This is a genomic window from Methylobacter tundripaludum, assembly GCF_002934365.1.
Lineage (GTDB): Bacteria > Pseudomonadota > Gammaproteobacteria > Methylococcales > Methylomonadaceae > Methylobacter_A > Methylobacter_A tundripaludum_A.
The window spans coordinates 1-56975 of sequence record NZ_PTIY01000015.1 but is presented as its reverse complement, the minus strand read 5'-3'; the positions used below and the strand labels follow the sequence as shown (position 1 = coordinate 56975).

General features: G+C 52.0%; 60 protein-coding genes and 1 tRNA gene (1 of these 61 running past the window's edge). 45 read left to right on the top strand and 16 right to left on the bottom strand.

Going from position 1 to position 56975, the window contains the following annotated elements:
* Both bioF and bioB read right to left on the bottom strand, forming a co-directional pair.
* A protein-coding gene (gene bioF / locus B0F88_RS16055) for an 8-amino-7-oxononanoate synthase (protein ID WP_104424949.1) crosses the window boundary here: on the bottom strand, nucleotides 1-1155 show its 5' portion. Its footprint begins 15 nt before the window's first position; 1155 of the gene's 1170 nt are visible here — the first part of the coding sequence; its start codon is at nucleotides 1153-1155; the stop codon falls past the left edge of the window.
* A 104-nt stretch (nucleotides 1156-1259) separates the two neighbouring features.
* Nucleotides 1260-2228 (bottom strand): biotin synthase BioB, encoded by a 969-nt coding sequence (gene bioB, locus B0F88_RS16050; protein ID WP_104424948.1) that lies wholly within the window; start codon nucleotides 2226-2228, stop codon nucleotides 1260-1262.
* Between the two features lie 66 nt (nucleotides 2229-2294).
* Between bioB and B0F88_RS16045 the strand changes: the two genes are divergently transcribed.
* Complete coding sequence (locus B0F88_RS16045) at nucleotides 2295-3002, top strand: ComF family protein (protein WP_104424947.1); 708 nt, start codon at nucleotides 2295-2297, stop codon at nucleotides 3000-3002.
* A gap of 126 nt (nucleotides 3003-3128) precedes the next feature.
* On the opposite strand, the gene B0F88_RS16040 is transcribed toward B0F88_RS16045, so the two are convergent.
* The 3 genes from B0F88_RS16040 to B0F88_RS16030 all read right to left on the bottom strand — a co-directional run bounded on the left by B0F88_RS16040 (nucleotide 3129) and on the right by B0F88_RS16030 (nucleotide 6498).
* Nucleotides 3129-3749, bottom strand: coding sequence for a DedA family protein (locus tag B0F88_RS16040; protein WP_104424946.1), 621 nt, complete (start codon nucleotides 3747-3749; stop codon nucleotides 3129-3131).
* A gap of 523 nt (nucleotides 3750-4272) precedes the next feature.
* Entirely contained in the window at nucleotides 4273-5964 is a 1692-nt protein-coding gene (locus B0F88_RS16035; protein WP_104424945.1) for a SagB/ThcOx family dehydrogenase, read from the bottom strand.
* 270 nt (nucleotides 5965-6234) lie between these two features.
* Nucleotides 6235-6498, bottom strand: a complete 264-nt coding sequence (locus B0F88_RS16030) for a nitrogen fixation protein NifZ (RefSeq protein WP_104424944.1) — start codon at nucleotides 6496-6498, stop codon at nucleotides 6235-6237.
* Nucleotides 6499-6700: 202 nt separating this feature from the next.
* Here B0F88_RS16030 and B0F88_RS16025 point away from each other — a divergent pair, with 202 nt between their 5' ends.
* The 13 genes from B0F88_RS16025 to B0F88_RS15965 all read left to right on the top strand — a co-directional run bounded on the left by B0F88_RS16025 (nucleotide 6701) and on the right by B0F88_RS15965 (nucleotide 17102).
* Entirely contained in the window at nucleotides 6701-7057 is a 357-nt protein-coding gene (locus tag B0F88_RS16025) for a HesB/IscA family protein (protein ID WP_104424943.1), read from the top strand.
* A gap of 137 nt (nucleotides 7058-7194) precedes the next feature.
* Nucleotides 7195-8100: a Fe-S cluster assembly protein NifU gene (gene nifU / locus B0F88_RS16020; protein ID WP_104424942.1), complete on the top strand. Its 906-nt coding sequence runs from the start codon at nucleotides 7195-7197 to the stop codon at nucleotides 8098-8100.
* Nucleotides 8100-9308 carry a cysteine desulfurase NifS gene (nifS, locus tag B0F88_RS16015; protein WP_104424941.1) on the top strand — a complete coding sequence of 403 codons (1209 nt, stop codon included), beginning with the start codon at nucleotides 8100-8102 and terminating at the stop codon, nucleotides 9306-9308. The genes nifU and nifS overlap by 1 nt, the downstream gene beginning before the upstream one ends.
* Nucleotides 9309-9707: 399 nt before the next feature.
* Complete coding sequence (locus B0F88_RS16010; RefSeq protein ID WP_104424940.1) at nucleotides 9708-10178, top strand: WbuC family cupin fold metalloprotein; 471 nt, start codon at nucleotides 9708-9710, stop codon at nucleotides 10176-10178.
* A gap of 280 nt (nucleotides 10179-10458) precedes the next feature.
* Nucleotides 10459-11844, top strand: coding sequence for a F0F1 ATP synthase subunit beta (gene atpD / locus B0F88_RS16005; RefSeq protein ID WP_104424939.1), 1386 nt, complete (start codon nucleotides 10459-10461; stop codon nucleotides 11842-11844).
* On the top strand, nucleotides 11841-12248 hold the full coding sequence (locus B0F88_RS16000; protein WP_104424938.1) for a F0F1 ATP synthase subunit epsilon: 408 nt from the start codon (nucleotides 11841-11843) through the stop codon (nucleotides 12246-12248). The genes atpD and B0F88_RS16000 overlap by 4 nt, the downstream gene beginning before the upstream one ends.
* Nucleotides 12245-12517: an AtpZ/AtpI family protein gene (locus tag B0F88_RS15995; RefSeq protein WP_258076703.1), complete on the top strand. Its 273-nt coding sequence runs from the start codon at nucleotides 12245-12247 to the stop codon at nucleotides 12515-12517. Before B0F88_RS16000 ends, B0F88_RS15995 begins: the two co-directional genes overlap by 4 nt.
* 8 nt (nucleotides 12518-12525) lie before the next feature.
* Nucleotides 12526-13191 carry a F0F1 ATP synthase subunit A gene (locus tag B0F88_RS15990; RefSeq protein WP_104424936.1) on the top strand — a complete coding sequence of 222 codons (666 nt, stop codon included), beginning with the start codon at nucleotides 12526-12528 and terminating at the stop codon, nucleotides 13189-13191.
* 3 nt (nucleotides 13192-13194) lie between these two features.
* Nucleotides 13195-13461: an ATP F0F1 synthase subunit C gene (locus tag B0F88_RS15985; RefSeq protein ID WP_104424935.1), complete on the top strand. Its 267-nt coding sequence runs from the start codon at nucleotides 13195-13197 to the stop codon at nucleotides 13459-13461.
* A 15-nt stretch (nucleotides 13462-13476) separates the two neighbouring features.
* Entirely contained in the window at nucleotides 13477-14226 is a 750-nt protein-coding gene (locus tag B0F88_RS15980) for a F0F1 ATP synthase subunit delta (RefSeq protein WP_104424934.1), read from the top strand.
* Nucleotides 14213-15748 (top strand): F0F1 ATP synthase subunit alpha, encoded by a 1536-nt coding sequence (locus B0F88_RS15975; RefSeq protein ID WP_258076702.1) that lies wholly within the window; start codon nucleotides 14213-14215, stop codon nucleotides 15746-15748. Before B0F88_RS15980 ends, B0F88_RS15975 begins: the two co-directional genes overlap by 14 nt.
* A complete protein-coding gene (locus B0F88_RS15970; protein ID WP_104424933.1) occupies nucleotides 15745-16584 on the top strand; it encodes a F0F1 ATP synthase subunit gamma in 840 nt (279 codons plus the stop codon). Before B0F88_RS15975 ends, B0F88_RS15970 begins: the two co-directional genes overlap by 4 nt.
* 209 nt (nucleotides 16585-16793) lie before the next feature.
* Complete coding sequence (locus tag B0F88_RS15965; protein ID WP_104424932.1) at nucleotides 16794-17102, top strand: hypothetical protein; 309 nt, start codon at nucleotides 16794-16796, stop codon at nucleotides 17100-17102.
* 94 nt (nucleotides 17103-17196) lie between these two features.
* On the opposite strand, the gene B0F88_RS15960 is transcribed toward B0F88_RS15965, so the two are convergent.
* From B0F88_RS15960 to B0F88_RS15945, 4 genes are all read right to left on the bottom strand, one after another.
* Nucleotides 17197-17550 (bottom strand): hypothetical protein, encoded by a 354-nt coding sequence (locus B0F88_RS15960; protein ID WP_104424931.1) that lies wholly within the window; start codon nucleotides 17548-17550, stop codon nucleotides 17197-17199.
* Nucleotides 17551-17568: 18 nt separating this feature from the next.
* Nucleotides 17569-20349: an Hsp70 family protein gene (locus B0F88_RS15955; protein ID WP_104424930.1), complete on the bottom strand. Its 2781-nt coding sequence runs from the start codon at nucleotides 20347-20349 to the stop codon at nucleotides 17569-17571.
* Between the two features lie 352 nt (nucleotides 20350-20701).
* Entirely contained in the window at nucleotides 20702-21691 is a 990-nt protein-coding gene (locus tag B0F88_RS15950) for a hypothetical protein (protein ID WP_104424929.1), read from the bottom strand.
* Nucleotides 21692-21722: 31 nt separating this feature from the next.
* The gene (locus B0F88_RS15945) at nucleotides 21723-22172 is read right to left on the bottom strand and encodes a hypothetical protein (RefSeq protein ID WP_104424928.1); all 450 of its coding nucleotides are present in this window, start codon (nucleotides 22170-22172) and stop codon (nucleotides 21723-21725) included.
* Nucleotides 22173-22530: 358 nt separating this feature from the next.
* Between B0F88_RS15945 and B0F88_RS15940 the strand changes: the two genes are divergently transcribed.
* The 15 genes from B0F88_RS15940 to B0F88_RS15870 all read left to right on the top strand — a co-directional run bounded on the left by B0F88_RS15940 (nucleotide 22531) and on the right by B0F88_RS15870 (nucleotide 35476).
* Complete coding sequence (locus B0F88_RS15940; protein WP_104424927.1) at nucleotides 22531-23358, top strand: ABC transporter ATP-binding protein; 828 nt, start codon at nucleotides 22531-22533, stop codon at nucleotides 23356-23358.
* A gap of 53 nt (nucleotides 23359-23411) precedes the next feature.
* Entirely contained in the window at nucleotides 23412-24194 is a 783-nt protein-coding gene (gene mlaE, locus B0F88_RS15935) for a lipid asymmetry maintenance ABC transporter permease subunit MlaE (RefSeq protein ID WP_104424926.1), read from the top strand.
* A gap of 1 nt (nucleotide 24195) precedes the next feature.
* Nucleotides 24196-24663: an outer membrane lipid asymmetry maintenance protein MlaD gene (gene mlaD, locus B0F88_RS15930; RefSeq protein WP_104424925.1), complete on the top strand. Its 468-nt coding sequence runs from the start codon at nucleotides 24196-24198 to the stop codon at nucleotides 24661-24663.
* Nucleotides 24660-24971, top strand: coding sequence for an STAS domain-containing protein (locus tag B0F88_RS15925; protein ID WP_104424924.1), 312 nt, complete (start codon nucleotides 24660-24662; stop codon nucleotides 24969-24971). The genes mlaD and B0F88_RS15925 overlap by 4 nt, the downstream gene beginning before the upstream one ends.
* A 39-nt stretch (nucleotides 24972-25010) precedes the next feature.
* Nucleotides 25011-26276, top strand: coding sequence for a UDP-N-acetylglucosamine 1-carboxyvinyltransferase (murA, locus tag B0F88_RS15920; protein WP_104424923.1), 1266 nt, complete (start codon nucleotides 25011-25013; stop codon nucleotides 26274-26276).
* A gap of 9 nt (nucleotides 26277-26285) precedes the next feature.
* Nucleotides 26286-26915 (top strand): ATP phosphoribosyltransferase, encoded by a 630-nt coding sequence (hisG, locus tag B0F88_RS15915; RefSeq protein ID WP_104424922.1) that lies wholly within the window; start codon nucleotides 26286-26288, stop codon nucleotides 26913-26915.
* A 234-nt stretch (nucleotides 26916-27149) separates the two neighbouring features.
* Entirely contained in the window at nucleotides 27150-28460 is a 1311-nt protein-coding gene (gene hisD / locus B0F88_RS15910) for a histidinol dehydrogenase (protein WP_104424979.1), read from the top strand.
* Nucleotides 28461-28586: 126 nt separating this feature from the next.
* Nucleotides 28587-29693 carry a histidinol-phosphate transaminase gene (gene hisC / locus B0F88_RS15905; RefSeq protein WP_104424921.1) on the top strand — a complete coding sequence of 369 codons (1107 nt, stop codon included), beginning with the start codon at nucleotides 28587-28589 and terminating at the stop codon, nucleotides 29691-29693.
* 283 nt (nucleotides 29694-29976) lie between these two features.
* Nucleotides 29977-30576 (top strand): ubiquinol-cytochrome c reductase iron-sulfur subunit, encoded by a 600-nt coding sequence (petA, locus tag B0F88_RS15900; protein WP_104424920.1) that lies wholly within the window; start codon nucleotides 29977-29979, stop codon nucleotides 30574-30576.
* Nucleotides 30573-31979 (top strand): cytochrome b, encoded by a 1407-nt coding sequence (locus tag B0F88_RS15895; RefSeq protein ID WP_104424919.1) that lies wholly within the window; start codon nucleotides 30573-30575, stop codon nucleotides 31977-31979. Before petA ends, B0F88_RS15895 begins: the two co-directional genes overlap by 4 nt.
* Before the next feature lies 1 nt (nucleotide 31980).
* Complete coding sequence (locus tag B0F88_RS15890) at nucleotides 31981-32703, top strand: cytochrome c1 (RefSeq protein ID WP_104424918.1); 723 nt, start codon at nucleotides 31981-31983, stop codon at nucleotides 32701-32703.
* Between the two features lie 238 nt (nucleotides 32704-32941).
* Nucleotides 32942-33547: a glutathione S-transferase N-terminal domain-containing protein gene (locus B0F88_RS15885; protein ID WP_104424917.1), complete on the top strand. Its 606-nt coding sequence runs from the start codon at nucleotides 32942-32944 to the stop codon at nucleotides 33545-33547.
* A gap of 13 nt (nucleotides 33548-33560) precedes the next feature.
* Nucleotides 33561-33938 carry a ClpXP protease specificity-enhancing factor gene (locus tag B0F88_RS15880; RefSeq protein WP_104424916.1) on the top strand — a complete coding sequence of 126 codons (378 nt, stop codon included), beginning with the start codon at nucleotides 33561-33563 and terminating at the stop codon, nucleotides 33936-33938.
* A 257-nt stretch (nucleotides 33939-34195) separates the two neighbouring features.
* The gene (locus B0F88_RS15875) at nucleotides 34196-34762 is read left to right on the top strand and encodes a c-type cytochrome (protein WP_104424915.1); all 567 of its coding nucleotides are present in this window, start codon (nucleotides 34196-34198) and stop codon (nucleotides 34760-34762) included.
* 306 nt (nucleotides 34763-35068) lie between these two features.
* A complete protein-coding gene (locus B0F88_RS15870; RefSeq protein WP_104424914.1) occupies nucleotides 35069-35476 on the top strand; it encodes an HIT domain-containing protein in 408 nt (135 codons plus the stop codon).
* Nucleotides 35477-35517: 41 nt separating this feature from the next.
* On the opposite strand, the gene B0F88_RS15865 is transcribed toward B0F88_RS15870, so the two are convergent.
* Nucleotides 35518-35973: a flagellar basal body-associated FliL family protein gene (locus B0F88_RS15865; RefSeq protein WP_104424913.1), complete on the bottom strand. Its 456-nt coding sequence runs from the start codon at nucleotides 35971-35973 to the stop codon at nucleotides 35518-35520.
* A gap of 74 nt (nucleotides 35974-36047) precedes the next feature.
* Here B0F88_RS15865 and nagZ point away from each other — a divergent pair, with 74 nt between their 5' ends.
* From nagZ to B0F88_RS15850, 3 genes are read left to right on the top strand one after another with little or no spacing between them, the layout of a single operon-like run.
* The gene (nagZ, locus tag B0F88_RS15860; RefSeq protein ID WP_104424912.1) at nucleotides 36048-37055 is read left to right on the top strand and encodes a beta-N-acetylhexosaminidase; all 1008 of its coding nucleotides are present in this window, start codon (nucleotides 36048-36050) and stop codon (nucleotides 37053-37055) included.
* 2 nt (nucleotides 37056-37057) lie between these two features.
* The gene (locus B0F88_RS15855; protein ID WP_104424911.1) at nucleotides 37058-37597 is read left to right on the top strand and encodes a hypoxanthine-guanine phosphoribosyltransferase; all 540 of its coding nucleotides are present in this window, start codon (nucleotides 37058-37060) and stop codon (nucleotides 37595-37597) included.
* 4 nt (nucleotides 37598-37601) lie between these two features.
* Nucleotides 37602-38330, top strand: coding sequence for an S-methyl-5'-thioinosine phosphorylase (locus tag B0F88_RS15850; RefSeq protein WP_104424910.1), 729 nt, complete (start codon nucleotides 37602-37604; stop codon nucleotides 38328-38330).
* Between the two features lie 38 nt (nucleotides 38331-38368).
* Here the strand turns inward: B0F88_RS15850 and B0F88_RS15845 are convergent, their stop codons facing one another.
* Nucleotides 38369-38848 carry an FKBP-type peptidyl-prolyl cis-trans isomerase gene (locus B0F88_RS15845; RefSeq protein ID WP_104424909.1) on the bottom strand — a complete coding sequence of 160 codons (480 nt, stop codon included), beginning with the start codon at nucleotides 38846-38848 and terminating at the stop codon, nucleotides 38369-38371.
* A 105-nt stretch (nucleotides 38849-38953) separates the two neighbouring features.
* On the opposite strand from B0F88_RS15845, the gene greB reads away from it, so the two are divergent.
* From greB to B0F88_RS15825, 3 genes are all read left to right on the top strand, one after another.
* Nucleotides 38954-39460, top strand: a complete 507-nt coding sequence (gene greB / locus B0F88_RS15840; protein ID WP_104424908.1) for a transcription elongation factor GreB — start codon at nucleotides 38954-38956, stop codon at nucleotides 39458-39460.
* Between the two features lie 97 nt (nucleotides 39461-39557).
* A tRNA-Ser gene (locus tag B0F88_RS15835) sits at nucleotides 39558-39647 on the top strand.
* Nucleotides 39648-40083: 436 nt separating this feature from the next.
* Nucleotides 40084-41802, top strand: coding sequence for an LTA synthase family protein (locus tag B0F88_RS15825; protein WP_104424906.1), 1719 nt, complete (start codon nucleotides 40084-40086; stop codon nucleotides 41800-41802).
* Nucleotides 41803-41857: 55 nt separating this feature from the next.
* On the opposite strand, the gene B0F88_RS15820 is transcribed toward B0F88_RS15825, so the two are convergent.
* Both B0F88_RS15820 and B0F88_RS15815 read right to left on the bottom strand, forming a co-directional pair.
* Nucleotides 41858-42952, bottom strand: a complete 1095-nt coding sequence (locus B0F88_RS15820; RefSeq protein ID WP_104424905.1) for a transglycosylase SLT domain-containing protein — start codon at nucleotides 42950-42952, stop codon at nucleotides 41858-41860.
* A 133-nt stretch (nucleotides 42953-43085) separates the two neighbouring features.
* On the bottom strand, nucleotides 43086-43598 hold the full coding sequence (locus tag B0F88_RS15815; protein ID WP_104424904.1) for a lipocalin family protein: 513 nt from the start codon (nucleotides 43596-43598) through the stop codon (nucleotides 43086-43088).
* Between the two features lie 332 nt (nucleotides 43599-43930).
* Here B0F88_RS15815 and B0F88_RS15810 point away from each other — a divergent pair, with 332 nt between their 5' ends.
* Nucleotides 43931-44836, top strand: coding sequence for an EF-hand domain-containing protein (locus B0F88_RS15810; RefSeq protein ID WP_104424903.1), 906 nt, complete (start codon nucleotides 43931-43933; stop codon nucleotides 44834-44836).
* A gap of 42 nt (nucleotides 44837-44878) precedes the next feature.
* On the opposite strand, the gene B0F88_RS15805 is transcribed toward B0F88_RS15810, so the two are convergent.
* On the bottom strand, nucleotides 44879-46288 hold the full coding sequence (locus B0F88_RS15805; protein ID WP_104424902.1) for an ATP-binding protein: 1410 nt from the start codon (nucleotides 46286-46288) through the stop codon (nucleotides 44879-44881).
* A gap of 4 nt (nucleotides 46289-46292) precedes the next feature.
* Complete coding sequence (locus B0F88_RS15800; RefSeq protein WP_104424978.1) at nucleotides 46293-46976, bottom strand: response regulator transcription factor; 684 nt, start codon at nucleotides 46974-46976, stop codon at nucleotides 46293-46295.
* Nucleotides 46977-47164: 188 nt separating this feature from the next.
* Between B0F88_RS15800 and B0F88_RS15795 the strand changes: the two genes are divergently transcribed.
* The 9 genes from B0F88_RS15795 (at nucleotide 47165) to B0F88_RS15755 (ending at nucleotide 55648) form a co-directional block, all read left to right on the top strand.
* Nucleotides 47165-47602, top strand: coding sequence for a Spy/CpxP family protein refolding chaperone (locus B0F88_RS15795; RefSeq protein WP_104424901.1), 438 nt, complete (start codon nucleotides 47165-47167; stop codon nucleotides 47600-47602).
* Between the two features lie 105 nt (nucleotides 47603-47707).
* Entirely contained in the window at nucleotides 47708-48988 is a 1281-nt protein-coding gene (locus B0F88_RS15790; RefSeq protein ID WP_104424900.1) for an alpha/beta hydrolase family protein, read from the top strand.
* 7 nt (nucleotides 48989-48995) lie between these two features.
* Nucleotides 48996-50423 (top strand): efflux transporter outer membrane subunit, encoded by a 1428-nt coding sequence (locus B0F88_RS15785; RefSeq protein WP_104424899.1) that lies wholly within the window; start codon nucleotides 48996-48998, stop codon nucleotides 50421-50423.
* A complete protein-coding gene (locus B0F88_RS15780; protein ID WP_104424898.1) occupies nucleotides 50416-51699 on the top strand; it encodes an efflux RND transporter periplasmic adaptor subunit in 1284 nt (427 codons plus the stop codon). Before B0F88_RS15785 ends, B0F88_RS15780 begins: the two co-directional genes overlap by 8 nt.
* Complete coding sequence (locus B0F88_RS15775) at nucleotides 51696-52427, top strand: ABC transporter ATP-binding protein (protein ID WP_104424897.1); 732 nt, start codon at nucleotides 51696-51698, stop codon at nucleotides 52425-52427. Before B0F88_RS15780 ends, B0F88_RS15775 begins: the two co-directional genes overlap by 4 nt.
* Entirely contained in the window at nucleotides 52421-53626 is a 1206-nt protein-coding gene (locus B0F88_RS15770) for an ABC transporter permease (RefSeq protein ID WP_104424896.1), read from the top strand. Before B0F88_RS15775 ends, B0F88_RS15770 begins: the two co-directional genes overlap by 7 nt.
* Nucleotides 53627-53836: 210 nt before the next feature.
* The gene (locus B0F88_RS15765) at nucleotides 53837-55060 is read left to right on the top strand and encodes an HD-GYP domain-containing protein (protein ID WP_104424895.1); all 1224 of its coding nucleotides are present in this window, start codon (nucleotides 53837-53839) and stop codon (nucleotides 55058-55060) included.
* An 85-nt stretch (nucleotides 55061-55145) separates the two neighbouring features.
* Complete coding sequence (locus B0F88_RS15760) at nucleotides 55146-55361, top strand: addiction module protein (RefSeq protein ID WP_104424894.1); 216 nt, start codon at nucleotides 55146-55148, stop codon at nucleotides 55359-55361.
* Nucleotides 55358-55648 (top strand): type II toxin-antitoxin system RelE/ParE family toxin, encoded by a 291-nt coding sequence (locus B0F88_RS15755; protein ID WP_104424893.1) that lies wholly within the window; start codon nucleotides 55358-55360, stop codon nucleotides 55646-55648. Before B0F88_RS15760 ends, B0F88_RS15755 begins: the two co-directional genes overlap by 4 nt.
* 76 nt (nucleotides 55649-55724) lie before the next feature.
* Here the strand turns inward: B0F88_RS15755 and B0F88_RS15750 are convergent.
* Nucleotides 55725-56863, bottom strand: a protein-coding gene (locus B0F88_RS15750; protein ID WP_258076704.1) for an IS3 family transposase whose coding sequence is annotated in 2 segments (ribosomal slippage) — nucleotides 55725-56623 and nucleotides 56623-56863 — 1140 coding nt in all. Because the reading frame shifts where the segments join, the coding sequence is not laid out codon by codon here.
* Nucleotides 56864-56975 lie beyond the last annotated feature (112 nt).

Below are 56975 nucleotides of genomic sequence, written 5' to 3'. Positions count from 1 at the left end.
AATTGCTTCGGCTAACGCGTCCAACAACCGGTCGACATGCTGCTCTTCATGCAAAGCTGAAAAAGTCACCCGCAGCCTGGCACTGCCTTGAGGCACCGTAGGCGGACGAATCGCGCTGACCAGAAAACCGGCAGCCAATAAAGCATTGCTGATGTCTACGGCCCGCTGACTGCCGCCTATTAAAATAGGCTGAATAGCCGACGATGACGGCATCAATGTTATGCCCAACTGCTCTGCACCCAGTCTGAACCGCTCGGACAGTTGTCTAAGCTTGTCCCTGCGCCAGTTTTCCGCGATCACAATTTTCAAACTGGCCCGCGTCGCCTCGGCAACCGCCGCCGGTAACGCGGTGGTATAAATATAAGCGCGGGCTTTCTGGATCAAGGTTTCGATCAGCAGCTCGGAACCCGCGACGAACGCGCCGAAAGTGCCCAAGCCTTTGCCTAAAGTTCCCATCAACACCGGCACGCCGTCCTGACCCAAGCCGTAATGTTCGAGAATCCCGCCTCCATGTTCGCCGATCACACCCAGCCCGTGCGCATCGTCAACCATCAGCCAGGCATCATGTTTTTTTGCGGCAACAGTCAATTCGTCCAGCGGCGCAAAATCCCCATCCATGCTGAATACGCCATCGGTCACGATCAGCTTGCGGCCCAAGGTTTTGTCCAGGTTTGCGCCAAGATCGACTGCGTCAGCATGGGCATAGCGCTTAAATCGTGCGCCGGACAACAATCCGCCGTCCAGCAAAGAGGCATGGTTTAACCGGTCTTCAAACACCGCATCGCCGCGGCCCAACAACGCCGAGATCACGCCGATGTTTGCCATGTAACCGGTGGAAAACAACAATGCCCGGTCGCGGCCGGTAAATGCCGCCAACTCTTCTTCCAACACATGATGAGCCGCACTGTGTCCGCAGATTAAATGCGCCGAACCGCTGCCGACGCCGTATTTATCCGCCCCGGCTTTAAACGCGTTGACCACATCGGGATGATTGGCCAGCCCCAGATAATCATTGCTGCAAAAATTGACGATATGCCTGCCGTCAATTTCCAGGTTAATGCCTTGAGGCGATGCTATGACCCGCCTGGAACGATACAAGCCTTGCCGGGCAATATCGTCTAGGCTGGTTGTTAATTGTGAGAATGGAGGTGTCATAAAAATCGGTAATATTCACCACGAAGAATGAAATATAAAACTTCGTGTCCTTCGTGTCTTCGTGGTGAATAATTTTTTGACTGGCAACAGGATGATTTAATTCATCAAGCGTAACTTGAACCGCCGGAATGCACACCCAAGCGGTCAAACAACGCCAAATCACGGTTAGTCATCGGGTTATCGGTGGTCAATAACTTGTCGCCGTAAAAAATCGAGTTGGCTCCGGCCAGAAAGCACAGCGCCTGCATTTCATCGCTCATATTATTGCGCCCTGCGGACAAGCGCACCCGCGACTTGGGCATCATGATTCTGGCAACCGCTATGGTTCGGATAAAGATGATCGGGTCCAGCGATTCGGTACCCATCAGCGGAGTGCCTTCAACCTGCACCAGCATATTGACCGGCACGCTTTCAGGGTGCTTGGGCAGGTTTGCCAGTTCGATCAACAGATTGGCGCGATCGACATCGCTTTCGCCCATGCCGACGATGCCGCCGCAACAGACGTTAATCCCGGCATCCCTGACCCGCGCCAGTGTGTCCAGTCGGTCCTGGTAAGTCCGCGTGGTGATGACTTCGGAATAATAGTCTTCCGACGTATCCAAGTTGTGATTGTAATAGTCCAGGCCGCCCTCTTTTAGCCTGATCGTTTGGGCATCGGTCAGCATGCCCAAGGTTACGCAGGTTTCCAGGCCTAAGGCCTTAACGCCCTGAACCATTTCCACCACCCGCTCCACGTCCCTGTCTTTAGGCTGACGCCAGGCCGCGCCCATGCAAAAACGCGATGCGCCTTGGTCTTTGGCAAGCTGCGCCGCCTGCAAAACCTTATCGACCGGCATTAACGCCTCGGGCGTCAAATCGGAATCATAACGGGCGCTTTGCGGACAATAGCCGCAATCTTCGGAACAGGAGCCGGTTTTGATACTCAACAAGCTGCTGATCTGAACTTCATTAGGATCGAAATTCTCACGGTGTACGGTTTGCGCCTTAAAAATCAAGTCATTAAAAGGCAACGCATAAAGCGCTTGCACTTCATCCAATTGCCAGTCATGGCGAATTGCAGGGTTTGCAGACATTCTGTTAAGCTCCGGTTACGGTAATATTTAAACAAAGACAATTCATAATCTTGTCAACCTGTTCAAATGAAAATGGTATACAACTGGATCAATATTATACAGGATTACTTGCTTCCGCCTACCTGCATCTTGTGCGGCAATCCAGGATGCAATTCGCGCGACCTCTGCCATTCTTGCTACACGCATTTGCCTAGAAATAATCTGTGCTGTTATCGCTGCGCGGAAATACTGGAAACGCCGGTCACCACTCCCGTGCTGTGCGGCCGCTGCCTGAGCCGCCAACCTGCCTTTGACGAGACTTACGCTCCGTTCATTCATCAGGGAGCTATCCGGCATCTGATCGGCACTTTGAAATTCAGCTCCAATTACAAAAACGCCCGCTTACTCGGCATGTTGCTGGCCGACCACCTGAAACAAACCGCAGAACGCCCCGACTTGATTTTACCGGTTCCACTGCATAAAACCCGTTACCGCCAGCGCGGCTTCAACCAAGCCATAGAAATCGCCAGAACCGTCGCCAAAGAATTACAGATCCCGTTAGATGTAACCAGTTGCAGTCGGCACCGAGATACGCCCCATCAAACCCAGCTACCCGCCAAAAAACGCCAAAAAAACCTGAAAAACGCCTTTTCCGTCATCAAGCCTATTCATGCACGGCATATCGCGATACTTGATGATGTCATGACCACCGGCTCAACAGCTCATGAATTGGCTTATGTATTGAAAAAAGCCGGAGTCGGCCGGGTTGATGTTTGGGTGTGCGCCAGGGCTTGATTCGCATCAGCGCCAAAAATCGGCAATATGCCGCCAACGGCGCTGAAAAGATATGCAAAACATTCAGGCGGCCCACATACTCTGAATGAAATATGCGCCCCCGAGCACCAGTAAGCGAAGAATCTTCTATTCTTCGGCTCGGATACGGGCAAGCTTTCTGCGATGTAGAAAAATATAAGCCGTCACCAAAACAACGCTGGCCGCCAACACATCGATAATCACTTGATGAGAGTATTGCTTGATTAAGTCTTCGTTATGACCCAACAAATAGCCAATCCATGTCAAAATGGATACCCAGATGAACGCGCCGAGCAATGTATAAATAGAAAATTTGATGTGGCTCATGCCCGCCAATCCTGCCGGCAGCGAAATCAAATGGCGGATAACCGGTAACAGTCTCCCAATAAACGTAGAGATTTCACCATGGCTGGCAAAATAATCTTCAACACGACGGAAATGCTCTTCGGTTATGAACACATAACGTCCGTACTTGAGTAGCAGCGGTCTTCCCAAATAATGCGCGGCAAAATAATTCAGATAAGCGCCAAACAGACTGCCCAAAGTGCCGCTGAGTATGACCAAAGTCATGCTCATTTTCCCTTGTTGCACCAGATAACCTGCCGGCGGCATGATGATTTCGCTGGGAATTGGCACTACCGAACTTTCCAACGCCATCAGCAAAAAAATACCGATATAGCCCATAGCGCCGATAGTTGTGACCAGCCAGTTGATTACTTCGTGTAGCATTTATTGTCTCTATGTTGATGAATGAATGAGTTTCTTTGCCGTACAAAGGCGGACAAACATTACCAGAGAACACCGATCAAGGACACCAAAAAAGTTCGCGCAAGCAGCTTAAACATAGTAGCCCCGAAATTCGGATAATAGTTTAAGCGATGCCCCGAGCTAAATTAGAGACTGAACATGAGTGAAAAGAAACAAATAAGGACGAACTCGCATTATTGCGTTATGGCTCGCGCCGCATGAAGAAATACCAGGTTGAGTGCGGCGATTGATGCAGAAATGAGGCTTGGTCGGCATGGCACCCGGCCCGAATATCCGTAAACCGCAACACAAATTTATCCGCACCGACTCCGTGGCGTGGACATTGTTCGGCCCAATTTGGAAGTGTGAACTGAGGTCTATCTTAATTTTTGTCTGGACAATGGGGACACTTTGCTACGGGCATCTATGCCTTGTCTCAACCTAATTGGGCATGCGTTTTTAAAAAATGCCGCACTCCAAACATACTTATGATCTCTGCTCAACCCTACACTACATCGCCCAAATGCCCATAAGCCGGCAACGTTTCCAGCCGTTTATCCTCCAAAGGTTTGCCCACGGTAAAATGATAGAGGCTTTGGAATTCATCATTCTTGATGCCTAAAAGCTCATGCATGCTGTCATCAAAGTAACAGCCGATTCCTGTGCCGCGAAGACTTGCCGCTTCGGCTTCCAGATACAGCGTTTGGCCTATCAGGCCGCACTCCCAGAACAGGCGGCGGTATAGCCACGGCTCCGCTTCGATGACTTCGCCAAATTCCGCAATCATTCCCATACTGAAGGCGCTGTCGCTGGCGATGGGTTGATGGCAGGACAGCGTTTTGGCGATCTGCCTGCAATCGCCTGAATACAAGTGATAAAACGCTAAAGCGTCGGATATTTTCCGCCAGTCAAAATCAGCCAGGGTTGCGGCCTGTAATGGTTCAAGGGCATCGTTATGTCTTGGCAGCGCATAGATGCCGGGAACTAAGCCTTCAACGCGATGGACGAAAATAAACAGGTGGATTTTCGGCGGCCAGCGCCATAGTTCGAAAGCGGCTGTGGTCGGCATGACGGCGGCCAGCATCCGGTAAAAATCGGTCTGCGGCATCGGCGGCATTTTGCCGTCAAACTGCTGCGCGCTGCGGCGCTGGCGGATGATTTGCGTTGCCGTTTTGGTGCAGGAGGATTTTATAAGTGGCTGGTCGCACCGGTTCCCTACCGGTTGCGACACTTCTGACCTCCATGGATGGAGGAAATGCCGAGGACTGCCGGGAGCAGTCTCGGCCGCCATCCTTGGCGGTCGTCGGGTGGTTTGCCAATCAGGTTCTTCAGTTCGCGGTTTGCTTGCGGCGGCTGAGACTTCATCGATGACCGGCCATTTATACATATGATAGGCGCGAAGGCTGTCGGCTTTTCCGAACCAGTCTCCCGATACCGCGGCTTCCAGCAGGGCCTTGGCGTCTAACGGCTTACTGTCGGCATGCGTATGAATCCGGCAAATCATATCGGGGGATTCATGTTCCTGCTTTTTAAAATCATCCCGGTCAAGCCCCAATAGCTTGGCGATGTCGCCATCCGGCCATTCGGCCTGCAACTCAACCGACCAGCCCAGCGCCGTCGCCGCGTATTGCAACGCTCCCAAGGCATGACCTATGTCATGCTGGCAATAGCGGAAGGCTCTTTCGCCGTATTTCCAGGCCTCACGCCAATGGATTGATGACAAGCCGATCAGCATGCCGGAATCTAAGGAATTGTCGGAAAACCGACAACGCTGTTCAAGGCTGTGATCGTGACTAACATAGTGGTAAACGCCTGATTTGATAAAGGTATTCCCGGCGCTGATCAGATAAGCCTCAGTCGGGTGCAGGTTGCCGCTGGAAGGATTGCAGCGCAATGCCCAGCGGCTGGGGCCGAATTGTTTCCATGCCGACAGGCCGAAGGCCAATTCCAGCAATAAACCGGCATTAGACAGATTTAACGGTTTTGCCGGTATTGTTTCCGGGGTGTCCAGGTCGGCGAACAACGGTTCAAGTCCGGTTCCGGGTAAGGGCAACGTGACAATCTCGCAACCGGAAAAACGCCGGAATTGATCGGGTTGGTCTTCCCAGTCGATGGATTCAGGGCCTCTGGCGTATCGCTCCAGGCTATGCTTGGTGCGGTTGTGGTAGTTCAGGACGGTTTCGGTTTGTTTATTCATTGGGTTAAATCCAAGTCATAGCGCGAAATGCCCTTCGACAAGCTCAGGGCGAACGGGTGTGGTATCGATAGCATTGCATGTCCGATCTACATGTAACTGCTTGGCGGCTGCTAACTATAATTGATGGAACACGGATGATACTGATCGGACGACTTTAAACGGATTCTTGAAATCCGAAGCCCCGTTTATTATGCGCTTTAATCAGCGTTTAATCTGTGTCGCCTAGAGGCGCCTACTTTTGGCATCTGTGTTCCATTTTCTATAGCTATATTAATTAACCAACTTAGGCTCCATAGCCAAATCTTCAAGCCAGCAGCCAATCGGGTTGCCCAGATTCATATCCTTGTCTTCAAAGCGTACCAGAAAAACGCTGCGATCCGGCTCTTCTTCCACATGCCCGATCAGGGTAATGACACCGCGGGTTCCGGCTTCGGCCAATATTTCACCTTCGCTGCCTCCGGGTATTGAGCCATCATCGGTAATCGTCTTTGCCGCATAAACGACGTCGCCTAACTCTAAATCTTCTACGTTCATTTCGTATCTCCTTTGTTTTGTAGCAAACCTTACATTGTCAGCTGGTTATGTGGTTGAAACCCGTTTGATAATACATTGTTTATTGTGTGGATGTTTTGTTAACGCCTTATTAAACAAGCCATTACTATCTAAATAATGATATGGCATACAGGTTGCTTTAGGTATTAACAAGAACGATGCCATACATTCAGGAGTGCATAAAATGATTACATTAACAGAAAAGGCCATCACCGCTGTCGGCCGCTTTATTGCCAGTTCGGAAACGCCCACGGCAGGTCTGCGGATAGAAGTCACCGACGGCGGTTGCTCGGGTTATCAATACGGCTTGAAGCTCGAAGGCAGCCATACACCTGAGGATACCGTGATTGATTGCGGCGAGGTGAAAGTGTTTATCGATCCGGCCAGTTTACCGATGCTGGACGGCATGTCGGTCGATTTTCTCGACAGCATCGACGGTTCGGGATTCAAGTTTACCAACCCCAATGCGGCTAAAAGTTGCGCTTGCGGCACATCGTTTAATACCAGTGCCGAAGGTGCCGGAACTAAAACCTGTTCTTAGGAAATCTCTGAACAAGTTGATTCCGTTCATGGCCCGCCACGAACGAAATCAACGCAGACCGCTCGTCCTGAGCTTGCCAAAGGACATAAGCAGAGACTTCTTAACGCACCAGTAAACTCAATCCGAGGAAAAAAGCCATGTGGGACTATTCAGACAAAGTTAAAGAACATTTTTTCAACCCGAAAAATGCGGGCGCGGTCGTTGACGCCAACGCGACAGGCGAAGTGGGCTCTATCAGTTGCGGCGATGCGTTGCGGTTGACCTTGAAGGTCGATGATGAGAGCGAAGTAATCCTTGAGGCGGGCTTTCAAACTTTCGGTTGCGGTTCGGCGATTGCGTCGTCATCGGTGCTGACCGAAATCATCAAAGGCATGACGCTGGATGAAGCGTTAAAAGTGACCAACCAGGATATCGCCGATCACCTGGAAGGTTTGCCGCCGGAAAAAATGCACTGTTCGGTCATGGGACGCGAAGCGCTGCAAGCGGCAATCGCCAATTATCGCGGCGAAGAGTGGAAAGACGATCATGAAGAAGGCGCATTGATCTGCAAATGTTTCGCGATTGATGCGGTGATGATCGAGGAAATGGTCTGGGCCAATAAATTGCGCACCGTTGAAGACGTCACCAACTTCACCAAAGCGGGCGGCGGCTGCGCGGCTTGCCATGAAGACATCGAAGCGATCCTGGAAAAAGTGCTGGCCGAAAAGGGCGAGAAATTCGATCCGACCGCCGCCCCGGTTGAAGCTCCGGCAAAAATCGCGGCCGTTAAAGCGCCGCTGACCAATCTACAACGCATCAAAAAAATCGAGGAAGTGCTGGAGTCGCTAAGACCTTCGTTGATGGCCGACGGCGGCGACGTGGAACTGGTCGAAGTCATCGGCAACACCGCTTACGTCAACATGACCGGCGCGTGTAACGGTTGCCAGATGGCGGCGATGACGATCGCGGGCATTCAACAACGGCTGATGGAAGTCATGGGTGAATTTATTAAAGTCGTCCCGGCATCGGAAATGAAAAAATTAGTCAATATTGAGGTGGCGTGATGACTGACATTTATCTGGATAACAACGCCACCACCAAAGTCGATCCTGCGGTGGTCGATGTGATGATTCCTTATTTCCTTGAGCAATACGGCAATCCGTCATCAATACACAAATTCGCCGATGGCGTGGCGCGCGGCCTTAAACAGGCCCGGCAACAGGTACAAGCCTTGATCGGCTGCGAACATGACTCCGAAATCATTTTCACCTCGTGCGGCACCGAATCCAATTCCACGGCGATTCTTTCCGCGATCAAGGCGCAACCGAACAAGAAGGAAATCATCACCACCACGGTGGAGCATCCGGCGATTTTAAGCCTGTGCGATTACCTTGAAAAAGAAGGCTACACGATCCACAGAATGCCGGTCGATAAAGCCGGACGCTTGAACCTGGAATCCTACAAAAAACTGTTGTCCGACCAGGTGGCGATAGTGTCGGTAATGTGGGCCAATAACGAAACCGGCACCATTTTCCCGGTCGTCGAAATGGCGGCTTTGGCCAATGCGGCCGGCGTGATGTTCCATACCGACGCGGTGCAGGCGGTCGGCAAGATTCCGATGATGTTGCAGGACACCAAGATCGACATGCTGTCTTTGTCCGGCCATAAGCTGCATGCGCCCAAAGGCATCGGCGTTTTGTACCTGCGCCGCGGCACCCGTTATCGTCCGTTGTTGCGCGGCGGACATCAGGAGCGCGGCAGACGGGCAGGAACCGAAAACACCGCGTCAATTGTCGGCCTGGGCAAGGCTTGCGAACTGGCGCTGTCGCATATCGAATATGAAAACACCAAAGTCAAAGCCATGCGCGACCGCCTGGAACGCGGCATTACCGAACAGATTCCGCATTGTTTCGTGACCGGCGACATGTACAACCGCCTACCCAACACCACGGACATCGCGTTTGAATATATCGAAGGCGAGTCGATTTTGATGCTGCTGAATAAAGCCGGTATCGCGGCGTCAAGCGGTTCGGCGTGTACTTCAGGCTCTTTGGAGCCTTCGCATGTAATGCGGGCCATGGATATTCCTTACACCGCAGCGCACGGCACAATCCGCTTTTCGTTTTCGCGCTATAACACGATGCATGAAGTGGATGAGGTATTGAAAGTGATGCCCGGTATTGTGGCAACCTTGCGCAAGCTGTCGCCGTATTGGGAGGGTGACGGGCCGGTGGCTAATCCTGAGCAGGCGTTTGCGCCGACGTATTCGTAGAACGCCCAATAAGCACACAACACACATCGGTGTTATCGTTCCCAAGCTCTAACTTCCCGTCTCGCGAAGCTAGAGCTTCGCCATCCTCCGCACATTTTTGCGCAGAGGATGGCGACCTGAATGAAGCTAAGTCCATATTTGCTAATGAATTTGATACGCTTCCATTTAGACCATATTACGAGTCTGACAAAAACGCACGGCGATTTGTTGTTAAGCGCTTAGCGCTTATAGCCGGTTATTAGCTGACGGGTACTATCGTTTGAGCAAATGTTTTGAATATTGCTTAAGCCGCTAAACCCCAAGGTGAGTGCATTAGCTGTGGATGCCGAGAAATGATATAGTTTTGATTTTTGGAATCTTAATTAATCCACGGAGAAGATTAAGATAGGATCAAAACGTATGATTACACCCCTCGATCAGCAACTGCTCCAAAAGCTTAGTCTGGAGGCTATAGAGTCCCCGCGCCGTCGTAAGAACCGCAATTTTCATGAAAACAGTGAAGCTCAAGCGCACCGATTATTGAATGCTATAGAGCCAAATTCCTATGTCAGGCCACACAAGCATAACGACCCAAACAAAGGGGAAACTATAATTTGCCTTTCTGGTAAACTGGGCTTAATCGTTTTCGACTCAACAGGTAACGTTGAGCAACAGCTAACATTGGAAGCAGGCGGCAAGACTGTTGGCGTTGACATTCCTTACGGTATTTTTCACACGGTCCTCGCACTGAAAAATGGAACAGTGTTCTTTGAAGCTAAAGCCGGGCCATTTGTTCCGATTAAAACTGAAGAGCAGGCGCCATGGGCTCCAGTCGAAGGCGATGATTTAGTTACAAGTTATCTCACAACGCTCTACGCACTGTTTGATTAATTTGAAAACGAAAATTTACTATCCCGCCACAACGTTATTCAGAATAACATCACCCCAAACGCACCACCTCTTTGCATATAAAATGTCGACAAATTACGAAAGCAAAAACTTCGCATCCGGCAGGGAGGATTGGGAACCGACTCGTGTCCGCTGCGTCATTTAAAGCGCCTACTTTTGGAGCTCTACCTCCTACATCCTTGTAGCCGCTCGTATCTTCGTGGTAGAAATAGTTTATTATCAAAGCTCTGTATTTTATTCGCCACAGTTGGAGTAGCCGCTATTGGACAATTTACAGGAATCCCGACCAGTCATCGGCACCATCGTTGAAGTGCATGGCCCGGTGGTGATTATCGACTGCACCCAGCTGCCGCCTTTGCGCCAGGCTTTGTTCACTCGCTTTGACCATGCCGCCTATCTATTCGAGGTACATCAGCACCTTGATGAACGGCACATCCGGGCGATCACCCTGCACGGCACGGCCGGATTAAGCCGGGGCATGAGCGTATACGATACCGGCGCGCCGCTGCATGTCCCGGTATCCGAACAATGTCTGGGCCGCTTGCTGAATATATTCGGCAAACCGCTGGACGGACTGCCGCCTTTGCCTAAAACCGAATTCCGCAATATTCACGCTAAACCGCTGCCGTTATCCGAAGCCACCGGCATCAGCGGCATTTTGGAAACCGGCATTAAAGTCATCGATCTGTTATGCCCTTTCGTGAAAGGCGGAAAAACCGGATTATTCGGCGGCGCGGGTGTCGGCAAGACCGTGCTGGTCATGGAATTTATCCATGCCGTTTCTGCGATCCACAAAGGGGTTTCTGTTTTTGCCGGGGTCGGCGAACGCATCCGCGAAGCCCACGAATTATGGCGGGAAATGCAACAGGCCGGGGTCATGGACGACACCTTGCTGGTGTTCGGGCAAATGGACGAATCGCCCGGCGTGCGTTTTCGCATCGCCCTGTCGGCGCTGACTTATGCCGAATACCTGCGCGACACGCTGCATAAGGAAGTGCTGTTTGTGGTCGATAATGTGTTCCGATTCGTGCAAGCGGGCAGTGAAATCTCCAGCCTGCTGGGCCGCATGCCTGCCACGGTAGGTTACCAGCCGACTTTGACTTCCGAAGTCGCCGAGTTGGAGGATCGCATCCTGTCCACCCGGCAAGGCGCCATCACCTCGGTGCAGGCGGTCTACGTGCCGGCCGATGACATGACCGACCCGGCGGTCAGCGCCATACTCAGCCATCTGGACACCACGGTTATCCTATCCAGGGATCAGGCCAGCAAAGGCATTTATCCGGCCGTCGATCCGTTGCGCTCCAGCAGCAAGCTGATGGACAGGCATACTCTGGGGGATCGCCATTATGCCGTCGCGCAAGGTGTACGCGAACATCTGGCGCGTTATCATGAACTGGAGGATATTATCGCGATGCTCGGCATGGAAGAGCTGGCCGAAGTTGACCGGAAAATCGTCATGCGCGCCCGTAAATTGCAACGTTACCTGACCCAGCCGTTTGCGGTTCTGGCCGACCCTACCAAGCAGACCGGGGTTTCAGTGCCGCTGGCGCAAACCTTGACCGATTGCGAAGCCTTTTTGGCGGGGCACTATGACGAGCTATCCGAGGAGCAATGCTATATGCGCGGATCGATGCAGGACGAACTATGAACTCATTCGTGCTGAATTTGTTCGACGCGAGCCACGAACAGCGCATCGCCGGCGTCACCTCCTTTGTCGGCGAGGACGCTACCGGCTGCTTCGGCATCCAGGCCAATCATGCCCGGTTCATGACCACCCTGGTCTTCGGTCTGGCGCGTTTTCGTCTGGCGCCAGATGACTGGCAGTACCTGGCGCTGCCGGGAGCGGTGGCTTATTTCAACAATAATGAGTTGACGATCAGCACCCGGCATTTTCTGATCGACACCGACCTTGAGCGGATCAGCAACTTGCTGGAACAGCAATTGATCGCCGAGGAAGAAAACCTGCGCGCTACCAAAGAGAGTCTGTATAAAATGGAACAGGCCATGCTAAAACGCATGTTGGCGCTTAATCGCAAGACAGGTTGGCAATGATGAATAATCAACAGCTCCTCAAAAAGAAAATCGAAAGCCAGATCAAACGCATCAAAAAGGCCGAACATGATCGGCCGAATCTGCTGTCCCAAACCGTCTATATCGGCACACTGGGGTTGGTCATGGTATTGCCTGTTATCGGCGGCGTTTATTTGGGGCATTGGCTGGACGGTATGCTGGATGGTTACTCAACGCGATGGACGCTCAGTTTATTGTTTACCGGATTGGTTGTTGGGATTTTTAATGTGTATTTCTTGATTAAAGATTAGGCTGAATCATGGAAAACGAATTTACATTGGCTATCGGTCCCGTAGTGATCGGCTTATCCCTCATCACCACCTGGGGAATCATGCTGGCGGTTACACTGATAGCCTGGCTTTCAACCCGGCATCTGGACATGTTGCCGGGTTCAATGCAAACCACCGCTGAGGGCATCGTCGCGGCTATCGACGATGCCATTACCGCAGTCGCGCCGGAACACGGGCGGCAAATCATGCCTTTTATCGCCTCCCTTTGGCTGTTCCTGATCATTGCCAATCTGGTCGGGTTAATACCGGGATTGCATTCTCCGACCCGCGATCTTTCGGTGACCTCGGCGCTCGCGGTACTGGTGTTTTTCTCGGTGCATTGGTTCGGCATAAAGACTCAGGGCTTAAAAAACTATCTGCATCATTACCTGACGCCCAGCCCGATTTTGCTGCCTTTCCATATTATCAGCGAATTTACCCGCACCCTGGCGCTGGCGATCCGCTTATTCGGCAACATGATGAGCCTGGAAATGGCGGCCATGCTGATATTGCTGGTAGCGGGATTTCTTGCGCCGATTCCGATTTTAATGCTGCATATCATTGAAGCGCTGGTACAGGCCTATATCTTCGGCATGCTGGCCCTGATCTATCTGGCCGGCGCCATACAATCCCAACAACTTAATTCACAGGAGTAACTTATGTCCGACATTGCCTCGATTGTCCTTGGGTCCAGCATCGCCGCCATTATCGGCATCGCGATTGGCGTAATGCTCCCTGCTCTGGCGATGGGCAAAGCCATCGGCAGCGCGCTGGAGGCCTTATCGCGGCAACCGGAATCGGAACGGTCGATTATGCGCACCTTGTTTATCGGTTTGGCCATGATCGAATCGCTGGCGATCTATTGTCTGGTTATTATATTGATCGTGCTGTTTCGGAATCCGCTGCTTGAATACATCGTTAAATAATTCGAAGGCTCAAACATGGAATTCAACCTCTCCACCTTTATCCTTGAAATCATCAATTTCCTGATCCTGATCTGGATATTGCAGCGGCTTTTTTACAAGCCATTGCTGGACGTGATTGCCAAGCGCAAGCAGTTCATCGACCAATCGCTTAACGACGCAAAAAATCTGCAACAACAGGCGGAACAGCAGCGCAGCCTTTATGAAAACCGGCAAAAGCTCTGGGAACAGGAAAAACAGGCGGCTATGGCGGCCCTGCAACAACAGCTGGAGGCTGAAAGAAGGGCGCAACTGGACAGGCTGAATGCCGATCTTGACCAAGAACGGCAAAAAGCCAAAGTGGCGCTGTCGAAACAGTGCCGGGAGTTGCAACAACAAGCCGAAAAACAGGCCTTGCAGAACGGCGCCAAGTTTGCCGGAATGCTGCTGCAACAGGCCGCAGGGCCTGAACTGGAAGCCCGCTTGTTTACCCTGCTGCTGGACAACCTGACTACCTTGCCGGAAGCCTGCAAGTTGTGTTTGACGATGCTCGGCGCTAAAAAATCGGTACCCATCAAAATAACCACCGCCTACGCATTACCTGTTGAAATGCGCCGGCAACTGGAACAAAGACTGACCCTATTAATCAACAATCAAATCAACTTTCAATATCATCAGGATGCCGTGTTGCTCGCCGGTCTGCGCATGGACATCGGCGCCTGGGTTTTAAACGCCAACCTGCAACACGAACTGACCGGTTTTGCCGAGATTGCCAATGCTCCCGAATAACCCGGAAAACCCTATCGTCAGCACGTTCCAGAGCGGAGACGCCGTCATCGCCGCTCCGGCGGCAACGGACAGCCTGCTTGACAAACAGGCCGACTGGCTGGCCAATTACCGGCCGGGACTGCGTATCATCGAACAAGGCACGGTGGTCTCCATCGGCGACGGCATCAGCTGGATCAAAGGCCTGCCGTCGGCGGCTATCGAAGACATCCTGGTTTTTGCCGACGGCAGCCGGGGCATGGTCTTCGACCTTAACCGCGACCGGATCGGCGCGATTTTGCTGTATGAAACCGAAGCCCTGACGGCGGGCACCACGGTTCGTCTTTCCAAACACTCGCTCAGCATACCGGTCGGCAACGCGTTTTTAGGCAGGGTAATCGACCCGCTGGGAACGCCGCTGGACGGGCAAGCACCGCCGTCTCCGTCAGGGCGCGAAAACCTGGAACAAGGTTCACCCGCGATTATCGCCCGCGATTTTGTCCATAAACCGCTGTACACCGGCATAAAAATTATCGACACGCTGATTCCGATAGGCAAAGGACAGCGGCAATTGATCGTCGGCGATGAAGGCCTGGGCAGAACGTCAATCGCCATCGATGCCGTCGTTAACCAAAAAGACAAGAATGTAGTGTGCGTCTACGTGCTGATCGGCCAGAAACGCTCTGCCGTGGTCAGCACCCTGGAAACCCTGAAAAATCACGGCGCACTGGACTACACGGTATGCGTGGTCGCCGAAGCCAGCGCCCTGCCCGGCCTGCAATATATCGCCCCGTTTGCCGGTTGCGCGCTGGCCGAATACTGGATGGCGCAAGGGCGGGACACGCTGATTATTTACGATGACTTGTCCACCCACGCCAGGACTTACCGGGAACTGTCTTTGCTATTGCGCCGCCCGCCCGGCCGCGAGGCCTATCCGGGCGACATCTTTTTTGTCCATTCCCGCCTACTGGAACGCTCGACCTGCCTGAATGCCGAAAACGGCGGCGGCAGCATGACTGCCTTGCCGATCATCGAAACCAAGCAGGGTGAAATTGCCGCGTACATCCCGACCAACCTGATCTCCATTACCGACGGTCAGATCTATCTGGATAACGACCTGTTCGTGTCGGGATTCCGCCCGGCCATCGACATCACCCGGTCGGTATCGCGGATAGGCGGCAAGGCGCAGGACCGGTGCATCCGAGACCAGGCCGGACAAATGAAACTGGATTACCTGCAATTTCTGGAACTGGAAGCCTTTACCCGTTTCGGTCAGCGCCTGGAAGCCTCAATGGAAGCCCGGATCACGCGGGGCCGGCTGCTACGGGAAATACTCAAACAGGATCGACTGGCTCCGCACAGCAACCTGTTTCAACTGGCCTGGCTGACCGCGTTTAATGGCGGACTGTTTAACCAAGCCGACCCTAAAGATATTGCACAACTGTTGGTTCGGATCGAACAGGGCGTCAAAACCGCAGCCCTGACGTTGGACAGCCCCCATGAGCAATGGCTGCAAACGCTCGGCGAATGGCTTAAACCGTCATGAGCCTAAGCCGCGAACTGCAACTGCACATCACCCAACTCACGGAGATACGCAGCATTTTAAATTCCATGAAAAACCTGGCTTTCATGGAGATTCATAAGCTACAGCGTTTGAAAACCATGCAAGGCCAGGCCGTGGCTAATATTGAGCGGGCGGCGCTGGATTTTCTGGATTTTTATCCGGGTCCGGCAGCGGTTGACGACAACGCCGCGCATGTCTGTATTTTGCTGGGCGCGGAACGCGGTTTCTGCGGCGATTTTAACGAAAGCCTGATTAATGCGATCGCAACGGGGGCTTATACCGGCGTTATCGCCGTCGGCAGCCGGCTTTGCAACCGGCAGGAGGGCATTGCCGCCGAAGTTATCGCGACACTCGAAGGCGCCAATGTCGCCGAAGAAATACCCGCGGTCATTAACCGCCTGATTGACGCGATCAGCTCATTGCACGACGGCGGGACTGCAACTAAAGCCGTCTCCGCCTTACAGCTGACCGTCGTTTATCACGATACCGCGCCCAATCAAATCGCCCAACGGCAGGCGCTGCCTCCGTTCCCTCGGCAAAACGGGCAAACCCAGCATTACGGCAACCCGCCGATACTCAATCTGGAACCCGGCGAATTTTTTGCGGACTTGCTGCATCATTATTTATTTGCCGTATTGCACGAAATTTTTTATATCTCGCTGATGGCCGAAAACCACCGCCGCCTCCAGCATCTGGAGAGCGCGGTAAATCACCTCGACGATGAAACCGTAAAGCTGCAAAGAAAATCCCAGATTTATCGCCAGGAAGAAATTACCGAGGAGATTGAAGTGATACTGTTAAATGCGGAGAATTTGTAGCACCGGCAAACAGGCGACCGTCAAAAACAGTCCTCACCCATCAGCTCCGCGGTGGTTTGCGCCACGTCCAAGGCAACCGCTTCCTGCGTCGCCCTACCGCCTACCTAATCATTCATAAAAAAACGTTGTCATCATAGTGAAATAAATCGATAATAGTTTCGTATCGCTACTTTATTTGATCGACTTTCCTTTTTCGTGAGTGTGCAACAATGAATATAAAAAGCATATCGGCTTACTTGGCCGCATTAACTTTGTCATTTAATGTTTATGCTGTTGAAGTTCAGGAAAAACCGAACATATCCATACCCGACCCAACGTCTTCAACCGTAAAAATAGCGCTGAATCAGGAAAATTCACCGGGCGCTCAATTAGCTGCCCATGTCGTTAACAGCCATACGACTCCTCAGGCTACAGCCGAGAAACCCAGTGAACTGCCTGCACTCAGTGTGTATTTAATGATCATTGCCGCTTATTCAATTTACGGATATAGAGCTAACTCCAAAAATGACGAAAGCTGAGTATTCATACACGTAGTTGATACTTCTCTCTTAGGGGTTGGCCTTCATCGCTTGCCAGCGCGGTGAAGGCTTTTTTTACCCGCCAGTCCATTGCTCACCTTGCATCACGCCCATTCAGCCACTGCTTCATCAGCACATACCCAGCCAAAGAACCCCATAACAACATATAGATGCTGTGCAGCATGACTTCGAAGCTAAAACTATTCACATCCCTGGTGTAATCCCAGATGTCATCAGCCAACGCCAGGGCCAATACAAGAAAAAGCGCATATTTGAGCCTGATTTTACCGGTATAAAAAACCCCTATGCCAAGAATTATAAAACCGGTCAGAAACCTCAACCCACTGTGTATCAACATTTCCGTATTAAACGGGTTAATTTTAAACGCCGCATCTATAAAATACAGCAGGATCAGCCCTGCAACGATCACGATACCAACTAGCTTCATTGTTCCCTTCTTTAAGCGCTAGGCTTCATTGACAAGTTTCAATCCCGGCGGCAACGCCTCGCCGAAAATCTGTTTTTCTTCTTTTTCGTCCAACTCTTTCAGCTGTTCGACCATATCGATCCAGGATGCGGGCGCTTTACCCAGTTTCAGTTTTTCGACGATCTGTAGACGCATAGCTTTACCAATATCCCGCGCCCTGTCGCCGCTCATCCGGGCAATCAGCGCAGCGGCAAAACCGGCCTGCGGAATTTTCTTCCAGTCTACCGTCAACATGTGTTCCAACCACGGACTGACGGTCTCGGCAGGGATGACATTGTGGCTGCTGCCGTGGAACGGCACCCTTGCCCCGATGCGTCCTACCGCCCACCAGGTCTGGCTAGGTTCGCCGGCTTTTTGCAGGCGTTTCAACAGCCATTCGCCCAATTGTATTTTATCGGCGACCGGCAGGCGTTCCAGAACGGCGGCCAACCTCACCATGTCGTCGTAACTGCGGATTTTGATCTGCTTGGCAACGCCGGGCTGTCTTGCCGCCGCAGGATTCAGGAATTTTGCGATGTCGGAAAAAATCTTCTCTTGCGCAGCAGCATCCAGGCCGCCCGCAACCCGCCGCCACAATGTCCACCATTCGCTCCAGTTTTGGGTTTCGTTAACAAACTGAATGCCTTGCGGATAGTTTTTCCATAACCGCTCGACGCGCCAGTCGTCCAGCGGATAGCCGAATCCGGGCCTCAAGCAAAAACCGGCCAAGCTCAGCCAGACGCGTTCGTGATTTTCGGAGCGGCGCTGGTATTTGGCGCCTTCCAGCAAAGTACCGAACATGGCTCTTAGCAACGGCGTCGTCCATTCGGTACGCGCCGTACCGGTGAGTTTTTCCAGGTCGGCGCGCAGGTTTTTGACCGCCTTGGGGTCAACCTGCCTGGATTTGGCGCCGAAAACAGCCTGTATCTGTTCGGCTATCCGGTCAACATTGGCGGGCAATGCGGCATCCGTCTGCAAACCGGCCGCCTTCTTCCTGATTTGAAACTCAACATCCCAACGCTGACGGCTGTCCTCAACTGCAATACATTGGATCTTAAGCGTGCCGACCTCGGTTTGGGTGACCGCCAGCTCGACGATGACCTCGGCATTCGGCTTGCCGGCATCACCTTCAAACGCCACGGCCAGCGGCGGCAGGGAATGAAACAAGTCGGTAATTTCAGCCACGTCGCCCGGTTTGAATTCGCCGTCGCCGGACAAGGAAACCAAGTGAAAACGGACCGGCACACCTAAACGCAGTGCAAAACGCCGGTCTTTCAAGATGATTTCATCGCCTTCCTCGCTGCCTTTGGGCAAAATGCAAATGCCTGTCCTGAGCACAGTCGAAGGGCCTTGCTGCTTGCTGGAATCCTCGGTATCGACCAGCAGGAAATAACTGCGCGCCGAGCCGCCGCCGATCTTGAGTTTCTTGTCCCGCCTTGCAATCGCATAGCTGACCGCGCCGAACGCGACGGACAGTTCGGGATGTTTGTTTTCCAATAATACCGGGGGAGCGGAGCGCCATGACTGGATTAAATCGGTCATGCGCTGGGTAATCGACTGGCTGCGGAACACGCCGCCGTTCAGCAGCAAGGCGTCGGGGACGCTGCCTTGCCCCAAAAGGGCTTCGAGGGAGGCGGTGTTGTGCAACTTTAAAAACGCGGCGATATGTTTGCTGATCGCGGGTTCCGCCGCATACGGCAAGCCGAACTCGACCACGCCGCTGCGTTTTCTGTCCGGCAAATCGTCGAGGCCTGACAACGGGAAGAAGCCGTCCAGCGCAATGGTTCTGACCTCTTCTTTGCTCAGCGCAACGGAACGGGAACCGCCGATCAGTTTGGAGCCGCCTCCCAATAAGGTGACGTTGATTTGCTCCGGCGCATCGTCGGCCAACAGGCGCTCTTTGACAATCCGGCATTGTTCTATCAGCTGCGACAAATCGGCCGCCGACAGGCGTTTTTCTCCATTACCCAAGCGGCTTTCGGCAAGATGCGCCAAGGCCAAGTCGATATTGTCGCCGCCGAGCATTAAATGATCGCCGACCCCGATGCGGGTTAATTTAGGCTCCTGCTCGCCCTGCTCCACTTTGATCAGCGTCAAATCCGTAGTGCCGCCGCCGACATCGCAAACCAGCAGCAGATGCACATTCGCCAGCGCCTGCTTAACCGTCCCGGCATGCCGTCTTAGCCAGTCGTAACAAACCGCCTGCGGCTCTTCCAGCAGACGAACGTTAGGCAATCCGGCAAGCCGCGCCGCTTCGAGCGTCAGGGATCTCGCCGCCTCATCGAACGAAGCCGGGACGGTAATCACAATATCCTGCTGTTCCAGCGGCGCATCGGGAAATTGATGACCCCAAACCGTCCGAATGTGCGACAGATAGCTGGCGCTGGCGGCGATAGGGGAAACCTTGCCGACGTCATCGCCGCCGCCCCAGGGCAGAATGTCGGCAGTATGATCGACCGACGGATGCGACAGCCAGCTTTTGGCGCTGGTGACAAACCGGCCTTTGCTTTTGGCGCCGAGCAGGCGGGCGGCCTCGCCGATGACAGCGGTCTCAACCGCGCTGGGAAATGAAAGATCGGCCTCGGACAATTCGCCGGTTGCGGGATGGTAACGCACCGACGGCAACAACGGCCTTGCGGCGACTTGGCCGGGAGCAATCAGCTGCTCGATTTGGAAGATTTGTATTTCCTGATGAGTATTATCGGCTTTGACGTAAGCGACGACGGTATGCGTTGTGCCTAGGTCGATGCCGACCAGATAGTTTGCAGTGGAGTTTTTCACGATGAAATTTTTAGTCTATGCGAAATAGCGCGGCTAAATTCATAACCTGAGCCGGGCATATTTCTTTAATTCGCCGTTCGACTTCATTCGGAAGAGGCGAAGCGGCAGGATCAACGGGTTTACCGAAAAAGGATACACGAAATGTTTTGGATTTACTAAGGTATAAGCCAGCGCTCAAAAATTTTTTAACCCACTAATCCCGCATCCTCCCGAGTTATGGGGAATTGGGAGCTGTTTTTTTGGAGCGGGACGCGACATGCATGTCGGCCCAAGCCTGTGATGTATGCGGAACCGATTGCCTGAAAAATGGTGCGAAAAACAGGGATGGCCCGCCTGGCCTACAGCACGGCGTCTATATGCCGGTCATATCTATCTTGCCGTCACTGGTGTCCGTCCCGTTGGGAGCCAAACGCTTAACGTCAATATTCAAAGGTATGGTGTCCCCTTGCGTATAACCTATTTGGATACCTGCCCATAAAAAATCCGCCAGCGCATTCCAATTTGTAACAACGCCCATTCCGTTTTCCTCGGACTCCAATGCGTCTATTACGCCATTATTAAACCTTGCCATCATCGAATGGTTAGGTGTGCTTATTTCGAGAATATAAGCGCTGCCCCCGGTTTTCAACGCGTCCAGCTCGACCAAGTTGCCAACGGAACCAATGAAAATCCTGGCATCCCCTAAAGTGATAATGTTTTTGGTCACTTCTCCCTTGTCTACAAGCGTGGTGGTCGCGGCAGTGCCCACCAAATCCAGCCAGGCTGGAGCAAAGCCATAATCCGTGCTTTCCAAATTCATGTATTCCCAGGCTTCTTTCAACATCAGAGCTCCCTCCAGAGCCCGGTTGGCCTTTAATCCGTCACTCCAATTGATGGCGCCATCCAAATATTCATTCAATGCCGCCAAGCATGTCGCCGTGTCCCCTGCAATTGGCCGCCAAGCAACAATGGCTTCCCAAAGCGCCATTTCCCAATCGGTGTGTCCTTTAAATATTTCGGTAAAGCCAAAACATAAGCCGTTCATAACGACATCGCCGTACCAAGTTGCCGTGGGTGCCCCAAAAAGCGGGCCGCCTCCGGCCCTGCCGACACGAATCAACTCGCAAATCTCTATTAATTTTTTCTGTACGGAGTCTTGCGCCTGCCTGTTAACATCGAGTTTATTATTTAAAACCGCCATCAAATCCCGGCTTAACTCCCTCGCCCCGGCTTCGTCGTCAGTATAGGTTTTGTCCTGATTCAGATCGTTGTAACAATCTTTATATCCGTAATAATAATGTTGCCCATGCGCCGTAAGGAAGTTTTCGATGGCGTCCCAGTCTTTCACGTTTTTTAATTTCATTTTTCCTCCCATTCTATGACTTGGGCTTTTATCAATGTTTGAATAACAATTTGCCCCCGACAACCCTGGGAGGAATACGCTTGCGTTCGGCTTTCGGCAAGTAAGGCAGCATGCCTTGGAGGGCGTTTTGCAGCGATGTCAGTTTCACATTTTGATCTATCGCGTCCTTAGGTTCGATGGTCCGGTTGGTGTTTAATTGCCCCATATTGGCCATGACTAGATTGGCGGAAATTAGGCTTTCGATCATCGGCAGGATGGTGTTTGTTACTGCACCCTGTATTCCGGCCAATGTACTCGATGACGGCATTGGTCCGTCTTTCACGATCATCAGCTGCTGCTTGAAATCGTTTAAGCGGCTGATGTCGGCGGCAAAGGCTGGGTTTTTGGCATAATCTTTCCTGTTCTGAATATCAAAGATCACATCCGGCAGATATTTCAATACTTGGTCTATTGATTGAGCCAATTTCGGGTCGATCGGCATGTTTTGTCCCTCTCTATATATTAACTAGGCGCATGTCAGCATAGGCTATGACAGGAATACGTTATTTGCGTGCTTCATGACGTAGACGTTCGGCTGATTAGTTTGTGACGCAACCACGAGGAAAAAGGCTTCAAAATATCCGAAAACCAAACGCCATTATTTTTCGTCATTGAAGCCAAGGCTCCGCTCAATTTACATCGGCCGCTATTGCAATAACGGCGGCTACAGCAAACGCATTTGCAATCCTGTCCGTCGTAATTCAACCTCCCTCTGAAGCAATCGGCACAATAGATTGACTTAACAGGGAGTAGTCATAGAAAATAGCCTGTTTAATTTTCTCACTCGATCCTAATTACGCATGGATAACAGCGTCTCTCCGCAAAACAGCCTGGTCTCTGTTCAAAATTTGTCGTTTTCCCGCGGCGACAGGAAAATATTTGACGATATTTCCCTCGAATTTGAACGCGGTAAAATTACCGCGATCATGGGGCCTAGCGGCACCGGCAAAACGACCCTGTTGAAGCTGATCGGCGGACAATTGTTTCCCGCACAAGGCTCCGTTACTGTCGACGGCAACAATGTCCACCGCCTGCGCCGAGCAGAGCTGTACGAGCTGCGTAAACGCATGGGTATGTTATTCCAAAGCGGCGCATTATTAACCGACATGAGTGTTTTTGATAATGTCGCTTTCCCATTACGCGAACATACCCATCTCCCCGAATCCATGATCCGCACTCTGGTGTTGATGAAACTCCAGGCGGTGGGATTGAGAGGCGCGCGCGACCTGATGCCTAACGAACTGTCCGGCGGCATGGCCCGGCGTATTGCGTTGGCCAGAGCCATTGCGCTGGACCCGATGATGATCATGTACGATGAACCTTTTACCGGACAGGACCCTATTTCCAAGGGGGCGTTGGTTCACCTGATCAAATCGTTGAACGTCACTCTGGGTTTAACCAGCATCATTGTTTCTCATGATGTTCAGGAAACGGCGGCGATAGCGGATTATATTTATGTCATTTCAGAAGGCAAAGTCGTCGGACAGGGTACGCCCAAGGAAATTGAACAATCCGAATCCGACTGGGTACAGCAATTTATGAACGGTGCGGCCGACGGCCCGGTACACTTTCATTATCCGGCAAAAGATTATGTCGACGACTTATTGTCGACCGGCAAACGTTATTGAGGTGCAAGATTTTTTGCCTTGCACCTTGCGCTTTTTACCTTGAGCCTTAACTTATGATTGAACTTCTACAGCATTTGGGCAAAAACACCCGCACCGGTTTTACCAAAATTGGCCGCGGCACGTTTTTCCTGTTACAGACAACTTCCGGGATACTCAGCGTATTGCCCCGCCCCAGGCTCCTGCTTAACCAGATGTATTCGGTCGGCGTGCTGTCTTTTCTGATTATCACTATTTCAGGACTGTTTGTCGGCATGGTTCTGGGCCTGCAAGGCTATTACATACTCTCCGATTTTGGCGCTGAAGAAACGCTCGGAGTCATGGTTGCCGCTTCGCTGGTCAGGGAACTCGGCCCCGTCGTTACCGCGCTGTTATTTGCAGGACGGGCCGGCTCCGCATTAACAGCTGAAATCGGCCTGATGAAAGCAACCGAACAGCTGTCGGGCATGGAAATGATGGCCGTTGACCCGATCAAGCGCATCATTTCGCCCCGTTTTTTGGCCGGCTTCTTGTCCATGCCCCTACTTGCCGCCCTGTTCAGTGCGGTGGGCATTATCGGCGGACAAATGGTCGGTTCGGGGCTGTTAGGCGTCGATGAAGGCGCTTACTGGTCGCAAATGCAGGCGAACATAGATTTTCAGGACGACATCGTCAACGGCGTTATCAAAAGTTTGGTGTTTGGTTTTATCACTTCATGGATAGCGTTGTTTGAGGGCTATGATGCAATCCCGACGTCTGAAGGGGTCAGCCGAGCCACCACACGTACCGTAGTCAATTCTGCTTTTAGTATTTTAGGTCTGGATTTTATCCTGACCGCACTCATGTTTGGAGATGATTAACATGCAACACACCAATACCCAAGACACCTTTGTCGGACTCTTTGTCGCAGCAGGCATAGTCGGGTTGTTTTTTCTTGCCTTGCAAGTGAGTAATTTAAGCTCTTTTACCGCGCACGACACCTATACGGTTACCGCCCGTTTTGAAAACTCCGGCGGCTTAAAGGTTAAGTCGCCGGTTTCATCGGCAGGCGTTAAAATCGGCCAAGTCAGCGCTATCAGTTTCGACCCCAAAACCTATGAATCGGTTGTGAAACTGAGCATTGACAAGCAATACAACACGCTGCCGGACGACACCACCGCCAGCGTCTTTACTGCGGGCCTGTTGGGCGAACAATACGTCAACCTGGACGCGGGCGGTTCCGAGGAATATTTAAAAGACGGTGGGAAAATTGACGTCACTAATTCCGCCATTATTCTGGAAAAGGCGCTCGGCCAGTTCCTGTTTAAATCCGCGGAAGAAAAAAAGTGAGCCAACTGAATATCATTAAAGAGAGTCCCGTGCATTTTGTGATCGATGGCGCTTTAACCTTTGCGACCATCGACAAACAGACTCTGAAATCGATTTCTTTCTTAAAAGCCGCAAGAGAAATCACCATCGATCTTAGCCTCGTTTCCAGTACGGACAGCGCGGGGCTTGCGTTAATGATTGAGTGGATAAAATATTCCCGGCAAAATAGAACGCAAATAGTTTTCAAAAATATTCCCGAGCAATTGCTAAATCTTGCCAAACTCAGCGGCTTTGACCAATCAAGCCATTTTGCCGTTCAAGCCGATTAGCCTTGAACCTTTGACCTTGAATCTTTTACCTTAATTCATATGGATAAACTAATTATTACCGGCGGCGCACGACTCTCTGGCGAGCTGCGTATCTCCGGCGCCAAAAATGCCGCCTTACCGATCCTGGCCGCCACCTTGCTGTCGGAAGCGCCGGTCAGCGTCGGCAACATTCCGCATCTCCATGACATCACGACAACCATGGAGCTGCTGGGACGCATGGGCGTCAACCTCACCGTTGACGAAAAAATGAATATCGAGGTCGACTCCAGCACAATCAACAGTTTTGTAGCGCCCTACGAGCTGGTCAGAACCATGCGCGCCTCAATCCTGGTGCTGGGTCCCTTATTGGCCCGGTTCGGAGAAGCTCATGTATCCTTGCCCGGCGGCTGCGCTATCGGCTCGCGTCCGGTCGACATACATATTAACGGTCTACTGAAAATGGGCGCCGACATTAGCGTCGAAAACGGTTTTATCCACGCCAAAGCGGCCCGGCTTAAAGGCTGCCGTCTGGTTCTGGAGCAAATCACCGTTACCGGTACCGAAAACCTGCTGATGGCGGCCGCCCTGGCCGAAGGCACCACGATTATTGAAAATGCGGCCAAGGAACCGGAAGTGACCGACCTGGCTCACTTTCTTAACAAAATGGGCGCCAAAATCACCGGCATAGGCACCGACGTGCTGGTCATCGAAGGCGTTGAAAAGCTGGGTGTCGACAGCATCCACTACGACATTCTTCCCGACCGGATCGAAACAGGCACCTACCTGATTGCCGCGGCAATTACCGGCGGAAGCATCAGGCTTAAAAACACCCGCCCGGATATTCTCGATGCCGTTCTGGAAAAACTGGTTGAAGCCGGCGCTGACATTACTACCGGCGAAGACTGGATCAAGCTGGATATGCACGGCAAAAAGCCCAAGGCCGTTTCGGTTCGCACCTCGCCCTACCCGGCCTTCCCGACCGATATGCAGGCCCAGTTCACCGCGATGAACGCTATCGCCGACGGCGTGGGCACCATTACTGAAACGGTTTTTGAAAATCGCTTCATGCATGTTCAGGAATTGATGCGCATGGGCGCCGACATTAAGCTGGAATCGAATACCGCCATCTGCACCGGCGTTAAAAAACTGACCGGCGCACCGGTTATGGCGACTGACCTAAGAGCTTCGGCAAGTCTCGTGATCGCCGCGCTGGTCGCCGAAGGGGATACCTTGGTCGATCGCATTTACCATATCGACCGGGGCTATGATCATATCGAAGAAAAACTCTCTCAATTGGGCGCGACGATACGCCGCGTCCCACGATAAGGTTTAACTATGCTGACTATCGCCGTATCTAAAGGCCGGATTTATGAGGACGCCCTGCCGTTATTGGCAGAAGCGGGCATCACGCCGATTGACGACCCGCTTACCTGCCGTAAGCTGATTTTACGAACCACCCGGGACGACGTTCAGCTGGTCATCATCCGCGCCACCGATGTGCCTACGTTTGTTGAATACGGCGCGGCCGACATGGGTATCGCCGGGAAAGACATCCTGCTGGAACACGGCGCTGAAAGCCTGTATGAGCCGTTGGATTTAAACATCGCCTGTTGCCGATTGATGACCGCAGCACACAAAGACGCGCCGCCGATTGCCGGACGGGTTCGGGTTGCGACCAAATACGTCAAAATAACCCAACGCTATTTCGCCGGCTTAGGCATACAGGCGGAAATCATTAAACTGTACGGATCGATGGAGCTGGCGCCGCTGGTCGGCCTTTCCGATTGTATTGTCGACCTGGTCGATACCGGCAACACGCTGAAGGCCAATGACCTGGAACCGCGGGATCTGATTATGAACATCAGCTCCAGACTGGTCGTCAACAAAGCGGCGATGAAAATGAAGCATCAGGCAATTCAGACATTGCTGGACCAGTTTGAAAAGACGCTGGCGAAAAGAGGCTAAAAACAAGGCAAGACGAATGGGTACGCTTCGCGTACCTTTTTTAAATTTGGAGTGCGTTTTGAAAAATGGTACGCGAAGCGTACCCTACATAACTCAATTTAAAAGCATTGCACCACGAAGACACGAAGAAAACCAAAGAAGACTTCGTGTACTTCGTGTCTTCGTGGTGAATTGATCGATCCTTTACACATTGGATTGAATATATTGCATCATTTGAAATTTTTGGTTACCGCCATGTCTAATATAAATATCACCCGACTCGATGCCTCCTCTGCCGATTTTGACCGGCAATTAAAAAATCTGCTGGCTTTTGATGAAACCGACGACCTGGAGATTCATCAGCGCGTCCTGGCTATCATTGCCGACGTCCGAAAAAACGGCGATAAAGCGGTTGTCGAATACACCAACCGCTTCGATCAACGCACTATCGCGCAAGTCTCCGAGCTGGAATTGCCGCCGGAAATTCTCAAATCGGCCTGGAACAGACTGCCCGCTGAGCAGTCCCAGGCGCTGCAAACAGCCGCTAACCGTATCCGCGCTTATGCCGAACACCAAAAAATGGAGTCGTGGCAATACACAGAGGCTGACGGCACCGTACTCGGGCAAAAAATAACCCCGCTGGACCGCGTGGGACTTTATGTGCCGGGCGGAAAAGCCGCCTACCCTTCTTCGGTGTTGATGAATGCGATTCCCGCCAAAGTCGCAGGCGTCGGCGAATTGATCATGGTCGTGCCCGCGCCTCAGGGCGAAACCAATCAACTGGTTCTGGCGGCCGCCTATCTGGCCGGTGTAGACCGCGTATTTACGATGGGCGGTGCGCAGGCCGTCGCCGCGCTGGCTTACGGTACTGAAACCATTCCTGCGGTGGCGAAAATTGTCGGCCCCGGCAATATCTACGTCGCTACCGCCAAAAAACTGGTGTTCGGCCAAGTCGGTATCGACATGATTGCCGGACCTTCGGAAATCCTGATTATCTGCGACGGCGAAACCAACCCCGACTGGATTGCGATGGACCTGTTTTCGCAGGCCGAACACGATGAAAATGCTCAGTCCATATTGATCAGCACTGACGCAGCTTATCTGGATGCTGTTGAGCAAAGTATCAATCGGTTATTGCCGACCATGGAACGCGCAGAGATCATCAGGACATCATTGACGACGCGCGGCGCATTGATCAAGGTCAGCGACCTAAACGCGGCCGCCGATGTGGCCAACATTATTGCGCCCGAACATCTGGAGCTCTCGGTTGAAGACCCGGAAGCCTTGTGCAAAAACATTCGCCACGCGGGCGCTATTTTCATGGGCCGCTATACCGCCGAAGCCTTGGGCGATTACTGCGCAGGCCCCAACCATGTCTTGCCGACCTCCAGCACGGCACGGTTTTCTTCGCCGTTGGGGGTTTACGATTTTCAAAAACGCTCCAGCTTGATCAACTGTTCCCAAACGGGTGCGGATACGCTAGGCACAACCGCATCGATATTGGCGCGGGGCGAAAGCCTGACCGCCCATGCGCGCTCCGCGGAATTCAGGATAAAACCAAGTTAAAAGAAGGCTAAAGACGAAGGGCCAAGGGCGAAAAGAACCATCCGCTTGCACTAAGCCTTTCGCCTTTCGCCTTTCGCCTTTCTCTCTTCGCCTTTCGTCTTGCACCTTTTGCCTTGAACCTCATATATGTCCGAAAATAATCTGCTTTCCTCCCTTTTCCGCAAAGAAGTCCTGGCAATGTCCGCCTATAAAGTTGCCGACGCCACAGGCTTGATTAAACTGGATGCGATGGAAAATCCCTACAGCTGGCCTGAAGACATTAAGAAAGACTGGCTGGAAGCATTGAAAGACTGCCCGCTGAACCGCTATCCCGATCCTGAAGCCAGGCACCTGACTGCCACCATTAAACGCCTGAATAACATACCCGATCAATTCGATGTGCTGCTGGGCAACGGTTCCGATGAAATCATCCAGTTACTGTTGATGGCGCTGCCTTCCGATGCCTGCGTGTTGGCGCCGGATCCCGGTTTTGTGATGTATAAACAGCTGAGCCTGTGCCTGGGCTACCACGCCATTCCATTGCTAGAGGGAAGCTTTGACCTGGATTTACCGGCCATGCTTGATGCGATAGAACGGCATCAGCCTTCGGTCATCTTCCTGGCCTACCCGAACAACCCTACCGGCAATTTATTTTCCGAAGCGTCGGTCCTGGACATCATAAAAGCCGCCAAGGGTTTGGTGGTGATCGATGAAGCCTATGCGCCTTTTGCCGACGCCAGTTTCATCGACAGTCTGGGGCAATATGACAACCTGCTGGTGATGCGCACCGTATCGAAACTGGGATTGGCGGGTTTGCGCCTCGGCTATATTGCCGGAACGCCGGACCTCATCGAGCAACTCGATAAAATCCGCCTGCCTTACAATATCAATATTCTTACCCAGGTAAGCGCAAACTTTGCCTTGTCCAACAAGGTATTGTTCGATCGGCAAACCCAACAGATTTGCGCTGAACGGTCGATCGTCTTTCAGCGGCTTAATGAGTTGAGCGGCATTACCGCCTATCCCAGCGCTGCAAATTTTATCCTGTTTAAAACACCGGAAAACCGGGCAAACGAAATTTTCGACTCCATAAAACAACAGGGCGTTTTAATTAAAAACCTGAGCGCTCAAGGCGGTTTGCTGGCTGATTGCCTGCGGGTAACCATAGGTAAACCGGAAGAAAATGCAGCATTTCTTGCCGCATTAACAAACAGCCTGAACACGCTCTTCGACTACGTGCAAGACAAACCATAATCGGAACTTATCTTGGAGTCGAAGGATAATTACCTTACCGATCCATCGAATACACGCTAGTTATATAAAAAAATTAATGCTGTTATCGCCCCGCTAAAAAACAACAATTTTTTTTAACATCATGGACTTGTGAATCATGTGATGGCATCGGGCCATTTTAATATATAACAAACGCTAAAACCTGCGGCATAAGCACTTCAAATCTTATAAGCTCTAATGGTATATTGGCGGTGAAAAATAATGCGCCCATAAGAGGCGCAGACCTAATCAGGAGAGTTCTATAATGAATAATAAAGGCGTCGATCAGTCCAAACGCCAGTTTTTAACCTCGGCTTTGACCGTGGTCGGCGCAGTCGGCACAGGCTACTTGGCAGTTCCTTTTCTTGCTCAAATGCAACCTAGCGCCAAGGCCATGGCGGCCGGCGCTCCCGTTGAAGTTGATCTCAGCAAAATGGAGCCCGGCCAGTTAATCAGGGTCGCATGGCGAGGCAAGCCGGTCTGGATACTCAACCGAACCCCTGAGGTTCTTGAAACGCTGAAAACCCTGGACAATGAACTGAGGGATCCTCTTTCTGTGGAATCCATACAGCCGGAATCCAGCAAAAACCCGGCGCGCTCCATTAAGCCGGAAATTTTTGTTGCCGTGGGTTTATGTACGCACTTGGGCTGCTCGCCGACATTCCGGCCCGAAATAGCCCCCAACGATCTTGGCGACAAGTGGAAAGGCGGCTTTTTCTGTCCGTGTCATGGCTCCTGGTTTGATTTGGCCGGTCGCGTTTATCGCGGCGTACCGGCGCCAACTAATCTGGAAATCCCCCCTTACCGTTATATTACCGACACCCTATTGGTTGTTGGTGAATCCGCAGAGGAAGCAAGCGCATGAAACCTAGCCGCATAACTGAATGTAACGAATGGATTTTGGCTCGTTTTCCGCTGACCAAACTCTGGAATGAACACATGACGCATTATTATGCGCCTAAAAACTTCAATTTCTGGTACTTCTTCGGTTCACTGGCTTTGCTGGTGCTGGTTAACCAGATCTTGACCGGTATTTTTCTGACGATGAACTACAAACCGGACGCCAAACTGGCATTCGATTCCGTAGAATACATCATGCGCGATGTGAACTGGGGCTGGCTGATTCGCTACATGCACTCGACCGGTTCGTCGGCGTTTTTTATCGTCGTTTATCTGCACATGTTCAGAGGCTTGCTGTACGGTTCGTTCAAGCATCCCCGCGAACTGATCTGGATTTTCGGCATGCTGTTGTTCGTAGCCCTGATGGCCGAAGCGTTTATGGGCTATCTGCTGCCTTGGGGACAGATGTCCTATTGGGGCGCGCAGGTTATTATCTCGCTGTTCAGCGCCATTCCTGTGATCGGCGACGACTTGTCGCTCTGGCTCAGAGGCGACTATGTGGTTTCCGATGCAACCTTGAACCGGTTCTTCGCTTTTCATGTTATTGCGGTGCCTCTGGCGTTGGTGATGCTGGTGTTCCTGCATATCGTGGCTTTGCATGAAGTGGGCTCTAACAACCCGGACGGCATTGAAATCAAGGACTCCAAAGATCCCTGGGGACATCCTGTAGACGGGATTCCTTTTCATCCCTATTACACCGTCAAAGACATCGTCGGCGTGGCCGTGTTTATGTTGTTTTTCGCCACGGTTATTTTTTACATGCCGGAAATGGGGGGTTACTTCCTTGAGCATGCAAACTTCATTCCTGCCGACCCGATGAAAACCCCGGAACATATAGCGCCAGTCTGGTATTTCACGCCTTTCTATGCCATTTTAAGAGCGATTCCCGACAAATTTGCCGGGGTTATCGGCATGGGCGGTGCGATTGTCGTATTGTTCCTGTTGCCTTGGCTGGATCGCAGTCCCGTCAAATCGATTCGTTACCGCGGCGGCATTTATAAAAAAGCGCTGGCCCTATTTGTAATCAGTTTCCTGGCGCTGGGCTATTTAGGTACGCAACCCGCAACGCCGACAGCAACAATATTAGCGCGCATCTTCACCGCGATATACTTCGGTTTCTTCCTGTTAATGCCGCTCTATACCCGCTGGGAAAAGACCAAACCGGTGCCAAAACGCTTAACCACGGTACATAGTCTTGAGGAGCAATTGCCCGCGTTAATTGAGGAAATTACGGTATTAAAACCGGCAGCTACCGAAATTGGCCATACTGCTTTTAAAGGCTCTTCTTTTACCAGACAACCTAATCCCGAAGGCATAAGAAACGTTATTACTCGGTTAGTAAAAAAAGCAATAGGGAGTCTGGATTAATATGAAAAACTTAACGGCATTACTTTTACTGTTATTACTGTCTTTTGGGGTTACCGCCTCGGAAGACATTGAACTGCAAGAAGCGAGTATCGATCTTTCCAATAATGCTTCATTGCAACGAGGAGCGAAGCACTTCGTCACTTATTGTCTTGGCTGCCATTCAATCAAGCATATTCGTTACCTGCGTATTGCCCTCGATACCGATGTCGATCAAAAAAAGATGCTAAAAGACATTGCTCCTGAAGGAGCAAGCATCTACGACCAACTCCACAGCGCCATGAACAAGCATGATGCGGAAAAATGGTTTGGTACACAACCGCCAGACTTGTCGTTAATTGCCAGATCGCGCGGTGCGGATTGGCTGTACAGCTATTTGAAAAGTTACTATACCGATCCCAAAAGCCCTAGAGGGGTAAACAACCTAGTCTTCCAAGATACCGCCATGCCTAACCCACTCTGGCAATTACAAGGTGAGCAACATGCAGAGCATAAAAAAAATATATGGGGGGATGAATACACCAATTTAGTTCTTAAAGAACCGGGGACATTGTCCGCAGGAGAATTTGATATTTTCGTCAATGACTTGGTTAATTTCCTGGTGTATGTCGGTGAACCCGTGCAGCTCGAAAGACAGCGTATCGGAAAATACGTGATATTTTACATTTTGATGTTTTTAGTTGTGGCTTACCTGCTGAAAAAAGAATACTGGAAAAAGATCCATTAATTCTTAAGCGTATAAAGCATCATTAGCAGAGCAATAAGATGGGCTGCCGAAACAGCCCATCACTCCCGCTTGAAACACCCTTTCGACACACTCAGCACGGGCTTTATCCCTCAGCGCGGCCAACGCCGAACAACGGCAAATAAAAACCTCGCCAATCTGTTATAATATCCTTTTTTTTATTGCTCTACCGTCTTTAAAGAGGTTGTTATTCGTGACAAATATTACTCGTAAATCTGTAATGACGCTTTTCTCATCTCCAACATGCGCGATGAGCCACTGCGCCCGTTTTGTTTTACACGAGAAAGGAGTTGTCGCAGACATAGAATATTATGACCCGACTGATCCCCCGGAGGATTTACTTGAGCTTAATCCTAACGGCACGTCACCGACATTGATTGAACGCGACTTGGTTCTTTATGACTCGCGCATCATCATGGAATATTTGGACGAACGCTTTCCGCACCCTCCTTTACACCAAATGGACCCGGTTTCACGGGCAAACGCCAGAATGCTGATTAAGCGCATCGATCAGGACTGGTATCAGTTACTGGACGAAATTCTATTTTCCGGCGAGAAAAAATCCGCCCGCGCAAAGAAAATGCTTAGAGAAAGCATCTTGTCCGCCGAGCCTATTTTTGCCGCTCGACCCTTTTTTATGAGCGATGAGTTTTCGCTGATAGATTGCGTCATTGCGCCCTTGTTATGGCGCCTGCCCAGCATAGGCATTGACATCTCGACGCCCAGCGAAGCGATCACCAATTACGCCCAGCGCATATTCAACAGAGCCGCTTTCAAGCGTAGTCTTAGCGACGCCGAGAAAGAAATGATCGAGCCTTTAAAATAAAACCCTAGCAAAAATGACATCTCTAAAGCCCTATTTAATTCGTTCGATATACGAATGGATTATTGACAACAGCCTGACGCCGCATCTTCTGGTGGATGCAGAAAATGCCGGTGCGATTTTACCGACAGAATTTATTGAAGACGGCAAAATCATTTTAAATATAAGACCTGAAGCGATACAGGGTCTTTCGCTCGGCAACGAAGAAATTGAATTTAACGCCCGGTTTAGCGGGAAACCGATGCACATTGTCACCCCGGTAACCGCAGTATTGGCAATCTACGCCAAAGAAAACGGCAAAGGCATGATCTTCGACCCGGAAGACAATGAAGACGATGAGCCGCCACCGGTAAAAAAACCGACCTCCAAGCCAAATTTACGCATCGTAAAATAACCTTGCTTCTTGCTATGTTCAGAAGCCCTGGACATAGCAATCCTTTCCCTGCCCAAAATATAGACGACGCTCAAATTGCCACATTTATGTGCGCATAAACTCCAACCAGACCTTCCTCTCCCGCCATTTTGCATATACGCGCCACACCTTAACTTTTTTATTACCAGTTAATCTTTTTAGTTGTATAGTAAAAGCCTTATCTGTGAAAGGCAGACTTCGCCAAACAGTTAGTCTAATCCTATCCCAAGAGGTGAACCATGAACTCACTACAGAACCCCCTTACCTTATCTTTCTTGCTGGCTGTTTTTCTAGCTTTGCCGGTTTCGGCGGCAGACATCTCGGCAGGAGAGAAAAAAGCAGAGAATTGTGTCGGCTGTCATGGTGAAAAAGGCAACAGCCGTAGCGCGCAATGGCCCATTCTGGCGGCGCAACAATCGATCTACCTAACCAATCAACTCAAAGCATTCAAGGCTGGAGACCGCATCAATCTGATGATGCAATCGATGACCGCCAACCTGAGCAATGAAGATATTGCCAACCTTGCCGCTTATTTTTCCAGCCAGAAGCCCGTCAAGACCGGCGGCGACCCGGCATTGGCAAAGTCAGGCGAAGCCAAAGCCAACATGTGTTTGGGCTGCCACGGCTCCACGGCGGCAGGGAACGGCCAGTTTCCACGGCTTGCCGGACAACACCCTGACTACCTTGTACAGCAATTAAAAGCATTCAAGGACGGTTCACGCAAAAGCGGTCCGATGCAAGGCATTGCCGCCAACCTGAGCGAGGACGACTTTAAAGCATTAGCGGCTTATTTTGGGTCGTTGTAAACACACAGCCGGATGTTCCCACACCCGGCAGCGTATTGCTCCGAATAGCCGACATCCATACGGTGCAATACGCTGTCACTCAACCCGCACAAGCTAAGGAACAGGCATGAAATAACTTGAGTAAGTTTTATTTTTCATTTTTTAACCATGAAGGACATGAAGCGGCATGAAAGGTTTAAGTCTTCATGCTCTTCATGGTAATTGCCTGAATTAATTTATGCACGATCCTTACCGACGAATCCGCCACTCAGTTCCCGCCATTAATCCGCTATTTTTGGACATTGCTTTTCTAGGATAACAAGACTCATGACATTTCAGTTACATCCGCGCTTGAAGCAGGATTGCATAGCCATTGGCCGTTTTGAATTATGTCGATTATTGATGATGAACGACAGCCGGTATCCCTGGTTTATACTGGTGCCGGAACGGGCGGATCTACAGGAAATTTACCAGCTGAGCAAAGTCGAACGTGAATTGCTGACCGAAGAATCCAGCTACCTTGCCGAAAACCTGGCAGTGCTTTATAAAGCCGACAAAATGAATATTGCGGCGATAGGCAATATGGTTCCGCAACTGCATATCCACCATATAGTCCGCTACCGGACCGACAAAGCCTGGCCCGCACCGGTTTGGGGGAAATTCGATGCCGTACCTTACACGGAATCGCAGATTGCGGACAATGTAACCCTTATTAGAGATCAGTTAAGATTCTAAATCAGGCGAAAAAGCACAAACATACTTCTGCGCCTTTCAGATCAATCAATCAAAAACTCAGTAAAATAGGCATCTTTAAAGCCTTCGGGATGACCTGCGCCCTCCTCGGAACGCCCTTCCTCAGCTGATGCAGAATGCCCTTTGCCGTCCTCACTCTTTTCCAGCGTTTGACGAATAACAGCGGCCGTTTCTTTCCGCAACGCCTCACGCTGCTCCATGGTTTGCAATTCTTCAGACGGCCTGCCGCTGTACAGCATGATCAATGCGTGCCTCAATGCCGGCATATGTTTTTTTACCGCCGCAATAGTCCCCGCACCTTCGACCAATAATTGCACATTGACCAGCAAAAACTTTTTTGGTTCCGCCAAATTAACGGTAAACTTAGGAGTCATTTCGATATATTTTACACCCGCTTCTGCTTCTGACTCTTTTGCCCCTTCATTCGCAGCCGCAACCGATATGAACAGCAGACTTAACAGCATAACCAATAAACGCATAACAGACTCCGTGTAACAGAAAATAGCGGCCTAGTATAAGGCCAACCTCTTCAATTTTAAAACGAATCCAAGTAATGACAAGTAATCTCCCTATCGGCCCGATAATGCTGGATGTTGCGGGCTTAACCCTGGCTCAAGACGAAAAAGAAAAGCTAAACCACCCCAACACCGGAGCAGTCATCCTTTTTTCGCGCAATTATCAGGACCCCGAACAAATTACCGAGCTGATTAACACCATCCGTGCGGCGCGCAACGGCGACATACTGATTGCCGTCGACCAGGAGGGTGGCAGGGTGCAACGCTTTCAACAAGGCTTCACCCGCTTGCCGCCCGCATCAAATTACGCCCAAATGCCGGAACTGGCTGAACCCGCTGGCTGGTTGATGGCCGCCGAGTTACTGGCGGTCGGCATCGATTTCAGCTTTGCGCCGGTGCTGGATATTGACTGCGGCGTCAGCGAAATCATCGGCAACCGTTCATTTTCTACTGATCCGGCGTTGGCGACGCGTCTTTCAAGTTCATTCAGGAAAGGCATGAATGAAGCGGGCATGGCCGCAACCGGCAAGCATTTCCCCGGTCACGGCGCAGTGGCGCTGGATTCACATCTGACCTTGCCGGTGGATGAACGGGATATGGACAGTATCAGGGCAAAAGACCTGCTGCCTTTTAAACAACTGATCGCAGAAGGCCTGGAAGGCATTATGCCGGCGCATGTAGTCTATCCGAAAATCGATCCGAATCCGGCCGGATTCTCGCCGTTCTGGATACAACAGATTTTACGCAAGGAATTAAACTTTAACGGCACGGTGTTCAGCGACGACTTAAGCATGGAAGGCGCAGCATCGGTCGGCGACTTCCCGGAACGCGCCCGCCTTGCGCAGCTTGCCGGATGCGACATGATCCTGGTTTGCAACAACCCGGCCGCCGCCGAACAGGTGCTTGATGCGTTGCCGATAACCCGCGACCCGATCAGAGAGCAACGGCTGCGCGCCATGCAAGGCAAACCGCAGATGAACCGCGAACAACTGATGCAGTCCGAAAAATGGCAGCGATTATCCACCCTCATCAACCACAACCTATAAATATGCTTGAAGAAATCAACCGCGTCCGGGCAACTGCCGACCTGCTGCACAGCGAACAGGAAGTCGAAGCCGCTATCGATAAAATAGCCCAGGAAATCAACATCGCGTTTGCCGACCGCAACCCGCTAGTGCTCTGCGTTATAAACGGCGGCATCGTCGCCGCCGGCAAATTGCTGCCCCGGCTAACCATCCCGTTAACCCTGGACTCCATCCATGCCAGCCGTTACCAAAACCAGACTTCGGGCGGCAGCGTCAAATGGCTGGTTCAACCGGAAACGCCGCTTAAAGGCCGCACCGTACTGATCGTCGATGACATCCTTGATGAAGGCATCACACTGGAAGCCATCTATGACTACTGCCGGGAGCAAGGCGCGACAGCCATCTACAGCGCCGTGTTGGTCGATAAAATCCTCGATCATCAAAAAACGGTAACAGCCGACTTTATCGGCTTGAGAGTAGTAAACCGTTATTTGTTCGGCTACGGCATGGACTATAAAGGCTATTTACGCAATGCACCGGGCATTTACGCCTGCAAGGAATAAACACATGACCACACTCGCGATCATTGGCGGCACCGGCCTGACCCAACTCAGCGACTTAAACATCCTCAGTCGCGAGCAGCTGGACACGCCTTACGGCTCGCCCTCGGCCGAGTTTGTTACCGGCGAGTTGAACGGCAGCCGGATTATATTCCTGACCAGACACGGCAATCCGCACACAATAGCCCCGCACCAAATCAATTACCGCGCCAATATCTGGGGACTTAAACAGCTCGGCGTTGAGCAGATCGTCGCCGTCGCCGCAGTAGGCGGCATTACCGGCGAAATGGCTCCGGCGCATATCGCCATCCCGGACCAAATCATTGATTACAGCTACGGCCGCAAGCATACTTTTTTTGAAGACGAGGCCGTCACCCACATAGACTTTACCTACCCGTACAATCAAAAACTGCGCTCCCGCTTAATCAGCGCCGCCAGCGCCGCCAACATAAAAATCAGCCCGCTGGGCACTTACGGCTGCACCCAAGGGCCGCGCCTGGAAACCGCCGCGGAAATCCGGCGCATGGAAAGAGACGGCTGCGACCTAGTCGGCATGACCGGCATGCCGGAAGCCGCCTTGGCCAAGGAACTCGATATGGCTTATGCCGCGATCAGCGTCGTCGCCAATTGGGCGGCGGGAAAATCGGAGGGGGAAATAACCATGGAGGAAATCGAGCGGCACCTCCATAAAGGCATGGCGAATACCGCTCTATTACTAAAGGCTTTTGTAAGCTAGATTGCGACTACAAGGATGTAGAAAAATACCGGCAACGCTTAATGATGGCAACCGGCGCCATGGATATGCCCATGCTCGGCTTCCTCTTTAGTCGCCGGCCTGATGTCCACAACTTCCACATCAAACGTTAAGGCCATCCCTGCCAGCGGGTGATTACCGTCGATGGTAATATCGTCGCCATCGATATTAACGATGGTGACCTCGCCGGAACCGGAACTGACATCGGCATGAAACATCATGCCGACTTCAATCTCGTCTATGCCTTCAAACATGGCCCGTGGAATGACTTGAATCATCCCATCATTTTTCTCGCCATAAGCATCTTTGGCCGCAACGCGCACATTAAACTTGTCGCCGACAGCCTTGCCGTGCAACGCATCTTCCAGACCGGGAATGATGTTTCCTGTACCGTGCAGATAAACCAAGGCATCATCACCTATTGAACTATCCAGTACTTCGCCGTCATCATTAGTCAAAGTATAGTGAATTGAGACAGCCATATTGTCAGCTACTTGCATGATAAAACCTTTTTGGTAATTTAAAAGCCGACTATGATAAAGATTTGCAGCTGTTTTGTCTGAAAAAATATTTCAATCCCTCATAACATCTACAGGAAATCAATCATGTCGCGCTGGAGACCGCCTCGCCCCAAATCATCCCCTTACATCACCCAAGAAGGCTATCAGGCGCTGGAAATTGAATTAAAAGAGCTGTGGACCAGGCGTAAAGACGTTACCCTCGCTGTAACGGCCGCGGCAGCGGAAGGAGACCGCTCGGAAAATGCCGAATATATCTACCGTAAAAAAGAATTACGCGGCATAGATCGGCGTATCCATTACCTGCAAAAACGACTGCCCGCCCTTAATATCGTGTCCCAACCACCTGACGATCAGGACAGGATTTTTTTCAGCGCCTGGGTGACCTTGGAGAATGAAGCGGGCGAGGAAGTGACCTACCGCATAGTCGGGGCTGATGAGCTAAATCCTAAAAAGCACTACATCAGCCTCGATTCGCCGCTGGCAAGAGCGCTGCTTAAGAAAACGTTTGATGACGAAGTCGCGATCCAAAATGAGCTGAAAGAAACCCGGTACACAGTCGTTGATATTAATTACGGCAAACCCAGCGAGTGATCATTGCCAAATGCATTGTCCTGAATCCGGCATATCCGCTTCAAATAGCGAATTAAGATTGCAATAAATCTAACTCCCTATATAATACGCAGGGTATGGAGAGGTGGCTGAGCGGCCGAAAGCGGCGGTCTTGAAAACCGTTGAGGGTTGATCCCCTCCCAGGGTTCGAATCCCTGCCTCTCCGCCATGAATACAAAAAACCGATTGTTTTTAAAACAATCGGTTTTTTTATGTCTTCTTGAAACCTCATCGAACACCTCCGAATCAATAAAACATTCGCGGCTTTTGCCGAAATCTTTCGTTATCTTATTTTGTTATCGAAAATTTCTGACTGAAATAAAAATCACTAGATTTAACTAAAATGGGGCTCCTTCTCCTTAGGGAAGCACTGATTAAGTCCTTCGACAGGCTCAGGACGAACGGTAAATTGTTGATTCCGTTCGTGGTAAGCTTGTCGAACCATGAGCGGAATCGATTTGTTCAGCGCTTCCTTAGCAAAGTGTCCGTAAAATCGATAAAGCTCGATTGCCATATTCATGCACAGCAGCGATCTTCCCGAATTTACTTGAAGAATACTAACGCTTTAGCTCACCGGTCCTCAGCAATAACCCTGTCCGACATAGATGCTCAAATTTTCTTTTTTACTCGCCATCCCGCTATTCTTAAAATGCCTGTATGTCGATAGTTTCATTTTCCACTACACCTCAACCCGGTTATTGGGCTTTGGCCAGGTTTTAGCCAACGACGCCGGGTTTTATTGCGCCCTACTGCTGCTGTTTTATATTTCACTGTTGCCACAGACCAACCGATTGCTCACTGCACTGCTCAGATTCTCAGGTTTTGTTTTATTTGGCATTTATATTATTGATTATATCGTTATCATTAATTTCAATACCCATCTCACGCTAGGTGACGTCATAAAATATGCCGATTATTCCTACAAATATATTCAGCAGATCTATATTTTAAATAACGTCAATATATCCCTGATTGTCGCTCTCATCCTTGCTGCGCCGGTTGCTCTTTCTCTTAGCAAATACAAAATAAATAACCTGCGTTATCAAAAACTCCCCGTATTTATCATTGCCGCCCTGCCATTAGCATCAAGTTTTTCCGATACGCACAAGTACGCGCATTCCTGGATTTACAAAAATGTCATTGACTACAATTTAACTATCCTGTCGGAGTCCTCTTCTTACAGCGATAATTTTTTAAAATCGTTTAGTTTCAATGAAGAATCGCATTGCCTGACCAAGGATGCGAAAAACAAAAACATTATCATTTTAATGGTGGAGTCGCTTTCCGCCTATCAAAGCCACTATTTTTCAGGCATCAATGACTGGACGCCCAACCTCGATCTAATCGCCGGACAGAATCAAGCGTTCACAAATTTCTACGCCAACGGCTTCATTACCGAGGACGGAGAAATAGCGCTATTGACCGGTTTGCATCCCATCTACCCGCCATCTACCTACACGGATGATGGCGGCACCTCATTCCACAGTTTTTATGACATTAAAGAATCATTACCTAATATTCTGAAAAAATACGGTTATCAAACCGAATTTCTGACGACAGCGGATCTTGAATTCGGCAATACCGGCAATTGGACCCAAAGTATTGGCTTCGACTATATTGAGGGGCATGAGCGGCCTGAATATAACCAATGGGAGAGGTTTCATTTTCAAGCGGCGCCGGATGAAGCCCTTTATATCAGAGCACTGGATCGAATAAAACAAAATAGCGCGCACAACTTTTTTATTTTTATCAAAACCGTCAGCAGCCATCATCCTTATATTAACCCGGAAAACAAACATAAATCCGAGTCCGAAACCATTATGTATACGGATAAACAGATAGGTCGCTTTTATCGGCAACTTCAAGCCGGCGGTTTTTTCAATAACGGCATATTGGTTATTGTCGGCGACCATCACTCGATGACCCCTTTGAAAAAAGCCGAATTTGATTTATTTGGTCAATTCAAGGCTGCTGCAAAAATACCTATGGTTATTGCCGATGGCGGTAAGAAGGCGGTTGAAAATCATCAATTCCAGCAAATCGACATATTCAATAGCTTGCATGGTTTGGTTTCCGGCAAGCAATGTTTTTCGGAGTGGAACGGAGTTTTGCTGGGCGAACAGAATATCCCGCCCAAATATATCGCCCATCGCCGTGGCGATAACCGCGACATCATCAGTGTCTTTACTGAAAACAAAGATTATCTGATTAAACTGGATGGTGATAATACGCAGCTGATCGGAAACGGGCCTGAGGATCAATCTGCACAAAACACACTGGTTAACAAGATCAATGCATTACGCATTAGGCGTCAGGCGCAATAGCCGCAAAAACAACGGATTAAGAAGGAAGGCTTAGGAAAATCTGTCCGGCTCTTTCCTAAAGCTCGGCTTGCAGTCCGGGTATGCCAATACTCTGGATGCGCATCGCATTATCGCCTTCTTCGTAAACCGGCAGTTTTCCTTCCGTTTGCCAGAGCCGGAAGGCAAGCGCATGCGATAAAACGCGAATCGGATAATCGCGGGGCAACTGTTGCAAATAAGGCTGTATGGTGACGAAATCGGTCGCGCCATACTGCTGCATGATAAAGCGAAGGCCGCCGTTGGCCGGGCCGATGTTATAGGCCAGCAAACCCAAAAACAGGTCGCCGCGCATCTGGGCCAAATAATATTTCAAGGTCGCGGCCGCAATAAACGCATTGTGCCGCGGGTTGAGCGGCGAAGGCTTGCTCACTTCCAGCTGTTTGCCGACTTGCTCCATGACGGCTTTAGGCGCCAGCGTAATTTGAAACAGGCCTCGCCCGCCGTCGCGGCTGTCCCTGGGCAAGAAAGAGGATTCTGTCGCGGCGATGCCTTGCAAAAGATTGGTATCGACATCGAATGCCTTGGCCGCCTCGGCAATAACCGGGTTATAGGTCTCTGCACGGTTAATTATTTTCAATAATTCCGCCGGATCGTAACGCCTATAGGCGGCGTAAACCTGATGACCCACGGTAACCCGCCCCGCTTCCTGCTTGCCGCCGACCAGCGTGCGAAAGTGCCCGAATGCCTGGGTAAAGCGGTTTTGCAGCACAAACCAGCCGATAACCAACGCAAAGCTGACCGCCAAAACCGGGACCAATACCGCCGCCCTGCCCTGCAACCATTTGCGCAGTTTCCACCAGCCAATCAGCAACACCGCCGCCGCAACAATCAAGCCCAATACGCCGATTGCGAACGGCAATAGACTGGTCAAAAAACGGGTGCCGGAAAACCAGTTGGCCGAATAGCCCAACAAAATCATGATCGCGGAAACCGCAGTTACCGCCAAGCCCAATGCTTCGAGGCCGACCATCAGTAATCTTCGCCTGAAACTGGTAACCGGCGGTTTGGGCTGCACTTTTTTCGGCGACTTTTGAGTCTTGCGCGGTTTGGGTTTTGGGCTGGCCGCCGGTTTGACGCCGGTTCGTTTGCCGGGGATTGCCGGTTTATTCATACGACTGTCATGGATAGAGGAAGTGTCGCGACCAAACAGCTTCTCAGGTTTCGGCACAAGGTGTTGTGGGGCATAGTTAACAAGAATGTCAGATTATAGCGTGAAAAAAGGCAAAGGCCCCACCGCTCACAAACTAATTAGGCTTCGTAAAAATAAGCTGATCGGTAGCAAAACCCAGCGTTTTCGCGCGTTCGGTCAATGCTTTTAAAGTCGCCTCAGGCAATTGTTGGGTGCGGGATAATATCCAGAGATAAGAACGATCCGGTCCGGCGACCATCGAATAAGCATAATCCTTTTTATCCAGCTCGATAATATTGTAAGCGCCATAAAACGGCCCGAAAAAAGACACTTTCAGCCTGCCTTTATCCACTTGTTCGACAAAATAGGCTTTGCCTTCTGCCTCGCGCCATTCCCCGGCTTTTATATCCCAGCCTTTATTCAGCACGTCAACGCCGCCGTCTTCACGCAAGGTATAGGTCGCCGAGATATTCTCCAAGCCTCTTTCAAACCGGTGATCGAGCCTCGCGACTTCGTACCAGGTACCCAGATAGCGGTTAATTTCAAAACCCTCAACCGCCGTAATCCCTTCGGGAATGCCGGTGCAGCTGGTCAATAAGACAGCGATCAGTATAAATAATACTTTCATGCGTGACTCCTTTTAAAAAGCTCTTTATACCTCAGCAGGCTGACTTTAGCGACCAATACCGCGGCAAAAATTTGCCGGTCAACGCCAGACTTTACGGTTTTCACCGGTCGTTCCTTTCGTTAAACATCATCATCTTAACATTGGCCGAAAATCCTTAACATTCCTTAACTTAACTTTACCTTTCCGCCCCTGTTTTTAAGCCTTTCCTGGCCGATATATTGCTCAAGAACTATGTAGTTCCGTTAAGTCAGTCAGGGGCTGTCTTAACAGAACGGCGATATCGGACGGCCAACCGGCCATCCGGCAATTAAACCCAATATGAGGATAAAACCATGAGTATTAGCAGTGTAAACAGCGGCGGTTCTACAATGATGAGAGCCATGCAGCGCCCCGATCCATCGAAAATGGCCGAGGATCTATTTTCAAAGCTGGATACTAAAGGACAGGGCTATATTGAAAAAAGCGATTTGGAGGCCGCGCTGGGCAACGTGTCGCAATCGGGCGGCTCAAGCAGTTCCAGCGTAGCCGATGAAATGTTCTCCAAGCTGGATGGCGATGGCGACGGTAAAGTTACCAAGGAAGAAATGTCGGCAACCATACAAAAAATAGCCTCCGAGCTGGATGGGCCTGCTCCACGGGCGCGCATGCAAGGCGGCCAAGGCGGAATGCCCCCTCCACCTCCGTCTGGCGGCGCTCAAGGCGCGGGTTCGACAGACAGCGCGTCATCCTCCTCGGAAAGCAGCGATCCGGCCGATGCCAACGGCGACGGCACGGTGACTATTGAAGAGTCGCTGGCTTATGAGGCATCGCAAGCCTCGTCCGGCACCGATACAGCATCGACATCAGACGCCGATGGGCAGTTAATGCAAATGCTGGCCGGAGGCATGCCGCCACCGCCGAAAGATGGCGGCCCGAATGATCAAGGCTTTACCAAAGATCAACTGACCTCAATGGTGCAAGAACTGGGTTCGAAAGACAGCGAAAGAGCCAAGCTCATGAGCGATATAGCCGGTAATTTCGATGCAGCCGATACCGACGGCGACGGCAAGGTGAACGGTAGCGAGGCGAGAGCCTTTGAAGAATCGAAAAACGCGTCCGGCGCCGGCAGCGGCGCCGAGGCGTCATCTTCCGCATCCAGCGCCGATGCGCGATTCATGAAACAGATGATGCAATTGCTGCATGCCTACAGCGATCCTAACCAGACCGCTGAAAGCAACAGCTTTTCGACATCCGTTTAATTTAAGCCGCATCCCTCTGCCCGCATCGCCGCGCAGAGGGATCTACCCGGCAAAAGGAATTTCTATTTCGATGCGCAAACCGCCTTGAGGGCGGTTGCCGGCCTGAATACGCCCGCCGTGCGCCTCTATCGCACGATAGGCGATGGCTAAACCCAGTCCTATACTGTCAGCCTTGCTGCGGTCTCCGCTACGGAAAAACGGCTCGAAAATCGCCGCCAACTCGCTTTCGGCAACGCCCGGCCCCTGGTCATCAACCGTCACCTGCAAACGCCGCTTGCCGGTATCGAAACGGGCGGCGACCGACACTTCGCCGTGTTTCCTGCAATGTTGCAGCGCATTGCGCAGCACGTTTTCAATAGCCCGATGCAGCAATTCGCTCCGGCCTTTGACCACTGTTTCCGCTATGCCGTGATAACGAATCGAAACCGCATGCTGCTCAGCCTCAAAACGGGCGTCTTCGACAATATCGTCCAGCAACGCGCCGATGTCGAAATCGTGGCTTTCGCTGCCTTGAACACCGGCTTCCAGACGGGAAAGCATCAATAATCCGCCGACCAGATCGCTGATCCGCTGCGACTCCCGCTCGATACGATCGAGCATCGTCTGCGTCTTTTCCGGTTGCTGCTGAGCCACGCCGATAGCGGCCTGTATCCGCGCCAGCGGCGAACGCAATTCATGGGAAACATCGTGCAGCAAGCGTTGCTGGGCATGCACCAGGCTGTGAATCTGCCCGGCCATATGATCGAAATCCCGCCCCAAGTCGGATAATTCGTCGCGGCGTTTTCCCATCGACGCGCCGACCCGTGTATCCAGATCGCCCTGGGCCAGCGCGGCAAAAGCGTTACGCAAACTGCGGATCGGCTTGGCGAAATACCAGGCCAGCGCGGCGCTGAACATCAGGCTGGCCAACGTACCGGCCAGAATCGGCATCCGCGGCGTTGGCGGCTCGCGCGGCGGCCGGGAACGATGCGCCGAACGATCGCCCGGAGGAGGAGCAAAGCCGCCGTCCGGCATCGGCGGCGGACGGTCGGCAAAGCCATGCTCCGGCAACGGCACAAACAGCAAATAACGCTGCCCGTCGTCCGCCGTTACCACACGAATCGCCTCGGGATAAGCGGCCTGCTGGAATAAGGTGCGGGCCTGTTGCAAAACCTCGAGCGCCAAGCTGCGTTGCAGAATGTCCCGGTCTTGATCGTCCACCGCATAAACCGGCGGGAACGGGGTTTCGCGCATCGAATCGAGAAAACTGCGCAAACCGGCAACGCCGCCATGCCGGATAATATTCTCCGAGACAGCGACAAACGATGCGGCATGCCCGACATCGACCAACTGCCCGGCCTCTTGCCCCTGCCAGGCGTTATGCCTTAACCAGACCGCCGTGCCGACGCCGATACCGGCCACCAGCAAAGCCAGCCAAAAGGTAAGGAAAAACTTCCAGAACAACCGTCCCACGCCGCTACTCCTTTATCAATTGATAGCCTTGGCCGCGCACGGTCTGGATATACGAGCGCCCGTCGCTCTGGCAACCCAGTTTCTGGCGGATGCTGCTCATATGTACATCGATGCTTCTGTCGAAACGCGCCAAAGGCCGCCCCAGCGCTTTTTCGGACAGTTCGTTCTTGCTGACGATGCGGCCGAAATGCAGCGCCAGCGTTTCCAGCAAATTAAACTCGGTGCTGGTGAGCTCCAAATCATGGTCGAACCATGACGCCTTGCGTTTTTCGCTCCAGACTTTCAACGCGCCGGCAATAATCGGCCCGTTATCGCCGCCTTTTGCAGGCTGGGTCCGGCGCAAAATGGCACGGATGCGCGCCGCCAGCTCCCTCGGCGTGCACGGCTTGGGCACATAATCGTCAGCCCCCGATTCCAGGCCGATAATCCGGTCCACATCGTCGCCCTTGGCGGTAAACATCAGCACCGGGATACGGCTTTCCATGCGAATGCGGTTTAAAACCTCGGTGCCTTTTATATCCGGCAACATGATGTCGAGTATCACCAGCTGGTAATCTCCCGACAACGCCAGCCGCAGCCCCGACTCGCCCTGATGACTCACTTCAACGGCAAAGCCGTCCTGCTCCAGATACTCCTTGAACAACCCGGCCAATTCGACGTCATCGTCAATAATCAAAATCTTCGTCACACTCACCACCTTAATTACATTGTTGGCGTCATCATAGCGTTACGCCATCGCAACCGCCACAATTCGACCGCTGTATTTACCTGAATTTACATTTCAATAACAGTGCTTTACCTGCATTAGAGCGATACTGAACACGACGGAAACAACCTTGTTCCGTACTCTTTTCATTAAACCACTGGAGATTTTTTATGCGTAAACTATTGTTGATTTTAGTCTTATTCCCGGCGATAGCCCTGGCTAAGCCGCCCATGCACGGCGAATATCCTTGCGGGGACATGCCGTTCTCCGAACATCATAGACCCGGTCCCGACGACGAGGAGCGCATGCCGCGATTTTTACATCGAATCGACCTGACCGACAAACAACGAACTGAAATCAAAGCACTGCTCAAAACCCATCGCACCGAGACCGACGCCCAAATGGAAGCTGCGAAAAGCATCGGCAAGGAAATTCACCATCTGGTCTTTTCCTACGACTACAACGACGACAAAATCCGGGCGCTGTTTAACAAGGCTGACGTGATCCACCGGGAAATGGCGTTGCAAAAATCCAGATTGGACAACGCCGTGTTTAAACTGTTAACCGCCGAGCAGCAGAAAAAACTGCAAAGTAAATTCGAGGATTAATTCCTATAACTGCATGCCGCGCCCGGACTATGACCGGGCGCGGTTTTACATTTTATTGACAGGGATTTACCTGCATTTCAAGCAACCATTCGATCCAATCTTGCCATGAACAAAACTCACCCTGCTACGGCTTATTTTTTGGCGGCTGTCGCCTGCACGGCTTTCCTGACCGGTTGTTTTTTTCGCCCGTCCCCGCCGACACCGGAAGAGCAAAACGAAAAAATCGGACAGTTTATCAGCAAAGGCGGCTACGCTTCCGCGCACAGCTATGCGATCGATTCAGTCCGCGAAACCTGGTGGCACGATGGCCAAACCATCGAGGTTTCAATGCTTGCGCCGACGGAAAAAGGCCGTTATCCGCTGATTGTTTACCTGCCGGGCTTGGGCGAGCCCGCCGATGGCGGATGGCTCTGGCGCGAAACCTGGGCCAAGGCCGGTTACGCGGTTTTCAGCATACAGCCGGTAGAGATTGGCGAAGCGCTTAAAGAATTGGCTCCGATGCATGGAAAACCCGGAGATGATGAGCCTGAAATGTCCGACGAAGACAGATCAAGGCCGTCCAAGGCCGCCAGAAACAGCGAGCTGCATTATCTGGGCCATGAGTATTTCTCGCAAGCATCCCTGAAAAAACGCATCGACCACTTGCTTTGGGCCTACGCACAACTCAAGCTGAAAGCAAAGGCCGACCAAGGCTTGTTTGCCGCTGCGGATTTGTCCCGGTTGATCGTTGCCGGTTACGACATCGGCGCGCAAACAACGGCAGCGATGATCGGCGAGAAATTCGACGGCGTTCCGCCCCAGACGCAAGATTTCAAGCCGCTTGCCGCGATTCTATTCAGCCCGTCCGTGGATATGGCGCTCGGCAGCGTGGCAACCCGCTACCAGAACATTTCGATCCCCTTGTTGGTGGTGACCGGCAGCGAAGACGACGATCCTTACGGGATCAGTTCTCCCTACGTGCGCACCGCAATCTGGGAATATGCGCCGCGCGGCAATAAGTATTTACTACAATTGAATAAAGGCAGCCATCAATTATTGGCGGGATCTCATTTATCGCATCGGCAAGAACCAGACCCGGCTCAGGAGCCTGGCGAAAAAGCAGGGACCGACCGTAGCGGCATGCCGCGCTTTGGCGGTCATTTTCAAGGCGAAGACAGAATGGGCGGCGGCAGGGCCGGCGGGCCTCCGGGCGGCATGGGTAGAGGTAGGCCGCCACATGGCGGAATGCAGGATAGCGAACGGGATGCCAGACATACCGCCGCCGTATTCAGCATATCCGGCGCATTTTTAGACAGCGTCAGCAAATCCGACGCCTTGGCCCAGTCATGGCTCTCGGGAAAAGCCAATCAATGGCTGAAGAAGCCGTCAAACCTGAAAATCAAATAAACTGTTGATGAGAGCGACAAAAAGAGATGCGCTGTGGCTGGCGGTGCCGCTACTATCGGGATGTTTTATGGCAGGCCCTGATTACCGGCAGCCGCAAACCCAATTACCGGCAAACTGGAGCATTGCCGAAACCGGCGGCCCGTCTGCAAAAATGGCCGACATCAACCGTTGGTGGACCGTTTTCAACGATCCTGTTCTGACGGAACTGATCGGGAAAGCTCAAGCGGGTAATCGGGATTTATATCAGGCCGAGGCCAGATTACGTGAGGCGCGCGCTCGTCGTCAGTTGGCCAAGGCCAATTTGTTGCCGACATCGTCGTTAACCGCATCGGCCAGCCAAAGCGGCGGCAGCGAGGCTGCCGGTGGCGGCGCCACCAGCGAGCTGTACAGTACTAGCCTGGATGCCAGTTGGGAAATCGATATTTTCGGCAAAAAGCGGCGCGCCATCGAAGCGGCCGAGGCGACCATGCAGGCGGCGCAGGAAGATTTACGCGACGTTTTAGTCAGTTTGTGCGCGGAAGTGGCGCTTAACTATGTCGATGTACGCAGCGACCAAACCCGCCTTAAAATTACCGAAGACAACCTGGCCGCACAGAATGAAACCTACGACATTACCCGCTGGCGGTATCAAGCCGGACTGACCACGCAGCTGGATGTCGATCAGGCCAAATTGACAATGGAAAATACCCGCGCCGGCATCCCCAGTTTGCGAAGTACGCTGGAACAGGCCAAGCACCGGCTGGCGCTGTTGCTGGGACAACAACCCGACGCCCTGAAGCGGTTGCTGGCCGCATCCGCCCGGATTCCCGCCGCCTCTGCCGAGATCGGCGTTGGCATCCCGGCCGATCTGTTGCGCCGACGTCCTGATGTGCGGCGTGCCGAGCGTAAACTGGCCTCGCAAACCGCTCAAATCGGCGTTGCCGAGGCGGCGCGCTATCCCGATTTCACGCTATCGGGCTCTATCGGCCTGGAATCGCTGGCTTACGCCAATCTCTACAGCGCCGGGGCCAAGGCCTTTCAAGTCGCCGCAAATGCCGCCTGGACCTTACTCGACGCTGGACGCATCCGCAGTAACATCAATATTCAAAACGCCCTTCAGGAACAGGCGCTGGGTTTGTATCAGTCGACTCTACTGACTGCGCTCCGCGATGTCGAAAATGCGCTGACGGCTTATTCCGAAGAACGTAAGCGCCGCGATGCGCTGAACGCGGCTGTGGAGGCAGGCATCAGTGCATTGGCTCTGGCCGACGCGCAGTACGTTTCCGGCTTACTCGATTTTCAGCGGGTTCTGGATTCGCAGCGCTCGCTACTGAGCGCGCAAACCCAATTAGCCGCCAGCGAGTCTGAAGTCGCCGCCGATATTGTTCGACTTTACAAGGCGCTCGGCGGTGGCTGGCACGCCAACAACAATTCTGAGCAATCCGATCATGAATAATCCTAACAGCCAAGCAACACAACCTATCGCCGAAGTGCTCGGGCTCAATCCGGCAAACAGCCGCCAGCCGCTCAAAAAATGGCTGTGGCTTGCCGTCGCGCTCGGCGTCACGATCCTGGTCGTCGTCTTTGCCTTCAATAGCGGCAATAACCAACAAGCCGGTTATGTCACGCAAGCTGTAACGCGCGGTAATTTGGAGGTTACCGTCAGCGCCACCGGCACTTTGGCGCCGCTCAAGGAAGTCGAAGTCGGCATAGAGGTATCCGGGACCATCAAGTCGGTGGAAGCGGATTATAACGATAGCGTCACGGTCGGCCAGGTGCTGGCGCGTCTGGACACTACCCGGCTTGAGGCGCAAGCCTTGCAATCGCAAGCCGGGCTGGAGTCGTCCCGCGCCAAAGTCCGGCAGACTCATGCCAGCTTGCTGGAGGCGGAAGTGAAAATGGCGCGACAACTGCATGTCCGGCAATTGAGCGGCGGCAAAGTGCCGTCGCTATACGACCTCGACACCGCCAGGGCGACGCTGGCGCGGGCGCGCGCCGATGAAGCCGCCGCCAAGGCAGCTGTCGATCAGGCGCAAGCAACGCTGAATGTCAATCGCACCGACATTACCAAAGCGGTGGTGCGTTCGCCGATCAACGGCGTGGTGTTGAAGCGCTCGGTGGAACCGGGACAGACTGTCGCCTCGCAGTTTCAAGCGCCGGTGCTGTTTACGCTGGCCGAAGATTTAACGCAAATGGAATTACAGGTCGATGTCGATGAGGCGGATGTCGGTTTGGTGCAGCCGGGTCAGAAAGCGTTGTTTACCGTCGATGCCTACGCCGACCGCAGCTTTCCGGCCGAGATTACCCAAGTGCGTTTCGGTTCGGAAACGGTAGACGGGGTGGTAACCTATAAAACCGTGCTGCGGGTCGATAATTCCGCGCTGTCTTTGCGGCCGGGTATGACCGCCACGGCCGTAATTACCGTCAATAAAAAAACCGACGTTTTGTTGGTCGCCAACAGCGTATTGCGCTTTACGCCGCCGGTAACGCCGGGCCAACAAAAGGCTAAAGGCAGTTTCCTGGATTCGCTGCTGCCGCATCCGCCGGGTCAAGAGTCGCGTCAAACGGAGGCCGCAAACGGCAAAACCCAACAGGTTTGGACGCTACGCAACGGCGAACTCGCGTCTATCAGCATGACCAAAGGTGCGACTAACGGCATTGTCACCGAAGTTGTCGACGGCGCTGTTACAGCCGGTACCGAACTGGTTACCGGACAGGCCAGTAAACCATGATCGCTACGTCTGCCCATGAGAATCCGCAGCCGCTGTTGGAGCTGCAACAAGTCACTAAAGTCTATGGCAGCGGCGAAGCGGCTATGCCGGCCATGCGTGGCGTAAGTTTTCGGATTGAGCCGGGCGAATTTGTGGCCGTGATGGGACCGAGCGGCTCGGGCAAGAGTACCTGCATGAATATTTTAGGCTGTATGGATCAACCGACTGCCGGGCGATATTGTTTTCAAAATGTCGATGTCGGCCTGCTGTCGCGCAATCAGCGCACTTTGTTACGCCGTCATTATCTGGGTTTCATCTTTCAGGGCTTCAATCTGCTTAACCGCACCTCGGCGTTGGAGAACGTGGAATTGCCGTTGATTTATCGCGGTATCGACAGCGATGTCCGCCGCGCCGCCGCCTATCAGGCGCTCGACACAGTCGGCCTGAAAGGTTGGGAGCACCACACGCCCGGCGAATTATCCGGCGGGCAACAGCAGCGGGTCGCCATTGCCCGCGCTATCGTCACTCAACCTTTGTTGCTGTTGGCTGATGAACCGACCGGTAATCTCGACTCGAAACGCAGTGAGGAAATCATGGAATTGTTGACGACATTTAATCGCGATAGGGGGATTACCATCGTCATGGTTACTCATGAAGCCGACATGGCGGCTTACGCCAAGCGTACCGTGCATTTTCGCGACGGCCTGATCGAAAGCGATCAAACCCAACCCGGAGACAGCTTATGCTAGGCGTTGCCTTACGATTGGCATTGCGGGAAATGCGGCGCAACATCATGCGTTCGGTGCTGACCATGCTGGGCATCATTATCGGCGTTGCCGCCGTGATTGTGCTGGTTACCCTCGGCAGCGGGGCCACCCGGCAGGTGACGCAGCAAATCGCCAATCTGGGCAGTAATCTGTTGATGGTTAGCGTCGGCAAGCGCATGGGACCGGGGCAAAGTTCTACGGCCCCGGCCTTCAAATTGGCCGATGCCGAAGCGTTGGCCCGCGAGGCTCCTGCACTGGCTGCCGTGGCGCCGCAAGCATCGTCCGCCTCCACGGCTATTTTCGCCAATGAAAACTGGGGCACGACCGTGACTGGCAGCACCGAACAGTATTTCACGGTCAATAACCGTCAGTTAGCGGAAGGCCGTATTTTTACCGGCAGCGAGGCGCGTTCCGGCGCTGCCGTCTGTGTTATCGGCGAAACCGTGCGCGTCAAGTTGTTCGCCGGACAAAGCCCGCTCGGCGCAAAAATGCGCCTACGAAAACTGTCGTGCGAAATCGTCGGATTACTCAAGCCCAAAGGCCAGTCCACTATGGGCAGCGACCAGGACGACATCGTCATTGTGCCGTTGCGCACTTTTCAGCGCCGGATTGCCGGTAATGACGATGTCAGCCTGATCCAGGTATCGGCCAAGGACGACATATCGACGGATGCGGTTAAACAGGAGCTGCAGCGACTGCTACGAATCCGCCGACATTTGTCGGCGGACGAAGACGATAATTTTAATGTGATGGATATGAAAGAGATCGCCACCATGCTGTCAGGAACCACGCAAATGATGACGGGATTACTTGGCGCTGTAGCGGCGGTGAGCCTGCTGGTCGGCGGTATCGGCATCATGAACATCATGCTGGTGTCGGTTACCGAGCGCACCCGCGAAATCGGCATCCGCCTTGCCATCGGCGCGCTGGAAAACGAAATCTTGCTACAGTTTCTGGTGGAAGCGGTGGTGCTGTCGTCGTCCGGCGGGTTAATCGGCATTGCGCTGGCGCTGGTTTCTTCCAGTATATTGGCCGCTGTTTTGCAGGTGCCGTTGGTGTTTAATCTACCGGTTATCGCCATTGCGTTTGTGTTTTCGGCGACGGTCGGTATCGTGTTCGGCTATGTCCCGGCTCGCAAGGCGGCGCGCATGGACCCGATCGAAGCGTTGCGTCACGAGTAGCCCGCAAAGCCGAGGCTGCGGTCATTGCCAGGCAGTTCGATCAACGTTCGGATTGTCCATAATCGCAGCCAACCACTTGATCTTTATCGGTGCCGCAAGCCGCCCCCCCTTCTCTCTACCCAAATTTTTAAAGACAATTCTCGGCTCGCCTGTCAAAATCGGGAACATTTCCATTGAACAGATTCGTCATCAAACGGAGCACCGTGTGCCATGAAACTCCAACATATCGATATACATAACGCCATTACCGCATTAACTTGCTCGCTGGATTTAGTGGGCGTTGACGAAATCAGGCATGGCAAACGGGTGGCCGTCATGGCGAGGGCTATTGCCGAGCATTTGAACTGGCCGGAGAGCGAATGCCTGTCCATACTTTACTCGGGCATGCTGCATGATTGCGGGGTGTCCAGAATTCATGAACACCGCCGAATCACCGAAACGCTGGAATGGGAAGGTGCGGAGGATCATTGCATCCGCGGCGCCGATTATTTGTCGGCCTGTCAGCCGTTGGCACATTTGTCCACCGAAATCCGCTACCACCATACCCGCTGGGAAAAACTGCTGGAGACGCCTATCGATGATCGCCTCCGTTTGCGCGCCAATCTGTTGTTTCTCGCGGACCGTGTCGATGTACTGCAAGCGCCTTTCCTGGACAGCGGCCTGATCATGATCGAGTATCCGGGGATTATCGCCCGAATCAAAATGCTGTCCGGCATATTGTTTGCGCCGGAGTTGGTCGACGCCTTCGTTGAAATCGCCGATGTCGAAGCGTTTTGGCTGGCAATGGAACACGAATATCTGGATGAAGACTTACGGCGCATCGGCAGCCATACCCCAAAGACTTTGCTCGGTATTCCCGCACTCAAAGAACTGGCGCGGCTGTTTTCCCGCGTGGTGGACGCCAAATCCCCGTATACCGACGAGCACTCGCAGCGGGTAGCGCAAATCGCCCGGCAATTGGCTATGGATTTTGGTATTGGGGGTTACGAACTGGAGCAGGTCGAAATCGCCGGGCTGTTGCACGACATCGGCAAGCTGCGGGTATCCGAAGACATCATCGACAAACCCGGCAGCCTGACGCCGGAGGAACGGGCCACCATGCACCGTCATAGCTACGATACCTTCCGCATCCTGCAACGCGTATTTGAAGACTCGAAAATTCCGGTATGGGCCGGATTCCACCATGAGACCTTGATCGGCGACGGCTATCCTTTTAAAAACGGCAACAAAGAACTGGATCTGGAATGCCGCATTATTACCGTTGCCGATATTTTCCAGGCCTTAGCGCAAGAACGGCCTTATCGCCGCACCATGACGCTTGAGTATATTCTGAACGATTTACAGTCGCGCGTTGAAGACGGCCATCTCGATGCCAAAGTGGTTGCCAAATTGGCCGAGAATGCCGAACTCTATTACCGGCTGGCTGTGGCTTAAGTCAGGTTAGCTCGAACGATAACGTATTTTTTGCTGAAGTTCTGTATGATATAGCCCAACACAACAACATAGTGAGGTGCCGACTATGAATCAAAAACAGTTATTTGATCAGGCGTTAAGCCTCCCATTAGCCGATAGAGCGGCTTTGGCCGAACAACTGCTTGCCAGTCTCGATCAGCCTGATCCACAAATGGATGAATTAATAGCCATTGAAGCCGAACGTCGGATTGATGCTTACGATAACGGCAAAATGCGTTCAATACCGGCCCATCAAGTTTTCAGCCGATTAGAATCGAATTGAAAATCAGTTTTCTCGAAGCAGCTGAATGTGAGCTGCAATGCGCAATGGATTACTACAACCAGCAGAAACAAGGATTGGGATATGAGTTTCTTGCAGAGATAAAAGCCACAGTAGGCCGCATAGCCGACTTTCCAGAAGCATGGCAGCCGCTAAGTAAACGAACCCGGCTCTGCCTGACTCGCCGGTTTCCGTATGGCGTTATCTATCAAATCCGCGACGAAGATATATTGATTATCGCCGTTAGCCATTTACATCAAAGGCCGATGTACTGGAAAGACAGGCTATAGCTTTGATGAAGTAGTCATGTGGCGCAATACGCGATAAAGCCGCTATTGATCTTGCCCGGATTTCACGGACACTGAACTAAGCGACTTTTTTAGCTTCAAACGTTTCTGGGCTGACATAGCCCAATTTGGAGTGAAGCCGTTTGCGATTGTAATACACTTCAATATATTCGAACACTTGATACTTGGCTTCCGAACGCGTCAAAAACCGTTCGCCATGCACCGCTTCGACCTTAAAGCTATGGTTCCAGCTTTCCATTGCCGCATTATCGTAGCAATCGCCTTTCTTGCTCATACTACAAACCAATTGATGCTGGGTAAAAAGTTTCTGATAAGCGGCAGAACAATACTGGCTACCCCGGTCTGAATGCACAATGACACCCTTTGGCATGTGACGACGCCACAAGGCCATAACCAAAGCATCGCAAACCAAAGCAGCTGTCATGCGTTCTCCGATCGCCCAACCAATCACCCGGCGGGAATAAAGCTCAAGCACCACCGCCAAATACAACCAGCCTTCTTCCGTCCAAATATACGTGATGTCCGACACCCACTTTGGGTCAGGTACATCCGCAGTAAAATTTTGTTCCAACAGGTTGGGAGCGACAGGCAAGGAGTGGTTGCTGTTGGTGGTGGCTTTATATTTCTTGGCCGCTTTCGCACGCAAGCCATTATCCTTCATCAGCTTAGCCACACGGTGCCGACTGGCCGGTTTGCCTTCTTTTTGAAGCCGCCGGGAGATTCTGGGTGAGCCAGGTCGGCCTTTTTCGTCCTCAAAGACACGTTTGATTTCAGTCAACAGCTTTTGGTTAGCTTGATCCCTGTCAGAGAGGGGCCGATTTTTCCAACCGTAGTAACCACTGCGTGAAACCGATAGCAGGCGGCACATCATACCCACGGGATAATGATCTTCGTTGCCTTTAATCATGGCGTACTTCACTTGGGCATTTTTGCAAAGTACGCTGCCGCCTTTTTTAAAAAGGCCACCTCTTCCTCAAGGCGAGCGTTTTCTCGTTTAAGGCGCGACAATTCAGCTTGTTGGAGCTTTTGCTCTTCAAAAGGCTGGCCTGTCTGACGGCGTTTTGACCGCCATGAATAGAGCATTGATTCGGCAATCCCCAAATCCTGAGCTACCTTGGGAATACCATCACGATCGGCACGTTCCAATGCCTGCTCTTTAAACTGGGCTGTATATTTGTTTCGAACAGCGGGGGAAATTGATTCTTTTTTTGTTTCTTAGATTCAACTCATAAGTGCAATCGGCACTAATCGGAAAAGAAAAAGGTTAGCTGATATAGTTTCACGCTTTTTTCAATCCGACCAAAGACGA

Coding starts and splice junctions, on each gene's coding strand:
- bioB (WP_104424948.1), bottom strand. CDS start 2,228: ATGTCTGCAAACCCTGCAATTCGCCATGACTGGCAATTGGATGAAGTG.
- B0F88_RS16045 (WP_104424947.1), top strand. CDS start 2,295: ATGAAAATGGTATACAACTGGATCAATATTATACAGGATTACTTGCTT.
- B0F88_RS16040 (WP_104424946.1), bottom strand. CDS start 3,749: ATGCTACACGAAGTAATCAACTGGCTGGTCACAACTATCGGCGCTATG.
- B0F88_RS16035 (WP_104424945.1), bottom strand. CDS start 5,964: ATGAATAAACAAACCGAAACCGTCCTGAACTACCACAACCGCACCAAG.
- B0F88_RS16030 (WP_104424944.1), bottom strand. CDS start 6,498: ATGAACGTAGAAGATTTAGAGTTAGGCGACGTCGTTTATGCGGCAAAG.
- B0F88_RS16025 (WP_104424943.1), top strand. CDS start 6,701: ATGATTACATTAACAGAAAAGGCCATCACCGCTGTCGGCCGCTTTATT.
- nifU (WP_104424942.1), top strand. CDS start 7,195: ATGTGGGACTATTCAGACAAAGTTAAAGAACATTTTTTCAACCCGAAA.
- nifS (WP_104424941.1), top strand. CDS start 8,100: ATGACTGACATTTATCTGGATAACAACGCCACCACCAAAGTCGATCCT.
- B0F88_RS16010 (WP_104424940.1), top strand. CDS start 9,708: ATGATTACACCCCTCGATCAGCAACTGCTCCAAAAGCTTAGTCTGGAG.
- B0F88_RS16000 (WP_104424938.1), top strand. CDS start 11,841: ATGAACTCATTCGTGCTGAATTTGTTCGACGCGAGCCACGAACAGCGC.
- B0F88_RS15995 (WP_258076703.1), top strand. CDS start 12,245: ATGATGAATAATCAACAGCTCCTCAAAAAGAAAATCGAAAGCCAGATC.
- B0F88_RS15990 (WP_104424936.1), top strand. CDS start 12,526: ATGGAAAACGAATTTACATTGGCTATCGGTCCCGTAGTGATCGGCTTA.
- B0F88_RS15985 (WP_104424935.1), top strand. CDS start 13,195: ATGTCCGACATTGCCTCGATTGTCCTTGGGTCCAGCATCGCCGCCATT.
- B0F88_RS15980 (WP_104424934.1), top strand. CDS start 13,477: ATGGAATTCAACCTCTCCACCTTTATCCTTGAAATCATCAATTTCCTG.
- B0F88_RS15975 (WP_258076702.1), top strand. CDS start 14,213: ATGCTCCCGAATAACCCGGAAAACCCTATCGTCAGCACGTTCCAGAGC.
- B0F88_RS15970 (WP_104424933.1), top strand. CDS start 15,745: ATGAGCCTAAGCCGCGAACTGCAACTGCACATCACCCAACTCACGGAG.
- B0F88_RS15965 (WP_104424932.1), top strand. CDS start 16,794: ATGAATATAAAAAGCATATCGGCTTACTTGGCCGCATTAACTTTGTCA.
- B0F88_RS15960 (WP_104424931.1), bottom strand. CDS start 17,550: ATGAAGCTAGTTGGTATCGTGATCGTTGCAGGGCTGATCCTGCTGTAT.
- B0F88_RS15950 (WP_104424929.1), bottom strand. CDS start 21,691: ATGAAATTAAAAAACGTGAAAGACTGGGACGCCATCGAAAACTTCCTT.
- B0F88_RS15945 (WP_104424928.1), bottom strand. CDS start 22,172: ATGCCGATCGACCCGAAATTGGCTCAATCAATAGACCAAGTATTGAAA.
- B0F88_RS15940 (WP_104424927.1), top strand. CDS start 22,531: ATGGATAACAGCGTCTCTCCGCAAAACAGCCTGGTCTCTGTTCAAAAT.
- mlaE (WP_104424926.1), top strand. CDS start 23,412: ATGATTGAACTTCTACAGCATTTGGGCAAAAACACCCGCACCGGTTTT.
- mlaD (WP_104424925.1), top strand. CDS start 24,196: ATGCAACACACCAATACCCAAGACACCTTTGTCGGACTCTTTGTCGCA.
- murA (WP_104424923.1), top strand. CDS start 25,011: ATGGATAAACTAATTATTACCGGCGGCGCACGACTCTCTGGCGAGCTG.
- hisG (WP_104424922.1), top strand. CDS start 26,286: ATGCTGACTATCGCCGTATCTAAAGGCCGGATTTATGAGGACGCCCTG.
- hisD (WP_104424979.1), top strand. CDS start 27,150: ATGTCTAATATAAATATCACCCGACTCGATGCCTCCTCTGCCGATTTT.
- hisC (WP_104424921.1), top strand. CDS start 28,587: ATGTCCGAAAATAATCTGCTTTCCTCCCTTTTCCGCAAAGAAGTCCTG.
- petA (WP_104424920.1), top strand. CDS start 29,977: ATGAATAATAAAGGCGTCGATCAGTCCAAACGCCAGTTTTTAACCTCG.
- B0F88_RS15895 (WP_104424919.1), top strand. CDS start 30,573: ATGAAACCTAGCCGCATAACTGAATGTAACGAATGGATTTTGGCTCGT.
- B0F88_RS15890 (WP_104424918.1), top strand. CDS start 31,981: ATGAAAAACTTAACGGCATTACTTTTACTGTTATTACTGTCTTTTGGG.
- B0F88_RS15885 (WP_104424917.1), top strand. CDS start 32,942: ATGACGCTTTTCTCATCTCCAACATGCGCGATGAGCCACTGCGCCCGT.
- B0F88_RS15880 (WP_104424916.1), top strand. CDS start 33,561: ATGACATCTCTAAAGCCCTATTTAATTCGTTCGATATACGAATGGATT.
- B0F88_RS15875 (WP_104424915.1), top strand. CDS start 34,196: ATGAACTCACTACAGAACCCCCTTACCTTATCTTTCTTGCTGGCTGTT.
- B0F88_RS15870 (WP_104424914.1), top strand. CDS start 35,069: ATGACATTTCAGTTACATCCGCGCTTGAAGCAGGATTGCATAGCCATT.
- B0F88_RS15865 (WP_104424913.1), bottom strand. CDS start 35,973: ATGCGTTTATTGGTTATGCTGTTAAGTCTGCTGTTCATATCGGTTGCG.
- nagZ (WP_104424912.1), top strand. CDS start 36,048: ATGACAAGTAATCTCCCTATCGGCCCGATAATGCTGGATGTTGCGGGC.
- B0F88_RS15855 (WP_104424911.1), top strand. CDS start 37,058: ATGCTTGAAGAAATCAACCGCGTCCGGGCAACTGCCGACCTGCTGCAC.
- B0F88_RS15850 (WP_104424910.1), top strand. CDS start 37,602: ATGACCACACTCGCGATCATTGGCGGCACCGGCCTGACCCAACTCAGC.
- B0F88_RS15845 (WP_104424909.1), bottom strand. CDS start 38,848: ATGCAAGTAGCTGACAATATGGCTGTCTCAATTCACTATACTTTGACT.
- greB (WP_104424908.1), top strand. CDS start 38,954: ATGTCGCGCTGGAGACCGCCTCGCCCCAAATCATCCCCTTACATCACC.
- B0F88_RS15825 (WP_104424906.1), top strand. CDS start 40,084: ATGCTCAAATTTTCTTTTTTACTCGCCATCCCGCTATTCTTAAAATGC.
- B0F88_RS15820 (WP_104424905.1), bottom strand. CDS start 42,952: ATGAATAAACCGGCAATCCCCGGCAAACGAACCGGCGTCAAACCGGCG.
- B0F88_RS15815 (WP_104424904.1), bottom strand. CDS start 43,598: ATGAAAGTATTATTTATACTGATCGCTGTCTTATTGACCAGCTGCACC.
- B0F88_RS15810 (WP_104424903.1), top strand. CDS start 43,931: ATGAGTATTAGCAGTGTAAACAGCGGCGGTTCTACAATGATGAGAGCC.
- B0F88_RS15795 (WP_104424901.1), top strand. CDS start 47,165: ATGCGTAAACTATTGTTGATTTTAGTCTTATTCCCGGCGATAGCCCTG.
- B0F88_RS15790 (WP_104424900.1), top strand. CDS start 47,708: ATGAACAAAACTCACCCTGCTACGGCTTATTTTTTGGCGGCTGTCGCC.
- B0F88_RS15785 (WP_104424899.1), top strand. CDS start 48,996: ATGAGAGCGACAAAAAGAGATGCGCTGTGGCTGGCGGTGCCGCTACTA.
- B0F88_RS15780 (WP_104424898.1), top strand. CDS start 50,416: ATGAATAATCCTAACAGCCAAGCAACACAACCTATCGCCGAAGTGCTC.
- B0F88_RS15775 (WP_104424897.1), top strand. CDS start 51,696: ATGATCGCTACGTCTGCCCATGAGAATCCGCAGCCGCTGTTGGAGCTG.
- B0F88_RS15770 (WP_104424896.1), top strand. CDS start 52,421: ATGCTAGGCGTTGCCTTACGATTGGCATTGCGGGAAATGCGGCGCAAC.
- B0F88_RS15765 (WP_104424895.1), top strand. CDS start 53,837: ATGAAACTCCAACATATCGATATACATAACGCCATTACCGCATTAACT.
- B0F88_RS15760 (WP_104424894.1), top strand. CDS start 55,146: ATGAATCAAAAACAGTTATTTGATCAGGCGTTAAGCCTCCCATTAGCC.